This window comes from Pirellulales bacterium, from assembly GCA_035656635.1.
Classification (GTDB): Bacteria; Planctomycetota; Planctomycetia; order Pirellulales; family JADZDJ01; genus DATJYL01.
This window is the reverse complement of record DASRSD010000128.1, coordinates 1-57,671: the sequence shown is the minus strand read 5'-3', so window position 1 is coordinate 57,671 and position 57,671 is coordinate 1. Positions and strand designations below refer to the sequence as shown.

Here is a 57,671-nt window from a genome sequence, read left to right as displayed (position 1 = left end):
GCGCGCGAGGCCCGATACGAGTTTTTCCAGCGCGCAGCCGAATGCCAGGGCGCTCGGTACGTGGCGACGGCCCACACCGCGGACGACCAGGTTGAAACCGTGTTGTTTAATATTTTACGGGGCACAGGGCTGGCCGGGGTGGCAGGCATGCCGCGAGCCCGAGCGTTGGGGCCAGCTGTATCATTGATTCGACCCTGGTTGGAAGTGCGCCATGGAGAAGTGGTGCAATACTTGGACAAACTTGGGCAGCGTTACCGAGTTGATCCCACGAATGCGTGCCACGACTTCGCCCGTAATCGACTGCGGCACGAGTTGCTGCCGCTGTTGCGCGAGAAATACAATTCTAAGATCGACGGCGCACTGAGACGGCTCAGCCAACTTGCCGGCGATGCGCAACAGCTCATCGAACGGCTCGCGAAAGAATTACTCGACCGCTGCTTGGTATCTGCGCAGAACTCCGAAGTGCGATTAAACCTTGCACCGCTGGAAAATGTCGACCGACATTTGCAACGCGAAATGTTCGTCGCCCTGTGGCGGCGCAGCGGTTGGCCGCTACAAAGCATGGGCTTTACGGAATGGAACGCTTTGGCACAAATGGCACAGGCGCCGGAGTCCGGCGGCAACCATTTATCCGCATCGAAGCGAGTTTTTCCCGGCAACGTTGTCGTCACAAGCCGCAGCGGCGAACTTCTGCTCGCGCGACCATCTTCGTAACCATCAGCGATTCACAGCCTCCGTCACGCCTCGCCTGGTCCGGCGGTTCCGCCAGTGAATTCTTTGTCTCTCGCTGCATGGCCCGTCAATACCTGCGCCTGATAACCGCCTTTTGAGCGGAAGTAGATGATCAAAATCAAATAACAGACAAACATAATGCAAGGGAACACGGCCATGCTTGCCAGGGCTCCCTTCTTCGCGGTTTTCTCCGTAGCGGCAATTTCGTCCTGATCCGCTTTGGGCAGCGCGCTGACCTTGGTCGGATCAACCGATTCGTAGGTGCCGAACACGCTTTGCTTATCGGCGTCGGCTTTTACTACCGCATAAAGGGCCGGTTGTTGCTGTCTCAATTCGCTGGTCGTAGCTTTCTCTTGCAGCAAACCGATGAAGGGCATGCCCAACACGCCGACGGCTAACATGCCCACTCCGCCCGTGGCATTAAGCGTGAGTGCGCCCCCTTTGGGAAATTGTTCAGAGACCACGCCCAGCATCGTGGGCCAGAAGAACGATTTGCCCACGCCGTACAATGTGGCGGCGGCGAAAATCGTCATTCCGGCGGCTTTCGACAGGAAAAACAATCCACAGGCAGCCAACACCGCGCAGACTGCTAACAAACCCAGCGGTGACAACTTATGAACAATCGGTCCGGCAGCTAACCGCAAGATCAACATGATAATCGACGTGTAGACGAGCACCCAGGCCGCGTTGTAGCCCAGATGCTCCATTTCAGGGGTCATCAAACTCGTAATCCAATTGTCGGTTCCCAATTCGGTCGTAGCTAACGGAAACATGATCAGCAAAATAAAGATAAACATTGGACGGCCGAAGGAGCGGGCTGCGGCGCCAAAGGCGAGAACAATGACGGCGGCAATCACAATTTGCAGCGTGTTGCTCGCCCCAAAGTCTCCCCCCACTTCCCGAATGATCAACGGAAACGCTACCAGCGCGCCCAAAATACCGAACTCGGCCAGCATGTCTCGGTAGGAGCTGCCGGCAGCCACACGCTCGTTCACAGGAAACTTGCACGAGAGCATCATCAGGCCGTAAACCACAACTGGCAGAAAGATCATCCCGACTTTCCATTGCCAAGCGATGCTGCCCATGCCGATGGCGATTAGCCCTGCCAACACCAAGCCGCCGGGCCAGCCGGCGTGCAGCGCGTTGAGCCACTTGGTTTTGTCGCGCGAAAACATGGTGGCAACTACTGGATTCACGACCGCTTCCACCGTACCGTTGCCCAGCGCGAAGATCAAATTCCCGATGTATAGCATCCAGTAACCGGTTTGTTGGCCGGCAGTAGTTGCCTCGGGTTTCGCTCCTGGAGCGGCCAACACCAGCGGCGCGCAAACCACAACAATGACGTAACTCACATGCGCGAGAAAGGCAAACACCATCGCGCGGCCGTAACCGATTTTGTCGATGAACAGACTGAACAGAATGATGCTCACGGCAAACGGCCAAATTCCCGCGCCGTTGATTTGCCCTTTCTGAACCTCATCGAGACCGAATTGAGCTCCCCACGTATCCAGCAGCGATCCACGAATCATGAAACCAAACGCAGTGGCGACCAGCGCAATCCAACAGGCCCAAAACAACCGGCGATCGTTGCGATTAATCATGTGACCCTCCGCCTGAGTCAAATTTTTGCCTAATCACGACAGCAATGCTGGCGCGGGAATAGGCCGTGAGTATAACCGCGAAGGGGCTATGTAAATCAAGGCGATTTGCAGATTTCGGGCAAAGGCGTGTCGGATTCAGTCCACCTTGACCCCTATTGGCAGCGGGACCTACTATACGCGGCCTTTTTGCGCGCCGAAGTGACGGCGGCGCAAAGGTTTCGTGTCGCGGGACCGGCGCTTTCCGCGCCGGCGTTTGTCGTGCTGCGCGATTTTTTCAATGCGTGTTGGTTTGCCTTTAAATGGGGGCTCCTGGCTGCGCTGTTAGCGGCAATCGGTTTGGGGCTTTATTTTTACGGCCGGCTGAACGACGAAATTCGATTGCGCGTGCAGGCGAAAATTGCCGCGGCTTATCCGAACCTCAAGGTTACGATTCACTCGGCGCAGCTTCTGGACCGGCAGGGAATTGAAATCCGCGGCTTGGCGATTAGCGATCCGCGCCTGACCGGGGCCGCAGCAGAACTGGCCTACTTCGACGAAGTGTTGTTCTGTTGCCAAACGAATCTGACAGAACTGTTAAAGCACGAGCCGAAAATCACGCGCATCATGGTTCGGCGTCCGCGATTGCAGGCTTCACGCCGACCGGATGGTTCTTGGAGTTTGAGTCAACTGCTGCCGCTGCCGAAGCTCAGCGAAAACAAAGCCGAAGTCCAAATCGAAAACGGCCAGTTTCTGATTTTCGATTCGCAGCGAAATCCTCCGGTCACCTATAGCTTCCACGATATCAACCTCAGCCTAAAGCCGTCGGGCGATGCTGCAACCGCCGACGGGGCCACGTACGAGCTGCGCGGAGCCCTGGCGGGCGATCACGTGCAGCAAATTCAGATTGCGGGACAATTGAACCGCGCAACGGGAGCCGTCGATTTGAATGGCACGGTCAATGGCATCGATATTTGTCCCGAGCTGATGGCTGCATTGCCACCGGATGAAGCCGCCCGCTTGCAACCGCTAGCGCCCTTGCGCGGCCAGGCGAACTTGCAATTCCACGTCTGGCGCGACCAGTTGCAGGCACAACCCTGGCAATTCGACGTAGCCGGCGAATTAGAATCGGGCCGATTCGATGACGCACGCTTGCCGCAAGCATTAGCCGATTTGCGCGCCAAGTTTCATGCCGACAATCGGGGCTTCCAAATTGCCGATTTAACCACCCGCAACGGTCCCAGCGCGCTGCGGTTAAGCGCGCGGATGGACGGTTTTCAGCCTGGCTCGCCCCTCATGGTAGAAGGGGAAGCGTTGCACTTGCTCGTGGGACCCATGTGGGAGCCGCTCTTGCCGCCAAAACTGCTGGAACAGTGGCGAAAATTCCAGCCGGCCGGCGAGGTGAACATCAAAAACGCGCAAGCCGCATTCGATGGCCAGCATTGGCAGTTAAATGCGACCGTGGAGTGCTTGAATGTATCGCTCATGTATTACAAGTTCCCGTACCGCGTGGAGCATGGCAATGGAACGCTGCAATTAACCTGCGATCCGAAAACCCGGCAAAATCGCGTGACGCTTGATTTAGTGGCTTTCGCCGGCAGTCGGCCTGTGAAGATCGCCGGCGAATTCATCAATCCGGGACCGGAGTTTACCGGCGGGCTTTCGATCAGTGGCACCGGCATGCCGTTCGATCAAAGCTTATACAGCGCCATCAGCGAAGTGCAACCCAAGGCCAGCGATGTGGTGCAATCGTTGCATTTGGGTGGCGCGTTTAATTTTCGCGTCGATTGCCTGCGCGACGATCCGCATAGCATCAACATGCATCAGCATTTGCAGGTCGAGCTGGACCATTGCTCGCTACGTTACGATCGTTTTCCCTATCCGCTGTATAACGTAGTGGGAAAATTGGAAATGATCGATGGCCACTGGGCGTTCCGTGGCCTGGAAGGAGCAAATCACACCGGGCACGTCACCTGCGACGGCAGCGTGACGCCCGTCGGCCAAGGCGTCAGCCTGGCATTGGAATTCAAGGGGCGCGATGTCGTGCTGGAAGAAGAATTGCGCGACGCCCTGCCGGTCCGCATGCAACCCATTTGGAACGATATGAAGCCCAAGGGCTCGTTCAACTTGCTGCAGGCCGATGTCAGCTTCACCTCGGCCGATAAGCAATTGAAAGTTAAAGCGGCCGTGCAACCGGTGGGCGAAACGGTTTCCATCGACCCCACGTATTTTCCGTATCGCTTGGAAAAAGTTCAGGGCGGCATCACGTTCAGTGAAGACCGCTGCGATTTTCAAAATTTACGAGCCGTGCACGATCGCACGCCAATTTCCGCCACCGGCTTTTGCGAACATGGGCCGGATGGCGCATTCCATTTGCACTTCGACAATATTTACGCCGAGCATGTGCGGCTGGATGCCGACCGCGATTTAATGATCGCCCTGCCGGTGCGACTGCGTAAGGCCGTGGTGCAATTGAATCCGACGGGTTTTATCACCTTAAACGGCATGCTCGATTTTTGGGGGCAGCGGCCGCCGCTATTGCCCAGCGGCGCACCGCCGGCGGTGCTGGGAGATTGCCGCGTGGTCACCCAGTGGCAAAACATGCAGTTCGACATCGAGCAGGGAACGTTGCACACGGGCGTCGAAGTGGAAAATATTCACGGCGGCGGCGTGTTCAGCGGCAGCTTCGATCCGAATCGCAACGATGGTCAGCGATTGATTACCCGGGGCGAATTGAATCTCGATTCCGTCACCTGGAACAATTTCCAATTCACCAATGTCGTCGGGCCGGTGTATGTGGACGACCGGCAAGTGATTGTGGGAGCCGATGCCGACCAGCCGCCGCCAGGCCGTTCGCCACGGCATTTATTCGGCAAGTGCTATGGCGGCGGGGCGGAGGCCGATGCCACGGTGGCTTTGGACGATACGCCCCGGTTTGCGGTGCAGGCCAAGCTGAACAAGGTCGACATGAATCGGTTTTGCATTGAATCGGTTCCCGGTCGGCAAAAACTCAAAGGAAATGTCGACGCCAGCATTCGCTTGAGTGGCTCCGCGGCGGGCTTGCACACGTTGAACGGCGACGGCCAAGTGCAACTCACGAATGCGGATATTTACGAGTTGCCTGTCATGGTGGCGCTGCTCAAATTCCTGAATTTGAAACTGCCCGACAAGAACGCCTTTACCAAAAGCGACATTGCGTTCCACATCGACGGCGAGCACGTGATTTTGAAAAATATCGAGTTCAGCGGCGACGCGATCAGCTTGGTTGGCGACGGTGAAGCAAATTTGAACACGGACATCAATCTCAAGCTGCAACCGATCGTCGGCCGCAGCGATTTGCAATTGCCCGCCTGGAAACGGTTGATGAGCGGAGCCAGCGAACAGATCATGCAAATTCACGTGACGGGCACGCTGGCCGATCCACACCCCAAGCGCGAAGCGTTGCCAGGGATCAATCAGGCATTGCAAACGATTCAGACCGGCATGCAGCCACAAAATCGCACATTGCCGCCACCCCCGAATATGTCGTCAACAGGCACGCAGCCTCTTTCTGGAATTCAAGAAGTGCCGCTACGTTAAGGTATGCTTGAAATGTCCACTAGCGAAGTTGAAGTTGCCTCACTCGGTGAGTCTGTGGAGAACAAATTATGAGCATCGGATCACTCGGCTTTGCCGGCATTGGCGCCGCCACGCCGCTGGCCCAGGCGAAAGGCACGGATACCGATCGAGAGGCTCAAGAAACGACCGCGCAACAAACCCAGCAGCAAACCGATTTACAAGCGGAACAAGCGGCGGGCATTGGCCAAACCGACGGCGACGAACACGAAACCGAAGAGCGCGATGCCGACGGCCGACGCCCTTGGGAATTGCCGGCCAAGAAAAAAAATGCAGCAAAAGCTGCGGAAACCGCTTTGCCCTCACTTCCGCCCGTTCCCAGCCGGGACGCCACGGGCCAATGCGGCAACACGCTCGATTTGACAGGCTGAACATTTCATCGCCTTCGGTTGTCTATTGCTGGTGCTGCGGATAAAATCCCGCATTCCGTTTGTCGGCTTCCCGCGCCTCGTATTCTTTCACTCCCCGCGCTCTGCATGCGTTTCACCAAGATGCACGGCATTGGCAACGATTATGTGTATGTCGATTGCTTCGCGCAACCGGCGCCGGCCGATCCTTCGGCTTTGTCGATGAAAATTGTCGACCGACATTTCGGTGTGGGCGGCGACGGGCTGATTTTGATTTGCCCCTCTGAAAAAGCCGACGTCCGAATGCGGATGTTCAACGCCGACGGCAGCGAGGCGGAAATGTGCGGTAATGCCGTGCGTTGCGTGGCGAAGTATGTATACGATCACGGCATTGCCAAAAAGCCCACGCTCAAAGTTGAAACCGGCCGTGGCGTTCTGTCGCTGATCTCAAAAATTTTAGACGACAAGGTGCACAGCGTTCGCGTCGACATGGATGAACCAATCTTAGAAGCCGGGAAAATTCCGGTCGCTCTGCCCAATTATGGCAGCCGCGATCAAATTGTCGCCGTGCCGCTGGTTGAATTTAATGTTCCGCTGGTTGGCGCCGGCTGGAAGAACGATTGCGGTCTGGATCCACACATGACCTGCGTTTCCATGGGCAATCCACATGTGACGATTTATTGCCAAGATGTGATCGCGGTTCCCCTGTCTCAGGTTGGTCCAACATTAGAGTTGCATCGAGCGTTTCCGCAGCGCATCAACGTTCATTTCGTCCAAGTTCACTCGCCGCAGGAAGTCACCATGCGAACTTGGGAGCGCGGCAGTGGAATTACGCTGGCTTGCGGCACCGGCGCAAGCGCAGTTTGCGTGGCCGGCGTGCTCACAGGCCGCACGGGGCGGAAAATTTTGGCCCATTTGCCCGGCGGCGACTTGGAATTGGAGTGGAACGAAACCGACAATCATGTTTATATGACGGGCCCGGCCACAGAAGTGTTTAGCGGCGATTGGCCGGATTGAATTCCTGGTCCTGGAGTCACTCGCCTGCGGGCTCGCGGCTAAACCGCAAGCGGAGTCCGCTTACCTCCCAGTAAAATCGTACGTGGAAACTTCCCTTGGCACGGACGCCATGAAAATAGTCAAACAGTTTCTGAATCATGTCGGAGGGCTTCTCGCATCGGCCGCCGTGCGCCGTTGGATGAGCACGCTGGAATACAAGTGCGCGTACTACGACGAATCGGTCGATCCGGTAAAGCCAAGCTGCCGTGGCCAGAAGATCTATATCTTTTGGCACGAGTACATTCTGTTTCCATTGTATCTGCGGGGAAATTGCAATCTGACGATGCTGTTAAGCCGGCATCGCGATACCGATGTTCTCAGCCGCACGGCCTACCACATGGGTTTTGAATTCGTGCGCGGCAGCACGAATCGTGGCGGCATGGCCGCACTGCGGGAGTTGGTTCGCCGCAGCCGCAACATGAATTTGACAATTACACCCGACGGCCCTCGCGGACCCCGGCGGACATTGGCGCAGGGGCCAATTTATTTGGCGTCGAAGCTGGGCCTGCCGATTGTGGCAATGGGGTTTGGCTACGATCGGCCGTGGCGCATTGGCACGTGGGATCATCACGCCATCCCGCGGCCATTCAGCCGAGCGCGAGCCGTGGTTAGCCCAGCCATTCATGTACCCACGGATTTAGATCGAGACGGGCTGGAGCGTTACCGATTGCATGTGGAGCAGCTGATGAATCGCCTGACGCTGGAAGCCGAGGCTTGGGCGGAATCGGGCACACGCAAAGTGGAGGAATTGCCGCTCCGCCGCGAGCCCATTTGGCGCGGCCATGCCCGCCTGGATGTGCCGCACGAACACATTGCACCGCCTAGCATTAAGTCTGCATTGCAAAATCTAGCCGTGAATCAACGCAAATAAATGCGGATCGCGCTTGGAAGCAGCTCTCTCTGGGGCTAGGAACGAGCCACTTGCGAAAGAATCGCGAATCGCAAAAATCTATTGGCGTCCATTCGCGTTCATTGGCAGTTAATTCTTAAGAGCTTCCGTGACCTCCGATATTCAATCTGCCGCTGCGTTGCCGGTACTGACGGTTTCGCAGTTCACCGATGTTCTCAAGGAAATTGTCGAGAGTGCATTTCCGATCGTGTGGCTGACGGGCGAAATTTCCAACTTCACCCGCCACACTCCTTCCGGCCATTGCTATTTGACGCTTAAAGATTCTCAAGCTCAAATTCGGGCTGTGATTTGGAAAGGGACTGCGCAACGCATTCGTACGGAACTGCACGACGGGTTGGAAGTGGTCGTCCGCGGGCATTTAGATGTTTACGCACTCCGAGGCGAATACAAGTTAATTGTCGACGACCTGCAATTGAAGGGATTGGGGGCTTTGCAGCTGAAGTTCCGCCAGTTGCACGAGAAGTTGACCTCGGAAGGGTTATTTGCGGCGGAGCGCAAGCGGCCACTGCCGGCATTTCCGCGCCGAATTGCGTTTGTCACCAGCCCTACCGGAGCGGCCGTGCGAGATTTTTTGGAAGTGTTGCGCCGGCGCTGGCACGGGGTGCATGTGATCATTGCGCCGGTGCGGGTGCAAGGCATTGGAGCGGCCGAGGAAATTGTCGCAGCGATTGAAGCGGTCAATCGCTTGGCGCTGCCTGTCGATATTTTGGTCGTCGGCCGCGGCGGCGGAAGCTTGGAAGATTTGTGGTCGTTCAACGAAGAGATTGTGGTTCGCGCCATCCACGCTTCGCGGATTCCAGTGGTATCCGCAGTGGGGCACGAAATTGACGTGACTTTGGCCGATTTAGTGGCCGATGTTCGCGCGCTAACGCCCAGCGAAGCAGCGGAACGCGCCGTGCCAGCAATGGAAGCAATTTACGCCACTCTGCGCGACCGGCAAAGTCGATTGCTGGCCGGGCTTCACAATCGCTGGCAAGATGCGCGGCAACGATTGGAAGCGGTTGAATCGCGTCCGCCATTCAAAAAGCCATTTGACCGGCTGCACGCTCTCGCGCAACAATTAGACGGATGGCAAACGCGCTGTGCTCGAGCAGTGAGTGTGTTGCTGGAGCGAACAAAGCATCGCACCGCGGCGATGGCTGCCCATTTGGAATCGCTCAGCCCGTTGGACGTGTTAGCTCGCGGCTATAGTTTGACAACGCGCGCGGCCGACGGCCAGCCTGTTTTTGATGTGGCGCAGTTGAAAGCCGGAGAAGCTATTCACACTCGGTTTGGCCGCGGCGCGGCGGTAAGTCGAGTGGAGCAAATTATCGAAGCGAATAAAAGCGGTTAGCGTCGCCGGCCACGGCGGCAGGAAGTGCGAAATTGCCGGAGCAAAATCAAAATTCGTCTGCCACGGAACCGCCTTCCTTCGAGCAAGCGCTGGCTTCGTTGGAGCAAATTGTGCGTGATTTGGAGGCTGGTGGCCTGGGTTTGGCCGAATCGCTGGCGCGGTACGAGGAAGGGGTCAAGCTTCTCAGGCAATGCCATGGGCTTTTGGAGCGTGCCCAGCGGCGAATTGAATTGCTGACCGGCGTCGATGCAGCGGGCAAACCGTCGACGGAGCCATTTGATGATCGGGCGACATTATCGGACGCAGCCGATCCGCCTGGGCGTCCCCGGCGCGGTGGTAAAACGGAAAAAAAGTTGCGTGAGCAAATTTCCTCGCCGGAGGCAAACAGGGAATCTGCTAGTCCCGCGGTGGACGAACCCGGCAGCTTATTTTAGAATAGGCGCTTGGTGTGTAGTAGTATCTTGTAACTTGGGACATAATTGGATTGCAATTCCCGATTGGCAAATTCACCCCGAACTGGATACCCCACCCCCTGACACTTCTTCCCATGCTTTGTAGTTCCGCCCTGTTGATGGAGCAAATGGCGGCCGCGCGACAAACGGTTGACGCCGCGTTGGATCGCTACAGCGATTATTCTGCCGATTGCCCGGTCCGGCTGCGCGAGGCCATTCGCTACAGCTTGCTTGCTCCCGGAAAGCGATTGCGGCCCACGCTGGTGCTGTTTGCCGCGGAAGCTTGCGGCTCTAGCTGGGAAGCCGCACTGCCTGCCGCGTGTGCCGTGGAAATGGTGCACGCGTACTCTCTTATTCATGACGATTTGCCAGCCATAGATAACGACGACCTGCGTCGTGGCCGTCCAACCTGCCACAAAGCGCACGGCGAAGCCGTGGCAATTCTGGCCGGCGATGCCCTCTTGGCGCAAGCATTTGAAGTTTTGGCTGCCGAGATTTCACGATCGGCTGTCGCCGCGAAGTGCTGCGCCGCTTTGGCAGAGGCTGCCGGGGCCACTGCGCTGGTTGGCGGGCAGACCGATGACCTGACCCTGGAACATCTGCCCGGCGATGTGACCGCGCTGGAAAACATTCATCGACGTAAAACCGGCGCGTTGTTTCTGGCGTCGGTGCGGTTAGGCGGATATGTCGCCGGCGCCGACGAAGCCCAGCAGGCGGCGCTGGATCGCTTCGGGCGCAAAATTGGCTTGGTGTTTCAAATTGCGGATGATTTGCTCGACGTCGAGGGAAGCGAAGCAGACCTCGGCAAGCGGGTTGGTAAAGATTCGCAACACGGCAAATTAACATTCCCCGGCCTACTGGGAATTGAAGAAAGCCGGCAACGCGCATTGCGGCTCACTGACGAGGCCTGCGCGGCGCTGGCGCCACTAGGAGAAAAACGCGCCGGACTGGAAGTCCTGGCGCGCTACGTGCTGGAAAGGAACCGGTGAAGCAAATTCGCGTATCTTGGAATTCAAAACTCGAATTTCAAACGAAAGTTGCGCCGCCCAAAGCCTTTCCCAAACCGACGGATCTACCATGAACACGTTGCTCTCCAGCATTCATTCGCCGCACGATCTCGTCCAACTGACGGAAGCGCAATTGGAGCAGCTGGCCCAGGAAATGCGCGAAGCCTTGTGCAATTTGGTTTCCAGCCGCACGGCGCATTTTGCTTCGAATTTAGGCGTGGTTGAGCTGTGCCTGGCGCTGCATACGGTGTTCGATTTCAGCCGCGATCGACTGATTTGGGACACCGGCCACCAAATTTATCCACACAAGCTCGTCACCGGACGCTACGAGCAGTTCCACACCATTCGCAGCAAGGGAGGCCTGATGGGTTACCCCAACCCTCAGGAAAGCCCCTACGATTTGTTCATGACCGGGCATGCCGGCTGCAGCGTTTCGACGGCCTTGGGCCTCAAAAGCGGCGATGAACTGTTGGGCCATAGCGAGCGATACAGCGTTGCCGTGATTGGCGATGGCGCGTTCCCCTCCGGCATTGTGTTTGAAGCAATGAACAATGCCGCCGGCCTCAAGAAAAAGCTGCTTGTCATTCTTAACGACAACCAAATGTCGATCTGCCCACGCGTGGGTGGGTTAGCGGCATATCTCGATCATCTGCGGATGAATCCGTCCTACTCCGGGTTGAAGCACCGGGTGGTCAGCCTGCTCAATAAAATTCCGGTGTTGGGCGATCCGGTGGAGCGGCTGCTCGGGCAGATTAAAGATTCCTTGAAGGCCGGCTTGCACGGTGGAATGTTATTCGAAGAACTGGGCTTTCGTTATGTTGGCCCGGTCGATGGGCATAATATCGCCATGCTGAGGCGGTATTTGAAAATGGTGAAAGATGTGGATGGCCCCGTGCTGTTGCACGTATTTACCGAAAAAGGCCACGGCTTTCAGCCCGCCGCCGCCGATCCGGTTTACTTCCACACGCCGGCTCCGTTTGAACGGTCGGCGGAAAAAGTCATCGCCATTAAATCCAGCACGATGAAGGCATACACCGACATTGCCAGCCAGGCGGTATATCGGCAGTTGGAGCAAAATCCGCGGGCGACCGTGATCACCGCGGCAATGTGCCAGGGAAACAAGCTGGAAGCCGTGCGAGATGCCTTCCCGCAGCGGTTTTTCGATGTTGGCATTTGCGAATCGCACGCCGTGGCTTTCGCTGCTGGACAGGCAAAAGCCGGCTTGCGGCCAATCATCGATATTTACAGCACGTTCCTGCAACGCAGTTACGATCAACTGTTCCAGGAAGTGGCGCTGCAAAATCTGCCCGTGACGTTCTTGCTAGATCGCGCCGGTTTGACCGGACCCGACGGGCCCACGCATCATGGCTGTTTCGATTTGGGATACCTGCGATTGTTGCCTAACATGTTGGTGTTGGCTCCCGGCGATGCAGTCGATTTGCCCCCCATGTTGGAATTTGCGCTTTCGTTCCCCGGTCCTGTCGCAATCCGTTATCCCAAAGCAACGGCTGAAGATGCCGGGACATTTTGCCGTGCGGAAATTTCGGATCGAATGCCTGTCGAATTGGCTCGGGGCGAAGTATTCGAATGGGGCCGCGATGGCATCATGCTGGCCTGCGGTACGTTGTTGACCCACTGTCTGAACGCCGCCGAGACGTTGCGAGCCGAGGGTTTGGATATTGGCGTCGTCAACATGCGGTTTGTTAAGCCGCTGGATACCGAAGTGGTGTCCAAAGCCCTCGAAAGTAGTCCGTTTGTGCTCACGGTAGAGGAGGCCGCATTGACTGGCGGATTTGGCAGCGCCGTGTTGGAAACGGCCGCCGACGCCGGATTGAACGCGGCCCACGTTACGCGCTGCGGCATTCCCGATCGATTTATTGAACACGGCGAGCGCGCCGAACTATTGGCGAGCTTGGGGCTCGATGCCAACGGCCTGGCGCGCACGTGCCGCGAATTGGCCCAGCGCGCCGGCGTGTTGGGCGAGTCTGCCAATCGCGCAGGCTAAATAACAGCGTGCAGGCTTTAATCTGGCACGGCCGTGCGGGCGGCTCTTTTCTGCAATCCAGCGGCCGTCTATGATCGAAGTTGGAATCGAATTCTCCATCAACTGCTTTCCGCGACTGGTTCTGTGCCTCAATCTCGCCCCCGTGTCATCGTTTTGGCCTTGGGACAAAAGCCCAAGATCGCCAAGGAAGCGCAACGGCTTCGCCCGCTGGTGGAGCAAGTGGCAGACATTGTTTTGTTCGATTTAGAATTCCAGGCCGATCTGTCGAAGGTTGAAGCCGATTTCGCCATTGTCATGGGAGGCGACGGTTCTATTCTCCGAGCCGCCCACCAAATGGGTTACCGGCAGCTTCCCATTCTCGGAGTCAATTTAGGGAAGCTGGGTTTCCTGGCGGACCTGTCGCCAGGTGAACTTTTGAGCGTGCTGCCACAGGTTTGCTCAGGCCACTGCAAGGTTTCAGAGCATTTGATGTTCGAATGCCGCGTGTTGCGGGCGGGCAAAGTGTTCAAGCACATGCTGGGGCTAAATGAAGTTTGCATTCTTGCCGGCAAACCGTTTTGCATTCTCGACGTGAACCTTTACGTTGACGCAGAATTGGTAACCACCTATAGTTGCGACGGCTTGATCGTGGCCACGCCGATCGGCTCTACGGCGCACAGCCTGTCATCGGGTGGACCGATTTTACGGAAAGATTTGCAAGCATTTGTGTTCCTGCCGATCAGTCCGCACACGCTTAGCAATCGTCCGGTGGTCGATTCAGCCGAACGGGTGTTCGAGCTCGCCGTAACAGAGCCTCATGCGGGCACTGCGGTTGTGGTCGATGGCTTGGAATTGTGCGGTTTGGCTGCGGAAGATCGGGTGCGTGTGGAACGCGCCGAGCCGAAGTTTCAGTTAATTGAAGTGCCAGGCCGCAGTTACTACCGCACCTTGCGAGAAAAGCTCGGCTGGGGCGGGCGGCTGCGGTCGGATGACAAACGCTCATATGATGAGTGACAAATGACGAAATTCGAATGCTAAGAAAGTTCGAATTTCGAAGCTCGAAAGGAGTCGAGTTTCATGCTTTCACGTCTGGGTGCTTTGGCCTGCTGTTTGATTTCACTAGCCCTAATCAATGCGCGCATCTTGACGACCGTGCTAGCGGACGATTCGGCCTCCCCTGCCCCGCCGACGGGTCCCAAATATAACCTGCGTTATAAGTTCCAACCGGGCGAAGAAATCCGCACGCAAGTTTGGCACCAGGCGAACAGCGAAACCACGATTGCCGGCACATCGCAATCGGCCGAAAGCACAAGCGGCTCGGTCAAAGTGTGGCGTATTAAATCGGTCGAGCCAGATGGCACGGTCACTTTCGAGCATTCTGTCGAAAGCGTCGAAATGCGGCAAAAGCTGAGCGATCATCAAGAAGTCACTTACAACAGCAAAACCGATAAAGAACCGCCGCCCATTTACGCTGCCGTGGCCAAAGAGGTGGGTGTGCGGCTGGCCGTGGTCACAATCGATGCGAGTGGAAAAGTTCTTAAGCGGATCGATCGCGGGCAAAAAGCCGCCGCCGCAGATCCGCAATCGAGCGATATGGTAGTGCCCTTGCCCGCGGGGCCAGTCGCCGTGGGGGAAAGTTGGGACGTGCCGCAGGACGTCACTATTTCGTTGGAAGAGAACGAGACAAAGCTCATCAAAACTCGCCAGCATTACACATTGGAAAAAGTGGTCCATGGCGTGGCGACAATTTCGGTAGCCACCCAAGTGCTGACGCCAGTGAATAATCCCGCGATTCAATCGCAACTGGTGCAACGGTTGACGCAGGGGACCATTCGCTTTGATCTCGATGCCGGACGCGTGCTTTCCAAGCAGCTCGACTTGGACGAGCGGGTATTGGGCTTCCACGGAGCCGACAGCAGCGTACATTTTGTCGGCCGGTTCACTGAGGAGGACGTACCCTCCATTCCGAAAACCGCTGCCGGGAAATCGTCGAGCGCGAAAAAATAGCTTGCCGCGCGTCGCTTAGCGCAAGAAGCGTTTGGCAATGATCGCAGTGATGCGGCGTCCGACTCGGGCCAACAGCAGTGTGGCTTCTTCGCCGCCATTTCCACAGGGCAACAATTCGCCGCGAACCTGTTGCGGATCGAGCGGCACGCCTCGCTTTTTTACTTCCAGCCGGCTAATACCGCGTTGGGCTAGCCACGATCGAAGTTTATTCACACGATAGGGCATGACTTCGACCACTTCGAAGCATGTCAATCCTCCGTGGTCAATGGGCTTGTCGGCGGTGAAGTATGCCACGCCCGGTGCAAAAGCCAACAGACCATGCTCTGCGGCTACAGCGCCTTCGATTTTCGCCGCCAAGATTGCCGCATCGGGCTCAAATACATACCGACCAATTTTTGCTGCCAGCGGACACTCGACGCCAGGGCTGCCGAAAAATGACGTCACAACGGATTTTGAATTCGAATTGACCTGGTCCGCTTTTTCATTTGCCGACGTTCGCAGCATTGTCGCCCGCCGCTGGCCAGGATATTGCGCCAGGTTGCCGAACCAGGCAACCAATTGCCGGCATTGGCGGCCGCGGCTGATCCATTCCAATTCTGCTTCGTTCCACCACGGTTCGACTAAGTCGGCAGCCGACGCCAATTTGATCGCTGCATGTGGGCAAGCTGTTAGCATCCGCTGCAAGATTTCCGGCCCGGGTTCTTGCAGGGCAATTTTTGTAACTCGGCCGCCCGAGGCTCGACGATCAGGGTCAATGTGCCAGGCAGCAACTTGCTCGAGCACATGGCCAGCGTCAGAGGCGTCTGTTACATCGAATTTCACTCCTGTTTTTGGCGGAGACTCGCTGCATTCCAGCAGGGACCGAACATTTGTCTCGGCCAATAGCACGGCAACACGATTTCGGTCAATCGCCCACGCCGGACCACGCTGAGAGAGCGCCAACAAGTCGCCGCCGATGCCGCAGCACAAATCGGCCAACGGCATGCCTGGCAGAAAACGGCTAGCTTTATAGCGGGCCACATGTTCGTCGGTAGCTTGCTCTAAAGCCAAAGGGGTAAAGAACATCCGCTGAGCCTGCGAAAACCTTTCACGGGCCCGGCGGCGAAGTTCGAGCTGTTCCAACAGCAATTGGACCTGGTGTGGCGGCAGTGCCTGGCGAAGTTTTGAAGTCAGTCCCACCAAAGTCGTATCGGCTGCAGCAGCCATGGATGTGGCCTTCTCCAGCCATTTGCCCCCGTCGGGACCTACCAGCCAGCGGTAGCCATCTAGTAAGCCCTGCGAATTGATGGAATTGGGCATTGCTCGGGAATCCAGCACCGTAAAACCGTTGTTTGACACAGTATTTCTGGCCAATTAAAATCGACGTAGGTTGTTAATTTGAAAAATCTTACGCTCAAATGGCAACCGGCCGGAACGTGGCATTGCGGCTCCTGGATGCCCGGCCCCCCTGTGGGGCTGTCGCAAGCGGCTAAATGCCTACCGAACCGAAAGCTCGCCCTGCTCTCCTCGTGAGGAAATTTCCCCATGGCTGCTCGTGAAAATCAAGGCCTGCAAATTGCGCTCATCATTTTCGTCACGTTGACCGTTTTGCTCAGCCTGACGACTTTTGTCTTTTTTCGCAACTATCAGAACGAACAGCAGAAGGCCAACGCGGCACAAAAGGACGCCGGCGATGCAAATCAAGCCTTGGCGAATGCAAAAACCGAGCGCGACAAGCTGGTACAGTTCAGCGGCCTTCCGGCTCCCGACGATAAAAAAACCGGCGATGACGCCATGAAGGACGCCGCAGACGCCTGGGACAAAGATATGAAAGCCTTCCAGGCGTTGCGCACCGGCGCCCTTCCCGACGACGAAAAAACGTACCGCAAAATGATCGCCGGGCTACAGAGCATTATTGGCTCGCAACATACGGCGTTGGAAAAACAGGCTTCGGATTTGCGCGACGCCAAAGTCGATTTTGACCGTAAAGCCACCGATTACGATACCAAAAAGAAAGACTTGGAAGAGGAAAAAAACAAGGCCGTGGCCGATTATTTGGCCGAGCGAGCCAGCAATACCGAGCACGTAAAAAAGCTGGAAGATTCGCAACAAGGACTATCCGCGACACTGCAAAAGCGCGACAAAGAAATGGAAGCGGAACGGAACGATTTGCACGGCAAACTTGCCGAACGGGATAAATCGATCGACACCCTGCGAAAACAGCTCAAATCACGCGAAGCGGAAATGAAGGATTTACACGGTAAATTCGCGGTCAATTCTCAGCCCAGCGGCAAAATTGTGTGGGTCGATCAACGCAACAATATCGCCTATATCAATCTGGGCAGCGAAGATTTGTTGCACAAGCGAGTAACGTTTGCCGTGTTCGATCAAAACACGACCGATCCCACGGCCGTGCATAATAAGAAGCAAGGCATTAGCGCTACGGAGTCGGAAAATCAATCTGTGGTCAGCGAGGCCAAGCCCAAGGGCGTACTGGAAGTAATTGACATCACCCAGCCGCATCTGGCCGAGTGCCGCATTTTGCAAGACACGCCGTCGAATCCACTTTTGCCCGGCGACATGATTTACACCCCGCTGTGGCGACCGGGACAGCCCGCACATTTCGCGCTGGTTGGTTTTTTTGATCTCGACGCCAAGGGAGTGAACGAAATTCAAAGAATACGCGAAATTGTCCGTACCAATGGCGGCATCATTGATGCGGAAACCGACGAAAAAGGCAATGTAAAAGGCGCCTTAACCCCCACCACACGGTATGTCGTCGAGGCGGACACCAATCAACATGACGGCTTTAACGGCGCCGGCGTGACCACGCTGCTTCACGATGCCGATACGTTGGGGGTAGAAGTCATCGACCTGGCAAAGTTTTTGGACATGATGGGCTACTCAACCAACGGCACACTGGAGTCGGCTGCCAGTAAACAAAGAGTTCGCATTCCTGAGGCGGGCGAACCGAATACCAATTTTCAGCCTCGTACGCCGCAGGAGCGCAACCGCGCCGCCGCAACGCAAACATCGTCGTAACAGCCGGTTCTTCATCTTTGCCAATCGGCGGACCCAGTTCTCCCGCGCCTGTCCCGCAAAAGATTGCTACAATCTCACGCGGTGCTGGGACGAATTCTTAAATTCTAGCGGCCAGCGGTGATGGAATGCACAAACGCTTAGGTCCGATCCTGTTCGTCGGATTGTTGGCAAATGCCTTATTTATCAAGAGCGTGTTTGCCCAATCGGGCAAGCCTGCAATCGAGACTTCTTCACTCAATAGACAAACCGCCAAAAAGTCCACTTACACGCCGCTACCGAGTGAAGATGCGGATGGCCATGTAACACAATCTCCGCCGATTTACGTCGATGCAATTTCCGACGAATTGCGCAAGGAATATCGGATAAATCCGTTCTACAAAAAATCCGCCACCATTGTCGGCATTCCGATCATCGGATCCGAGAAGGTTTCGGATTATGCATTTTTGGAATGTGCCTGGACGCTGGATCATTTGCTGCACGGGCGAACCCTGGCCCATGACGCCTTATTGGCCTGCAAGGTGCGCGTGGGAATTATTGCGGTCACGGAATACACGCTGGACATTCCAGAAAACCAACGCCCGCAAATGATCGCCCGCGGCGCCTATCACGACAGGCGTTCGCGTGGATTGGGTGGTTTGCCCTTGGCCACTTGCGCGGAGGAAAACCTGTTGAATCTGCGGGGCGACCCATACATCAAGGAGAACATTACCATTCACGAATTCTCGCACACGGTCGCCAGCGCCATTCGCCGGGTGAACCGTGCCTGGTACAACCGCTTGCGGGATGCGTATAACGATGCCCAGGCCAAAGGAATTTATGGCGACAGCTACGCCGGTACCAACGAGCAAGAATACTGGGCCGAAGGGGCGCAATGTTGGTTCGATTGTGCCAATCCTAAAAACGCCGGCGGCGCCAGCAATCGGGAACAGTTGAAAGCCAAGGATGCCGCGTTAGCGACTTTACTCACCGAAGTGTATGGCGACGACGACTGGCGTTACACCAAGATCATGAATCGCCCCGCCGCGGTATTGGCCGACGTTGCGCATTTGGCCGGCTTGAACCGCTTGAGCTTTCCTGTGTTCGATTTCGACAATTCGCCGCGAATTCAAGCGGCTGCCAAGCAAGCGGAACAAGGATCCCAGAACGGGGACACGGATGCCAGCTCAGGTGCCGGCAAGTCGGATGACAAGCCCATGACGCCTGCCAGATCATCGGCCAATTCGGGCGACGAACGGCCGAGCGGCAAATAAATCGGGATGCCCGTTCTGGCATGGCGGGTTCGCTGCCAGCGAAGCGCTGACCCAACCAACAACCGACTCTCGCAGAATTCGGAAGTATGGACGCAGCCGTGGCCTAACCCAGATTGATTCCGGTTTTCATATCCGCGGCGCTCTCCATGATCGTGTCGACCAAGGGAGCAATTAGCGGCGTCACCAGCGGATTGGTAACCGACAACGGATCGAGCAACTGCACTGTGTGCGTCACAGCCGTTCCGACCGGCGTGGTATATAGCTCAGCAACCCCGCTGCCATCAATATCGCGGGCCAGAACTTTCACCGGAGCGTTAATGTTACCGGTGGTGTACGCTTGGAATTCTCTTTCCAGCGTGCCGGTATTGCCGGTGAAGACCCGTACGCGTGATTTCCCACCTTGCCCGGCGCCAAGGATGATTTCATCCAGGCCATCGCCATCCAGGTCGCCCATGGTAAGCGACACGCCTCCTTTGAACGTGGTCTCGAAGCCATTGAATTGGCGAATCGGCGCTGCCGCCGGATTGGCCGACACATCGGCGTAGCTGAATACCTTGATTAAGGCCACTTGCCCCACGCCCGGAGCGGTGACAATTTCCGAAATGCCGTCGCCATCGACATCGCCCGCGGCCACCAACACGCCCGAAACCATGGTTTTGGGATAAGCGGCAAAAGTTGTATCTGGCGCGGCGTTGAAGACGCCCGATCCATTGTTGAGGAACACCATGACCGTTGGCGCGCCCTTGCCGTTAGAGACGATCAAATCTGGGGTGCCGTCGCCATCGACATCGGCCGAAGCTACATTAAAGCCGTTTTTGAATCCGGCTTCGGGAGTGATGTCAGTCAATATCGCTGCGTTCGGATTCGTGACCAACCCTGCGGCATTTTTCGGAGCGTTTTGCAGCGTTAAGCCGTCGAATACCCTTACTTCGCCCAGCGTGCCGGCGCCCGTGGCGACAATGATGTCCGGCGTTCCAGTTCCATCACCGTTATCGCCATTCACGTCGGCGGTGGTAACCCGTACGCCGCCGCCAAAGGTTTGTGAGAACGCATAGAAGCTATACAGCAACTTGTTGGTGATGGCACTATACACCTGGACCAACGGCTTGCTGACACCGCTGTCGGAGCTGGCGGCCACCGCCAGAATGTCGCTATCCTCACTGCCGGCATAAATTGGCGAGGCGTTGTCGGCCACCGGATTCGACTGGTAATCTGCCGGGTTCACACCGTCTTTGCCAAATTGATTGACGATGTTCTGGATGTTGGTAAACGTAATCGGCATGCGGTTGTCGAACGACCATTGGCCGTTGCCCGTGGTGTCGTCGAATTCGTGATACTGCGTGCCGGCCAAATGAACCGCCAGTGTGTTCTGCACCGCGGAAGGATCACCGTTGATAACGTACGTGGTTTTGGTGCTGGGCGTAACGGTAAATTGATCGGTTCCCTGGGTGCCGTTCAGCGTCAGCAATTCCACGCCACTATAGGTAAAGCCGGTAAACACCGAACCGGCGGACTGCACCGGCAGCAACTGCGTGCTGGAAATCAAGTAATTCTGGTCTTCCAAATTTGGCGAACCATCTGCATTCAGCGAATCGTTGAAATCGAGTTCGTCTTGGCCGCCAAATCCCTGGGCGCCCATCACCACGCTGACCAAGTGCAAGCCTGTGGGCACTTCGTCGGACGTGGCAAAGCTGACGGTATCGGTGCTTGCACCTTTGCTCGTGTCGACGATGAATTGCTTAATATTGTTGAATTGCAAATTGCCGGTGAGCGAAGGCGGATTAAATGTGCTGTCGTTCTGGCCGGATATCTGCCACGAGCCATCCAGCATGTCCACCACGTTGTATTCGTTATTGGTAAAACCCGGTGAGGTATAATCGAGCTGGTTGAATCCGTCTAACTGCAACGCGCTTTCATTCCCTGGATTGAAATGGTCGAGCATGATGGTCGTCTTGACCGGCAGCGTTGCCTTCGTGGTCGTAGTTTTCTTGCCAACCGTCGTGGTGGTCGTAACGACCGTCGAACCGGTGATCACCAAGGTCCCTGCCGCACCGGGAATTAGGCCTTCCGGAAGGAGGCTGGCGGCATAGGTGTTAATAATTGTGCTCGTTCCTAGCGGAGCCGTGGACTGGGCCGGGGTGTAGACCGCGTTATAGGTGCCATTGCCAGTAATGTTGAGCGTCTTCACATCCGCACCACCGTGAACTTCAATCAGTACGGGTTTGGCGCCAACACCCAGGGTGGGGTCCAGAAAGACTTGGTCATTGTTATTGAGCCCATCCACAATAATGGTGGGCGCTTTGCCATCGTCCTTGCGACCAGGAATCGCTGTTTTGGTGAGATTGATGGTGTAGCTGTAGCTAGAGACTACGCCTGGGTCGCCGTCGTCCGCAGCAGCCTGGCTGACTAACGTGGTGTATGTGTCGTCCGTGTAAGCATTGACGGTGACTTTGGCCTGAGTGGCATTCAGCCGCGTAATGAAAATTTGATCGTACGCACCGGTTCCCGTCACGTAGCCCACGACGTCAGGATTCGGGCCGATATCGGGATCGCTGGCCATTTGCTGATACAAATTCACCGTGGCCGCCGGATCGGTGTTGACGCTAAAGGTAGGCGGAAAAATCAATGTGGTGTCTTGTGTCAACGGAGGCAACGGGAAAGGTTCCGAGAACACTTCCGAGGGATTGCCAAGCGTGGGATTCTTCATGAACGCATTGAAGTCCATCCCCGCCTGCATCATGTTGAAATTTGGAAAGTACGCCGGCTCCGTGTCGCTGATCGGCAAACTGGGGGAAACTCCATTTATAAAAAAACCTTCGGTGAAGCCGGCTTCCTGCATGGCGCCGGCTTGGTTAACCAGTTGAACGTTGGGATCAAAAAAATTCGTGAACGGTCCGGGCGTGCCATTTTCAACTTCCGACAGACCGTAATCCCAACCAATTGCGTATAACGAGGCATTCGCTAACGCAATATTGTACGAGCCACCCGTACCGCCAAAGCCTAATCCCGGGTCTGTGGGAGTGCCTGTGCCAGAACCGTTCCCTAGCACGCGCTGGAGGAAGTAACTGGCGTCGATAATAGCGCCCGAGTCGAGCCGATTGGGTTGAGAAAATGGCGTCGTCACATTCACGGCAAAATCGGCCGAGATGGAATCGAACACAGGCACCGGAATGTTGTTCACTAGCGTATATTCGGCGCCAATGAACAGGTAGACGTCGTCGCTGCCATATTGCAGCACGGTCGCTGAAGCATCTCCGGCTGGTGCCCCAATCGTGCCAACTTGATTATTGAGCCCCTCCAGACGCCCCGCAGCGGCCAGCGTTGCTACCGGGAAGTTCGAGAGATTTCCATCGGCTGGAATCACTTGAATATCAAATGGTTCCAATGCTTGTTTGATCTGCTCGACGATGGCAGCCTCTAGCGTGGCGGGATCGGCCGGCGCTAAGCCCTGTGGGTTGAACACAGGTGAATCCAAAAAGGTGGCGAAGCTCATCAAGTCCAGACCGCCCGTTGGCGTTGCGGCAAACTCGCCCAACAAATCTTGGTCAGTCTGGCCTTGTCCGCCGACCCCAACAAGGTTTGTTTGCAGCGTTGCGGCAGTAATAGCGAGGAGGGTCTGCGTGCCCGCAAAGGGACCGGTCGCTTGCACCGGAAAGGCATCGCCGAAATCGATGAACACGCGGCTGACCAATAACCGCCGGGCTTCCAGGGGCTCGACAGCCGCGCGCCAGCCAGCGGATAGAAAACGATTCTTCGCTTTGCGGCCATAGCGTTTAGAATTGCGGAAGCGTGAAAAGAACCCCGACAGCAAACCTCTTTGTTCCGGAAGCATGGCAATACCGTGGGACAAGGCCAAAGTGGGTGAATTCAACGCGGGTCAATCAGGGTTGTGGCAACCGACAGACAGGGCGAACTCGTTGAAGAATTTCAGCCACGCCGCGAGGGACGCAACTGTTTCACTCCGCCTGTGCCACTTTGGTCGTAAGTGTACAGGCATTTTCGCCCAAAAACGATTGGCCCTTAGCGGGGGCCCAATCGGTCTGTTCCGTAACTATCTCCCGGGTGCCTCTACGCGCAGCGCCCCTTGGCCGCGCATAGTTTTAGTTTCATCAGGCCAAATCATGGTGTCAAGCAAATCCCACCCCGGCAAAACGTTGACACGCACGCGCTTTCTAAATAACGCAATAAGTATGATGAAAGTTCCGACAATTCTGATTAAACCGCCGATTTTCCCTGAAAAAACGCCTTTTCCCCTCGGGGCAGGAAGAATTCAGCTTGGCCGCCGTCATGGCGACCACGTTAACCCAAAAATACTCCCGCGGCCATTGCCGGATCGGCTTCGAGGAACGTATCGACGAGCTTGCCGGTAAGTGGATTGAACCCTTCCACTAAATGCGTTTTTCCGACTAGGCCTTGTCCGACAAACAGTTCATCCGTGCCGTTGATATTGACCGTTGCGATCGACAACGGAGCATTAATGTTGCCGCTGGTGAAGGTCGCAAACTGGTTGATCAAGTCGCCGAAGTTGTCGAAAACTTGCACCTTGGAGCCGCCGCCGCTGCCCGCTCCCAGCATAATTTCGTCGACGCCATCGCCGTTAATATCGCCTAGCGCCAAGGAAACTCCGCCTTTAAACGCCGACGTAAAGCCCTGGAAGGAGTTGACCGGCGCCAGCGTCATCCGATCGTCCAAATCATCTTCCAGCGTGCTGAAGCTGAACACTTTGATTTGGGCAGATTGGGAAGTGCCCGGCGCGGTAACAATATCAGGCATTCCATCGCCGTCAACATCTCCCACGGCGATTTGAGCGCCCGTCGTGAATTTGCTGGTGTAGGGATTAAACGCGACGGGCAACCCCAAGCCCGGCGAAAGCATCGGCGTAAAGGTTAGACCGTCGAACACGCGGACCATGGGAACGCCTGTGGAACGCGAAGTGACGATGTCTGCGGCGCCGTCTCCGTTGAAATCGCCTGTCGCCAAGTACAAGCCGCTTTTGTAAGCGGCGCCCTCGGGCAAGAACCCGGCGTTCGACGCGGTAAATATGCCCGTGCTACTGGCCACCGCCGACAGCGTGACGGCAATGGTGTGCGCCGGCCCAATTTTCATGGCGGTAATGGTCGTGTCCGACGGAATATCGGTCCCCACAATCGATTGACCCACGACCAACCCGCCCAGGCTTACAACGCTGGAAACGGTTGCAGCGGTACTGTTCTTTGTAGTCTTCAGACTCAGCACAATTGAACCAATGACCACGTTATTTGTGCTGTTACCCGTGGCAGGAGCCGAAAGCAAGAAATCGTTGAGATCGGGAATGGCGATAATCGTAGCCCCGGCCGGAATATTTGCTCCGAAAACCGCGTCGCCAATTGAGAGGCTGGAAGTATCGGCCACCATAACATCTTGGCTACCGGCAGTCATGGTCGCGCTAACCAAGTCTCCCACAACGACATTGGCCGTGGCCGAAACAGTGGCTTTCGGAAACAGCGTGAGGCCGGTGCCGGCGGCGTTTATGGCACTAATAGTTGTTCCTGCGGCAACGTTCGTTCCGCCCACCGCATCGCCAATTGCCAATCCGGCGGCGCTGGCGTTTTTGCTGCTATGAACCGTCGAGAAACTGGAGGAAGCCACGCTCGTGTCACTGATCAAATCCGCATCGGGATTAGCCACCAGGTGTGTGGAATTAGATGGCGCAGCGGCCAACAATTTCAGACCGTCGTAAACTTTCACCTCGCCAACGCGCCCCGTTCCGGGCGCCACGATCAGCTCGACGTCACTCAGGGCGCCAAAGCTATCGAAGACGTTGGCAATGGTCACGCGGGCTCCGCCCGTGAATGTTGACTCAAAGGCGTAGAAGCTAAACAGCAACGCGTTGTTGCTGGCGTTATAAACCTTAACTAGTGGTTTGCTGCCACTGCCCGCCACCGCGCCCGTGGCGACCAAGGGAACGTTTTGCAACGGATTGAACGATTGCAAATCCTCGATGTTGCTGAAGACGACCGGCTTTTGACCGCTGGTGAATGTCCAGCGACCGCCGCCATCGGCCGGGTTATCTTTCGTCAACTGTTGCCCTTGAACGCCCGAAAATTCAATGACCAGCGCATCGCCGGTTCCGGGCAGTTGGGGGAATGGCGGATCGTTGCCGTCAATGTTGATGTTCGTCGAACGGTTCGGCGTGACATCAAACACGTTGGCTCCGGTCGACCCAATGATCTTTAGATTCTTGATGGTATTGTCGAAATTCGCTTGTCCAAATCCAGCGTCATCGGTCACAAAGTTGGCGCCGACCGTGTAGTTGGGCACTGTGATTGCAGAGGAATTTGCATCGTTCAGCGTAAGCGTATCGTTGCCAGATACTCCCGTAACGTTGACGTTGCCGGTGATGGAGTTCAAATCGCCCGCTCCGCTAATGGCGTCTCTGCCCAGAATGAAATTGTCGTTGCCGTTGTCGCCGCTCAAGGTCAACGTGTTAATGGTCCCCGTAATGGGATCGAAACCGGGCACAAACGAATTGACGTAGAAGGTATCGTTCCCGTCGCCGCCAAAGGCGGTAATGTTGCCGCTGACAACGCTGCTGACCGTATCGCCAATGATAATCGTGTCGTTGCCTTCCATGCCATCCAACTTGGCCTGACCAGCCCAACTGTCGACTTCCAGCGTATTGTCGCTGAATCCGCCCGTAATGCTGGCGTTTTCCACGTTCTGGCAAATCAAATCCAGCCCGCTGGCCGCGCCGGTCAATTCGGTATCGGACAAGGCCCAGTCGGTATCACCCTCGGCATTGATGGTGTCTGTGCCCAAACCACCGTCATACGTAAACGCCCCCCCCGGAACCTGGAAGGCGAAATCGGTCCCAAACAAATTGAGGGTGTCGTCACCGGGACCCAAATTGATTTCAATATTTTGCATTCCATCCGAGAAACCCAAATCGGAAGTAATGCTAAACGTATCAGCAAAACTGCCGATCGGATCCTGAATCAGAACGTTTGGAACATCCGTAATTTCTACATTGCATACGCTGATCAGCGGGGAGGCCGCGGTCGGACCTGCGGTGCCGTCCAACAGCATGTCAACGCTGCTATTGGAAGGCGGCAAAGGCAGCGACGAGCCGGCTTCCGCGGTCAGCGAAAAATTGTCTCCCAAAAACTCCGGCATCGTGTACGTGAGCGAGTTGAAGCCCTCCAAATGGAAAATGCTGGTGTCGTCAAATTCATCCGCCAAAATGATTACGCCATTGCTGATTTGCAGCTGGGTTTCAAAGCGTTCAACTTGGCTATATTCAAAGAAGTCCACATTTTCGGGGGCCATCGAAATGCTATCCGTGCCATTGTCCAACAGCGACATGTTATCCACACCACCGCCGCCGAACACCAGAATTTCCGTGCCCGCCAGGTTCGCTGTCGAGGGATCAATGTCGAGCTGATCATTGCTGTTGCCCAGCTCAATCAGCAACACGTTGGTCGTTAATAAACCCGGCGTTAAATCGACGTCATAAGAAAATGTCGTAATAAAGGAGTTTGGCGAAAACGTGGCGTCGCGGTAGGCATTCACCGTGACCAGCGCCATTCCAGGATTTGCCAAATCGTTCGTGATCGAAACGTCGTCGAATGCTCCCGAGCCGGTGACAAACGCCACTTTACTAAATGGAAATCCTGACAGGGCATTGAGGTCTGTGCCCAATTGCGCCCCAACATCGGGGTCATTAGCGAAAAAGTCGTAAGCGTTCTGCACGAATGTGGGAACTTGGTTGCCGTCGCCAATCATCAGCGGCATCCGCGTGAACACCGAAACATTGTTCAATGTTGGGGCGGGAAGTCCGTTTTCGGCAGGTCCCTCACGCATGATGTCAGAACTGGTGAGCAAACTGACATCCGGATCACTGAATGGATTTGCCGGACTGGCGACACCGGTATTGGTGTGCTCTAAAATCTCCTCGGTCTGCACCATCGTTGTCGGATCGGTAAAGACATATGCACCGCCATAGGTGATGGCCGCCATTTGCGCAGCAATCGTGGAAATCGCCGTGTCCAGCTTCAAACTCCCGGCCAAGGCTCGCTGCAAAATTTGGGCAGCATCGACGGCCACTCCGGCATCAGAATAAGTGATGGGGATGGCCTGCGTCGGTGGTACCGGCGGCATCGCCATGGGGTTGCCCGGCGTGGCTCCAAACAGTGGATCGTTAGGATCGATGGTTGTTGTGAATCCGTGCGGTTCCGAAAAACCAAGACTGTTGGTTTGTGTCGGTCCACCGACATCCTGGCCCCCAATGGTCCAACCGCCGACCAAAATGTACACGTCCTGCGTGCCTACCGGGGAACCTAACGCAGCATAGGTAAAGCCCGCCTGAGTATTCAACCGTGTGCCATCGAAGCCCGGGGGAACAAATCCTTTGGGGTTTGCAGTGGTCAGATTGTACAGATTCGCATTGGGTGGGTTGGCGAGAGTTTGATTAGGATCGGTGAGCCGATTATTAGAAGCTAACAGCGCTCTAGCAGCGGCGAGGTTCGGCGAGGTCGCTAGCTCAACATTCATGTCAAAAGGCGCAACTTCGCGGGCTAAAATCTCTAAAATTGAATTTTCAACCGCTGCTTGAACGCTCAGCGGCAATGTCGGCCCAATTGGAAATTGAATCGGGCTTCCCGCAGGATCGGGGCCGGGATCGAAAACGCTGGTCGGCAAGTTCTGCGGAATATTTAATGGTGTATAGGTGATTGTTGGATTGCCTGCGTAGGGAAACTCGGGTCCAAAAACCCAATCGACCGGATTGTTAGCCGTAATAGCTAACCCCAAGGTAGACCAGCCCGCCGCGCCATCAACTACGGTATCTTCTGGGAGAGAAACGTTCCCCAATCGTTGGCCAAAATCGACGTACAGAGTCGCCGTCAGCATCCGACGATCTTCCAGTGATTCCAACTGCGTGAGCCGCGCAAAGCCTTGCTTGCGGCGTTTACTGCTGCTGGCTGTATTACAGCCGCTGCGCCGCTTGGAGCGAAACCGATTAAAAAACGATGTTAACAAGCCGCGCTGTTCCGGGAGCATGGTCTTTGCCTATAGATTGGTCGAAGGGGCATCAAGGGTGTACATCGAAAGCAGCTAGCATCCGCGATCGGAGTCCATCCCTTTGGCAATTGTGGCGAAGCTACTGCAGATTGCACGCGACCCCGTGGCGCATGCTGGTCGGACCGCAGCCGTTTCGTCACAACTCAACGCGTTGCCTGATGCGATAGCGCCCCTAAGGGCTACGCATAAACTTCCAGTGTCGTCAACACTTGCGGCAATGTCAAGCGAAATCCGGCCGGTTGGCGAGGTTTGTACGCGGTGTTTGTGCGCTGTGTCCGGCAGCCAAGCGGAGCCGAAGAAATCCTCTTGGACGAAAGCGGGCACTATCGGATAATTACGGGCTTGCCTTCTCTATAGCCTGGATCAAATCGATCCACTCCCATTCTCCCATCAGCCATAAGCCTCGGCCATAAGCCGATTGCCGTCGGCTTGGGACCTAAACGCGAAAACCAGTTCCCCCCTGAATTCTTGGTTGGAGGTCGCCTAATTTGATTTAACGAGAATGTAGCGACGGCTGTTCGCAGCCGTTTTCTCTAGTAAGACGTAGCGGCTGGGGACAGCCGTCACTACATTTGTTTGAAATTAGGCGACGACCTGGTTGGAAAACGATTTGACCTGAGCAATCATCGTAAGTACAACAAAATCATTGGCGCTTGCACCAATCAGTAGGGAGACTTCGTCTTTGGCGGGACCGCTGAGGATTGTCAACTAACCAGAGCAGAGCACAACATGGCGCGTCGCAAAAATCCGCATATTCACGGCCAGCGTTTCACGAACCGAATCCATCGCCGGCGTTCTTGCGCCTGGCGGCAATGCCGGTTCGAACCGCTCGAAGTTCGACAGGTGCTAAGCGCATCGGCAGTCAGCGCGTCGCTAGCAAGTTTGGCGGACGTCTTCATGAGCCCTGATTATGCCGTTTTGAAGCCGCACCAAACGGCTGGACCAACGGGGTTCACGCCTGCTCAAATCCGTCAAGCCTACGGCTTTAACAGCATTACCTTCCCAGGTGGCGTCAAAGCCACCGGCAGCGGAACCACGATTGCCATTGTTGACGCGTTTAGCTCTCCCACCATTGCGGCCGACCTGAAGGCATTCGACGCGCAATTCGGCATTCCCGACCCTCCGAGCTTTAGAATTGTCAACCAAAACGGCTCGTCCAACTCCGCCCAACTGCCTCCTGCCAATGCAGATTGGTCGGTGGAAATCTCGTTGGATGTGGAGTGGGCGCATAGCATCGCTCCGGGGGCGAGCATTCTACTTGTCGAAACCGCTAACAACAGCACTGCAAATTTGATGGCGGGCGACATCTATGCAAAGAGCCAGCCCGGTGTAGTTGTGGTGTCGAACAGTTGGGGGGGCGGCGAAGGGTTGGGGGAAAGTACGCTCGATTCTTCATTTACCACACCTAGCGGCCATGCGCCCGTGCAGTTTGTATTTTCCGCCGGTGATACCGGCGCGCCCGCTTCTTATCCATCCGCCTCGCCGAATGTTCTCAGTGTCGGCGGATCCAGCTTAAAACTTACGCCCAATAACAGCATTTCCAGTCAAGTAGTTTGGAACGATGGTCCTGGCGACGCCGGCGGCGGTGGCGAGAGTGCAATCGTAAACGGTGTTCCACTGGAGAGCGTGCCGAATTATCAATATCAAGACACGGCAACCAATGCCGGGCTACTTCCTACGTTGACCGGCCGGGGTACTCCTGATGTTTCTTACAATGCCGATCCAAACACCGGTTTCGCCGTGCGAGATGCTGCCGTCTTTGGCGCCACCACTCCCTGGGAAATTATCGGTGGCACCAGCGCCGGCGCACCGCAGTGGTCTGCGTTGATTGCAATTGCCGATCAGGGCCGGGCTTTAAGCGGTAAGGGGCCGTTGGCCAATATTCAATCGATCGTTTACAAGCTGCCCGTCGCCGATTTCCACGATATCGTGACAGGAAACAACATCGGCAACATCGCTGGCCAAGGATACGACTTGGCTTCCGGCTTAGGCGCTCCAGCGGCGAATTTAGTGGTTTCAGGTTTGGTGGCATTCAACGGTTCGACGGTCGTCACGCCCACCCGTCCGGCATTGAGTAATAGTCCGGGGGTATTTTATTTCTTCGCTAAATCGATGGCCACCGAAGGCGGCTCCGACGTTGGCGCGGCCGCTGCTATAGCGTCTACTGTCGATGCCGGCAGCGGTGCTTTTGGAGCCGACAATGCCTTGGCGTCGGGACAGTATTCGGATGCCGATTTCCTCGCCGATCCCTCAGCGATGCAGGCGACGTCGTTGCACTACGATGATGCGTCGCTGCCGTTTGCTTCCGATTCCAGCGATGAAGGCGCCTTGCATCACTTCCATGTTCTGCATGACGCGGATGCCAATGCTTCCAGCGATGCGCTCGACAACTACTTCGCTTCGATGTAACGCTACTGCAACTTGGTTCGTTACGGATTAACGCGCGTGCCGCCGGAGACTTTCTCGCGCGCCACAAAGGATTTTTTTTCCTGGGCATCGAAGTCGCTTGTGACACACAGGGTTATCCGCTCCGGGGGCGAAAAATTTCGGCTCTGACGAAAAAATTGCAGCGGATTCTCATACACCATTTGCCGAATCAACTCTTCGGGGTGCCCGCGCTTGCGCATCGTCAAAATAAAGTCGGGCACGGCCGTAGGCTTGGACGGCCCCCAATCGCCCGCTGAATTAACCAGTAGGCGCTGCGGTCCGAACATTTCCACCATGTCGGCGGCCCGCTGCGGCGTGCATTTGCTGACTGGGTACAGCGTCATGCCGGCCCAATAGCCACGCTCCAACACCAAGCCAATGGTGTGCTCTTCCACGTGGTCGACCAGCACCCGGCCATGGTCCAGTCGAGGAAAGTCATCCAGCATGTCTAAAATCATGCGGGTCCCTTGGTATTTATCTTCCAAGTGCGGCGTGTGGATGAGAATTTGTTGCTCCAACCGCTCGGCCAACTGCACGTGCTCCAAAAACACGGTGGCTTCATTCCGTGTGTTTTTGTTCAGGCCGATTTCGCCAATTCCCAGCACGCCGGGGAGCTGTAAATACTCCGGGATGATGGCAATTACTTCGCGGGCAAGTTTTACGTTCTCCGCTTCCTTGGCGTTGATGCACAACCACGTAAAATGCGCCATTCCATACCAAGCGGCCCGCTTAGGCTCGAACTGCGTTAGCTGGCGAAAATAATCTTGAAATCCATCCACGCTTCCGCGATCGAAGCCGGCCCAAAACGCCGGCTCGCTGAGGGCCACGCAGCCCATTTTGGCCAATAGCTCGTAATCATCGGTGGTCCGCGAAACCATGTGAATGTGCGGATCGATGAAATCCATGGCGGTGTCCGTGATCTAGCTGCTTTAAGCAATCGCTTCAATATGGCCGCTTCGCTTCGGCGCCAACCATGCGGAAACAGCAACGCAGAAACGGGTTGTGCTGCACTTTCTAGCTTACCAACGCACCCCGACTAGCGCTCTCTTGGGTAACTTCGGCGGCAGTGGCATCGGAAGAGCCGCGTGTGCTGGAGCCGTTGGCGCCCGCCACAGCCTTCGCAGCGCGTAGCGGACCGCTGGTGACTTCACCATCGCGAACGGTGCCGTCTGAGGCGCCCGTGATGGTCGGCGTGCCGTCACGGCTGACCCCGCCGTTTTCCTGCCACCATTTTTGAGCGTCGGCGGCAGTCCATTTGCCGTGCAATTGTGATTGGGCCAGCGATGCGCTTAAAGTCGCCACGTCGGCAAATCGATCGGCTGGCTTCTTTTCCAGGCAATGCAGCACAATCTGCTCTAAATCGGCCGGAATGTCAGGTTGCAATTTCGATGGCGGCGTCACGGTTTTGTTCGCATGCGCCAACAGCACCTTTACCGCATTGTCGCCTTCAAATGGCGGATGACCGGTAAGCAAGTAGTACGCCACCGCGCCCAACGCGTAAATATCGCTGCGCGCATCGGGCTCGCCGTCGCTAGCAGCTTGTTCGGGAGACATGAACAACGGCGAACCGGTAATCGAACCTTGCTGCGTAAGCGTGACATCACCATTGGTGTTCATCAGCGGCTTGGCCAATCCGAAATCGAGCAGCTTGGCGACATCGTACACGCCCCCCCGTTCCGCGGCGAAAATGTTGCCCGGCTTAATGTCGCGGTGCATCAATCCCAAACCGTGGGCTTCCGCCAGCGCGCCGCAAATTTGTTCCAGCAGCCACACCACTCGGGCCGGGTGCATGGGTCCGTGTTGTTCGACCAAATCGGCCAGGCTTTTTCCGGGCAAATATTCCATCACATAGTAAAACGTGCCGTCGTTGGTGTGGCCATAATCGAAAATTTCGATGGTGTTCAAATGGGTGAGCTTGGCCGTGGCCTGCACTTCGCGATGGAAACGGGCCAACGACGTGGGATCGGCCGCGTTGCTGGGCTTAATCAGCTTGATGGCCACCGGGCGCTTCATCAATTGATGTTCGGCCAGGTGAACTTCGCCCATGCCGCCGGCGCCGAGCAGGCGTTTTAGCTTGTATTGCCCCAATTGCTTGGCTTCGAACACTTCCCGCCGCAAGCGGTTAATAGTGTGCACGCCCCAGGCGCCAATGACTGCGGCCAGGACCATGGTCATGAAGATCATGGAGATGATGGACGCGTGGGCATCTTGAGCATAATTTGGGATCGTGACGGCGGCGACAATGCAAATGGCTGTGGGAGCAAGGGTGAATATGCCCAGTACCCAGGCGGCGCGCTTCCACGTGTTGGGAATGTACAGCGAATACGTGAGAATCAGCAGCATCCAGGGCGCGGTAACGCCTATTAAAAACTTGTTGCCGCTACGGATTTCCAACCACTGCAGCGTAATGAAAAACAACATGGGCACGCCGAAAATAAGCAGTTCGGCCGCGCGCAACTTCGCCAACGAAAAAGTGCACTTCTGGCACAAGCGACCGCCGACTAGCAACAAGCAGAGCGTGGTTATCCCATGAAACAACAGCAAGAACATTTCTTCCGCGCTGTGGTAATTGACGGTGATCAATTGCCGCAAGAAGAACACGCCGAAGCCGCCGCCCAACAGCAGCGCCGCCATTCGCAGCCGGCCGCGCAACAGCGAGCGAGTTTCCTTCGACATGTGCGGACTACTACCCTGGCACATGGCAACCTGGCAGCAGGGCCCACTATGCGAATCACTAGAGCCCAACAGCGGCAGCGGGGACGCTACCACCGTGGCATGATTGGATGAATCAGACATATCGCTAATCCTCCGCCATTGACCTGATGACAGTTCTTTGCAAGCGGCGGTTCGGCGAAAGCTCCCGCCGCGGGACATTTATCATACTCCGGCGAGAAGCGGCTGGCGACAGTGTCTTTTTTCAGCGCAAGCTGGGCTCTGTAACCACTTAACTCAAAGATCGATCCTGCAATGCATTTCCCGCCGCTTACCGAAATTGTCTGCTAGACACTTCCAGAAATGGCGAAAAAAAACCTGCTGAACCCCCTGCTTAAGCCGCCCGGCGGCGGGGGGATGCGGCAATTGCCAAGCGGTCTAAATCGGCCCTGGAAATGGGCGTTAGCTGCGGCTGTTCTTCGCGAATTTCTTCCCGCAACACCGTGGCTTGCGGGGCTAAAAGCCGGTTCAGAAAGAACCAGGCACGCGATAGAGAATCCGCATCTTGATCGGCGGAAATCAGCACCAGCTCGATCCCATGCAGCAGATTGGCCGCCCGGGGAAGCGCCTCGTGCGGATTTCCAGGAAGCAGGTGGATTTTGGCTCCCGTCGGCCGCAACAATTGATGGGCGGCTTTCAACGAAAATGCCGTGGCTCCAGCCGGTCGGGCATCGAACGAATCAATCCCGGCGAAATCAATTGGTTGGGCTGCTTGGTACCGTTGTGCCAACGAGATCATTCGCCGCGGCCGCACGGCATCGCCCAAACCCAGCAGCATGATTTTTCGCGGCTTGTTCTTACGAATCAGCCGGTACAGCGCGCGGTCGCTCTTGGGACGCGTTAACCAGCACCATGAAAACACATTCCAGCCGCTAGCCGCAGACACCGGAGCCCTCCCTGGCGGATGTTCAGCGCGTCTCTATTCCTAGTTCGGCTAGCGGTGCCAGCAAGATTGAATGCGGATTTTGTGAAGATTTCTTGCCCGCCAGCAGACAGCAGCGGCAAACGTCTGCGGTTTTATCGCCGATGAACCTGTAGAATACGCTGCACATTCCTATTTACTGACCACCGCTTTGCCCACTGCTGCTTTAGCGGCGGGCTTTTTGACCAGCGATCGATAGTACTCGATCGAGCGGCTTAGGCCCTCTTCAAAATCGACTTTGGGCTCGTAACCCAAATGCTTTTGGGCCTGCGAAATATCGGCCAGGCTCTCGCGCACGTCGCCGGTGCGTTCCTTTTCGAGTTTAGGCTTGATGTGCGTGCCCAAGAGCTCGTTTAGCTGAGCAATTAAATCGAGCAGCGTTACTCGGCTGCTGCTGCCGACATTGAACACGTGCCCAGAAACCTCTTTCACGTCTGTCTCGGCGGCAAGCAGATTCGCTTGCACCACGTCGGCCACAAACACAAAATCTCGCGATTGCTTACCGTCGCCAAAAATTGTGGGCGCTTTGCCGGCGAGCATGGTGGTGATGAATTTCGGAATGACAGCCGAGTACTCACTGTTGGGATCTTGCCGGGGGCCGAACACGTTGAAATAACGCAAGGCGACGGTTTCCACTTCGCTGACGGCGGCAAACGATTGGCAATACAATTCGCCGGCAAGCTTCGCCGCCGCATACGGCGAAATGGCCATCGGCAAATCCGTTTCTTGCTTGCTCGGTTTGGGGGAATTGCCGTACGCACTGCTGGAGCCCGCGTAAACCACACGGCGCACGCCAGCCTTCCGAGCGGCATCCAACAAAGTAAGCGTGGCTGTGGCGCAAGCCGCGTGGGTTTCCAATGGCTTGGCCACGCTGCGCGGCACCGAGGCAATGGCCGCCTGATGAAAAATGCAATCCATTCCCGAAACCGCGCGGGCAACGGCAACAGGATCGGTTAAATCGGCTTCCAAGAAGTCAATTTTATTGCGCGATTGCTCCAGGTTTTCCAACCGGCCGGTGGAAAGATTATCAAGCACGCGGACCTGCAGGCCGCGTTCAACCAGAGCATCGACCAGGTGCGACGCGATGAAGCCGGCGCCGCCGGTGACAAGAACTTTACGCATGCGAGTGTGTGTGAATGGCTGACAGGTGATTGGTGGTTGTATTCCCCAGGAATTCTACCTTACAACCGCCGCCAGGGGCAGATGCTACAACTTGAAATGGAAGGTGTTTTGCAGGAATCGCCAGGCGCGCCAGCCCAGCGAATGCCACGGGCCGTCGATTTTGGCTTGCCCTTTCAGCCCGGTGAGCAAATTGTCGTTGTCGTCAGGCAGCGGAACACGGGCTTCGTAGGAAATGTTGGCCGGTCGGAGCATTCCGCTTTCGTCTGGCTTCGTTTCCAAGCTGCCGCCGGCTTTGCTCGACAGCGCTTTGGGAACCACCTTCATCGGATCGCTCGAGATTTCAGCGATTTGGCTGTGCAACGTGACGCCGGGTTGTTCATCGAGCATAATCTTCACGTGCTGCCCCGCAAATACTTGATCGATTTCGGACTGATCGACCACCAGCACCGCTTCGTATTTTTCAGGATCGCCAATTTTGCAAAATAGCGTGTTGGGCTTGAGCGTTGCGCCTAAATTCTGCTCGTCCAGCGGCGTGCCTTCCCAAGCGTTTAGTCTGCCATCGGTCGAGGGATGACTAGGAACGGACGGCGGCGGAATGACCACGCCCGCACGATGGGCCACCAAGTGCAGGCGTTGCGCCTCGGCCTGCTTTTTACTTAGTTGCTCTTCAATCGCCGTCAATTGCTTTTGCGCTTCAGGAATAATATCGCCCGCCTTCCGGTCGTCGTGCTGCTGCATTCGCAGGGCGTTGAGCTGCGCCAGAATTTGGTTGTGGCGACTGTTCAATTCGGCGATGGCTAATTCCAAATCCGAACTTTTCAAATCGGCCAACGGCGCGCCGGCTTGCACGATGTCGCCGGCATGCACGTATTGGGAGTCCAGCACGCCGCTGACATCCACATAGACCGAATCCGCATTTTGCGGCTCTACGTGCAGCGTACAAAACACGTGGTAGGGGAATGGCATGAAAACAATGACCGCCAGCACGCTCACAGCAATGGCTAAAGTGGCGTAAAAACGGGGCTTTTTCACTTCATCAATCCTCCCGGGAACATAAAAGAATTTGCCCATGCTGTACACGGGTCGACCGACCAGGCTGGCGATCGACGCCGCGGCAATGATATAGCCGAAAATTTCCAAACGATGCGGCTGAAACACGCGCAGCAAGAAATACAAAATCGAAAGCATCACGAACCAGCTGTACAGCGAGGCCGCCACCGAGTACAGCATAAACCAAAACTGATTGCGCGTGGGAAGGAACGGGTCTTCGGGCTGCTCCAACCCTAAGCACCATTCACCCAGCCTTCGGTTGAGAATCGTCGTGGCCTTCTGACGCAAGTTGGGAATTTCCATTAAGTCGGCCAGAATGTAGTAGCCGTCGTAGCGCAACAGCGGATTGCCGTTGAAGACTACCGTGCTGACCGAGCAAACAAACATCGTGCTTAAGCAAACATTGTTCAGCAAGCCGGGTTGGCTGAACCACCAAATGAACGTGGCAATGGAGGCGATGCAAACTTCGACATACATGCCGGCGGCGCCAATGAATGCGCGATGCCATTTGTTGGGCAGCATCCATGAGTCCGACACGTTGCAATACAGGCAGGGAGTCAACACTAGGAACATCACGCCCAATTCATGACACTCGCCGCCAAAATGCTTGCAGGAAAGACCGTGGCCAAACTCGTGCAAAATTTTCGTAAAAACCATCGCGATGGCCAACACGATCCAGTTGTGCGGGCCAAAAAATTGATGAAACTCCGGCAGCTTGGCCCGAAACGTGTCAAATTGGACCAGCACTAACGTCAAGGCCGAAACCAACATCAACAGGCAAAGGCAAACGACAGGCGTGCTGAGAAACCAAGCGACTTTGGGATGCAGCCAATTGAAAAACCGTTCCGGGTCGATGCCTTTGAAGCGAATCGCCAGGAGATTGGAAACCGCGCCCCAGAATTCGCGCTTTTTGCGGTCCCACCGCAGCTTCAGCAGCTGCTTTCCTTGCCCCGGCACGGCGGCGATCACCAGCGCGCTTTGATGCAGCATGCCGATCAGGCGGCCCAACTCTTCCAGCGTGATTTTTTGCGGCGCAAATTCTTCCTCAAATCGTTCCCGTAAATCGTCGAGACTGGTGTGCCCGTCAAGCCAATTCAACAGCGCAAATTCTTCCTCTTGAAAACGAAAATAATTCAGCCCGACAGGATCTTTCACAATCCAATATTGCCGTCCTTGGTACCGCTGGCGCGTAACTTCCAAATCGGGCCGCTTGCGAATCGCCAGCGGCCGAGCAGAACTGGAAACTAAGCTGTCGGCAAGACTAGGCATAGGTAGGCAAATGACGAATGGCCAAGCACCAATGACCAATCGGCTGGTTTTTCAATCGGTCATTCGCGCTTGGTCATTTCAATTGAATGGTCATGGCGGCAGGCATGCCGGGACGGAGCAGCCACTGTCCGTTCTCTTTGCGATTGTCGACCGTGGCGCGAACCGTGTACTCGGTTTCGCCGCGAACTTCGGGATCGACGAACACAATTTTTCCAGGAAACTGCACTTTGCGACCGTTGGTTAATTCGGCTTGCACCACGACCGGATGATCGGCGATTTCGCCGGGACTGAATTTATCTTTGTCCAAATAACCTTCCACGCGCAGGCGATCCATGCGAATGACTCGCACCACCGCGTCGCCCGGTTTTACCCATTCGCCGAGATGAGCGTAAACTTGCTGCACAACACCCTCGATCGGCGAGGTAATTTTACGGCGCTTGATGGCTTCTTTGGCCAGATCTACTTCGGCCTCTTTGGCTTCGGAGGTGTATCCATCGACAATGTGTTGTTTGCCGGCTTGCTCAATGGCGAGATTGGCTTTATCGGCGGCAAATTTCTTTTCCGCCATTTCCACGTCGGAAAAGGCCAACGGCTGCTTTTTGTTTGCCTCCAAGCAGCGCAGGTATTCGAATTTTGCGACTTCATAGGCTGCGGTGGCATAGCGGACATCAATGTCACTGTTCGATTTTTCTGCGGCGCCGTTATATTCTGCCGTGGCGTTTTTGAGTTGCTTTTGCACTTGAGCATCATCAATTTGAGCCAGCAGCGTATTCAGCGGCACTTGATCGCCTTCGTGCACTTCAATTTTCATCAACACGCCGGCTTCTTGCGCCGGCACTTGGGCCTCTTCATCCAAACGGACCTCGCTGTGATCGAGGGTAACCGTACCAGGCTGCGAAGTGGCGCCTGAGGAAGCGGGAGGAGCATTGGAAGCCGTGGTGGAAGCGGCAGGACGCTGCGCCCAAGCCAGCGCCGCCAAGGCCAAACAAGCGGAAACGGTCAGCACTATAATTCGCATGAGATAGCCTCGTCGTGAACCGCCGAAGAATTGTCGCCACTTACCAGCGGAATAAGATTTTCGATTGGATAAATTCTAATACGTCGTGGAACCACACGTAGCCTAAGCTCCGGCGGCCACAATCGATTTTGGCCGAGACCCCCGCCCCTTTGGTAATTAGATCGGGGTCCAAATCCGCTTTGTTCATGGTGACCAGCACCTTGACGGTATTGCCCTCTTCTCCTTCCACTTCCGCCTTTTCCTGCACCTCCTTGATCGTGCCGTGCAACCAGCTGCCCCGATTCTGCTGCAACATGTAGATCACGTCCAAATCTTTTTTGTGCAGGTCGCGCTGGGCACGCTTAATGTGCCCCATGCGGTCTTCCGGCATGAGCACTTCCAGTTCCCAGTCCTTGGTCGGATCGATGACGGTCATCAACACTTGCCCTTTTTCCACGGGACGGTTGGCGAGCAAATCCTCCAGTTTGAAGGTCACTACTTTGCCGTCGATGGGGCTGCGCACCGTCAATTTTTTCTTTTCGTCTTCCAACAGCTCCCGCTGCCTGCGGAAATCTTTTTGATTTGCCCGTGCCACGGCCAGATCGCCTTCGTTTTTGGCGCGTTCCTGGGCGCTCATCCGGGCATCGTGGCCGGCATCTTCCAAATAAAGAATTTTTTGCTCGTTGGCCGTTTCCTGGCCGATTTTTTCGGACAGTTGTTCTTCGAGTTTATCGTTTTGCAGCTCGACCAGCACATCGCCGGCTTTTACGTTTTCACCATGCTTCACCAAAACCTTGACGACCTGGCCATCGGTCTGCGTGAAGATGTCTCGCTTGACGACGGGCTCCAGCGTGCCTTTGCCGTGCAGTTGAAATTCCGCCGGCACAAAGAACAACGAAGCGATGCCGACCACCACCAGCACAATCGCCGCTAAAGTTTTGGGGAGCGTGCGGGCGGACACCAGCAATCGTGATTTGCCCAACGTGCGCCACACCGGCATCAGAAACAAGCTGTTATGCTCCAGCGCGTTCGAAAGCGCCGTGCAGCCATGCTCGGACACCACGTCAACCCGGCGGCGCATGGCGGTGGGAATGCCATCAGTGTTAATTTGCTCGATAATGAGCGCACCAATGTACTCCGGCTTGTGCGGCGGAGCGTTTTCGACTTCGTGCTCCTCCGCATCATGCGGCTTGGCCAGCGGCAACACGACGACGGTTTTTGAATGCGATTCGTCCACGTACGCTTCCACGGCCTCTTCCACTTGGGGCGCTAAATCTCGCGTGTCGCCGGTGTACCACAGCGGCTCGCCCGCCCGGACCACCACCGTGGCCAGCTTTCCCAGCAGCGTCACCTGGTTGGAGCGCTTGTCGAAAGTTTCCTGGCCGCTCACGGCTTCAATTTTGCTTTTGCGCCCTTTGTGAATGGCCACCGACACCCGGTCGCAGTCAATCAACCGCCGCCCTTCGTTGGCCAGCGTGTAGGCCGTGGCGCGGGGCTCCAAGCTGCCATGTGCCAGCCGTGTAAATTGCTCCAGTTGCGCCCAGATGGCCTGGCGATCGGTGTACAACCGCAATTGGCGGGTCTTCAAAAAATCTTCCGCCAGATCGCACATCTGCATCACGAACCGCAAATAACCGCGCTCCACGGCCGGACGCCCGCCAGTGCGCTGGAAAATTTCGACCAGCCCGCGGGTTTCCGTATCGCTTTTCAGAATTCCCAGCACCAATAAGCTGTCGGTGGGATTGGCCGAATCGTCCTCCGCGTTCACGTACTTGGGCTGCACAACGGCGCCTTGCCCGCCGGAAAGAATTTTCCGCAGCAGCTTGCCGTGGCGTTGCTGTTCTTCCTCGCTTTCGTGCAAGCGAGTTTCGGCCAAATTGATTTGGGCGCTAAGGGTCAGCCGGCCTTCGTCATCCAGCGTCCACACTGCGCCACCAACGGCCGCCAGTGCCGCCACCACACGGTGTAGAAACCCCTCATAAAACTCTTCGTGCGAAACCTCCGCCCGGGCGAGCCCCTCGATTTCCGAGACCAACCCGCGGATTTGCTGCCGCGTTTGATCGACCATTTCGGGCTGATACGATTGTTCGGTACTCATGCGGGGACGGTCTGGGGGTCCGGGGTCAGTTTGTCAAAGGTGGAGGAATGTAGCGCCGCCCAAGGTGGCGTAAGAATTCGGTGCCCGAATGTCTAGTGCATTCGACGTACCGGCTACCATTTTTAGTATCCGCTCCGTTGACCGTAGACGCAAGGTCTTGATCGGCAGGACATTCGGCATATTCGCTACGGGCCACGCATTTTCCGGGCGAGTGCCTGTTTGACAGGGGTCAACGGCCAACGACATCTGCCATCCACTGACGCAGCGCCCGCTGGCAAGCCAGCAGAGCAGTCGATCATTGCAGCGCCCCTCAGCAACGAACTCGGCCCGAGCTGCGCTGGCAAGCCCGGGCCGAGAAGCTGTTATTGTTCAAACTTTGCGCAACCGGATGCGGCAGCCCTTAGGATTTTTTACCATACCGCAGTCATCCCCACGTTTACACCTTGTACGACCAAATCGCCGTGATTGTTCACATTGGTTTGGCCGCCGGCCACAATGTTGATGAAGTCGAATTGATCGGGCGCCAACGCCACATGGTCGATAAAGTACACGTTATAGCCGGCGTGGAAGCTGAACGACGAACCGAGCGGAATCACCCCTTGCAAACCCAGCTCGGTCACGAAGGCCACGCGGGTTTTGTCGGCAACCTCGGGCACGCCGCTGGGCGGGACCGGAGTGCCTGTAGCTCCATCAATCGCAAATTGCGATGTCGTCACGGAGTCGGCCATCACAGCAAATTTGGCATCGAAATCGAAATCGATCAGGCCAAACATTTCCCACCGGCCCAACAAGCCAACTTGTCCGCCGTTCATGCGGTTCAAGCTGCTGTCGTCAATGAATGCCGGCGTCGTGACCGTTGAAATAGTGTCGATCCGCGCGGTTTCGTCAATTTGCATGTAGCGATAGCCGGTAACGAACTCGAAGCTGCCCACGGGAAAAATCATGTTCAGCTCGCCGGTCTGAATCGAGCTGGTGTACTTCAAGAAGACCTGGTCGACATCGAAAAAGCCCGGTACGGTGCTTAGGCCGCCCAGCAATGGGTCGCCCGGCGCAATGTTGAGATTGCCGCCTATGTCGATGACGCCCTCGGTTTGCTGCGATACATACGTGGCAATTTTGGAATACGTGGCCTGATAAGTAATGCCGCTAGGACCAATCAACTCCATGTGCAATCGACCGCCGTAGTCCCACTGAAACTTTTCTTCATTGGAGTTGAACACGGGCGTGTAAGTACCGTCAAAGTTATCGAGGAACACCAAATTTCGATTGGTTCCAGCATTGCGTGTCATGGCCAGGTTATCCCAGCCGGCGCTCCACACGTAACCCATTTTTCCCGGGAACATCGAGCCGTGACAGAAATTGTAGAGCCAGTTACAACAACCGCAGCAGCAGCCTTTGTAGCCATCGTTGCATTGATTGTCGCACGGCTGGCCGGGGCCATAACCTTCATTCCCTTCGGGAGCGCCACCAGCGTAACCCATTTGCATTCCGCCAGGTGCGGGTCCGCCAGGTCCGGGTCCGCCGAGGTTGGCGCCCGGAGTCATTACGCTGCCCGGCGAGTTGGAACCCGCGCCTTCTTCGGCATCCGCCTGATAAGACACCAAGCGGTTGGGATTGCCGGAATTTTTGTCAGAATACTGTTGATAATTAACGTCGCCCCGGGCGCTGCCGTTGTAGAACAGCAATCCGTTTTCGGTATGCACGCCTGGCGGAAGTTTCATGGGCGGCGGATTGGCCTTCGCAACGGCCCCCTGCGGTCCATGATATTCATTGGGATACGCCGAGGGTTGCGTTTGGCTCTTGAATTGATTCGAGTTTGAAGCGCTCGCTGCCTGCGGATTTTGGCCCGCTGCCGGATACATTCCCGGCGCCATCGGGCCGGGTCCGTATGCGCCGGCAGATCCCGGCCCGGAGTACATCGCCTGATTGGGCATTGGATACATGCCTCCGCCGTTCATCGGACCGTAGCTGTAAGCGGCGGGCATTCCACCAGGCATGCCGTTTCCACCATAGCCATAAGCCGCCGGCGGTATTCCCGGTTGGCCGTACATGGCCGGCGGGTACATTGGCCCTGCACCGTTAGGTCCGTAAGCGGCCGGCGACATTGGGCCGGGGCCATACATCGGATACGGTTGCTGATACTGCCCACTGGCAATCGTCGCCACAGCGGTCGACAAAATTCCAGCCAGTGCCAGAGAAAATCGGCTCATCGATGGTTCCCCCTAACGAACAGCAGAAGCCCTTCCGTCGAACAGCTCGACGGCTCTGGAGCTTGTGCCTTGGGTGCGGGGAGATCGCCGACCAAGCGCTACGAAAGCGCTAGACAAACCCCCCTTACCACCGCTTTCATCGGTATAATCGGCCAGTCAACTCAATTGGAAAATGCCGCACTGGTGTTAAACACGGTAAAATCGGTATGGTTAAGAAAGATTTTGGGTAGACTGGGAAGAATTTTCTGCCTGAGTACCGGCCCCAAACAACCGCTGTCGTAATGCCTGAACTTGAGCCATGTGCGCCGCGAATTGCGGTCCAACATGGCTGGCTTCCAAGAGCTCGGGCTTAAGAAACATAGCGCCTGGGTGCGGCAAGCGGTGCCATTCGGCCAACAGGACTAGCAACCGCTGCTGATTCCGATCGAGTTTGTGGGCTCGGCACAATGCTTCAAACAATTTACTAGGATGATTCGCCGACCAAACGCCATACCACCGCTTCCAAATGGCGAATGCCGCCCACAGCCCGCCAGCTAGCAAAAGCAGCAACAGGAAGCAATTGCCCAGTTCTAAATGGCCTGCGTGGTCGCGCAAGGCCAGCGCCAGTAGGCACATGCTCGCCATCGGTTTTGTGAAATGCAAAACAATCATGGCAGTGGCGTTACTTCCATCTCACTTCGCTTCGCTCGAGGAATGTCGGTTCATGGCTACAGCTTTTCCTTTGCTGCAACGGCGTCGGCGGCCAATAAATCTTCGACCATGGAATCAAACCCCCAATGCTGCAAACTTTGAGCGGCCCCTTCCTGAACCACAATGCTCCGATCGTGACGTGCAGCCAAAAGCGCCCGGCGAGCATGGTCGGTGGGGCATTGTGCCAATGCTTTGGCGGCCTCGGCCCGGACCAAATGATCTTCGTCGGTTAGCCGCTGAATAATTTGTGTTTCGAATTGCGGCACCAATCCCATGGAAGAGGCCATTGCCACCGCGCGAATGCGGCGGGTCCGGGAGCGGGCGTCCAGCTCTTCCTGCAAGCGTTTCGGAACAGTGAGATCCACCTTCCGCACCGTGGGGCCGGTTGTGCGACGAACATGGTCGTCCAACGAGTCGAACGCCGCAAAAAACCGATCGAACGAGAATTCTTCCAAGCTGCGCCGCGCGGCATTGCGAATGCATTCGTATTGGCTGTCGAGCATCGAAAGCAACAGCGGCAATGCGCCGGTAATGCCGCGCGAGCGAATTTGAACCAACACGTGCGCCTGCACTTGCGGATCGGGGTCTTGCAACGCTTCTTGGGCGAGCTGGTTGGCCTCCGCGCCCTGAAAGCTTGCCAGCGCCAAAGCCGCGGCTCTGCGACCAGCCGGTTTGCCAAACCGCACCAGGTGCTCGATCAGCTTGAACTTGGTATGCCGGCTGATGTTGCTCGTTAAAGCCAATTGCACGGACCCGCCTTGAACGGCTTCTTCCAGTTGATCGACCAGCCTCACGTGGTCCTGCATCCAGCAAATGGTTTCGATCTTGTGTAAATTTTGCGTCATTACGGAACTGGGCTGCGAGCCGATTTTTCGCAAAAAATGCTCTAAAAACAGCTTGTCGCTGCGCCGCCCAAACAATTTGATGACCGTCGAAGGAGCTTGCGGATCGTCCAGAAAGCTCAGCACCAACCGGATGACTCCTCCGCGCGTGCTGTGGGTTAGCAAATCGATGACGCTGAGATAGGCCACGTGCATGGGGTCGGCCAGAATTTTTTGCAGCGCCGGATATTCGCGCGGAGCCAGCAATAATAACGCCTCGACAATTTCCGGCCGCTTATGCTGCGGCAACCGAGCCAGCGATTGCTCCAGGCTGTGCAGCATGTGCTTGCGCATTAAGGGCGGATCGCGCCCTGCTGAGGTGCTCTGCCCCGTCGCCAGTTCGTCGTAGAGCAACTCGGCCAATTTCAGCACGTGTTGAGCCGCTAAATCACGGTGCGGATGCGTTTCGTCTTCTGCCGTATGAACCAGCGTGGGCAGCATGTCATAATCGTGGAACTCCAGCGTGGCTGCGCAACCTGTGGCAAAGACTTTGGGATCGGCCGATTGAATGGAATCGCGCAGTCCCCGGCCCAAATAGCGATGATACTCGCCTACAATTTCCCGCGCGCCGGCGTCCAAGGTTGCCAGCCGGTTAATGATTTCCTGATTCCCCAAGGTCGTGCGGCGCTTGAGCAGGCTTTCTAGCGCGCCGTCGCGAATCGGCTTCAGGGGACTATCGAGCGCATGCAACAGCAGCTCCACGGCCGATTCGTTGTGCGTTTTCCACAGCACATCGAACGTGATGCTTAAGTCCGTCTTCGGGGAGTTTTTGGGGGTCGGGCGACGAAGCATTCCACAGTCACAAAAAACGCTGGGGCAAAGGGCACTCTGAACGAACGGGCGCAGGGTGCAAACACCCGATCTGACACGGTTTAACCTCGATCCACTTTCTGCTTTCCTGCCCCACGGTTGTGAGCAATCCGACACGGCCAGCGGCGGCCGTCAATGACCAGTCAACCAGCGGTGCGCCTTGCCCATTTATCCGTTATGGTAAGCATACTTCGCGTACACTTGGTCCGCGGCAGGCATGACGCTTGGATTAGTAGAATCGGTTTTCCCATGTTGGATTGCCTGGTGAGTGGCCGTGCCGGTTTGATAGAATGCAGTGCATCAATGTGCCTAAAGACCGCCTTAGTGTTCGGGAGCTGACGATTATGCCGATCCTACTGGATGCCCCGGCCGTGCTAGAGCAGGAGTTCTTGGAACTGCGCGCCCGGTTGCTGCAGGTGGCGGCGCAGTTGGATCGAATCGATCGTGCTACCGGAAGCGTAAATAACGACCCACGCATCTTGGCCGCGCTCCAAGCGATCGAAGTCTTAAGCCGGCCGGACCCACAACGTGCGGAAAAAGTCCAGTTGATTTTTTCTCGGCCTTACGATGCCGATTGGAAAAAAACTCTGGGTGTCGCAGCGTCCTAATCGACGCAGCGATTGGCTGTTCTCGGGCCTTCTTTCCCTCTCCCTTGATGGGAGAGGGTGAGGGTGAGGGTGCCTGAATTGTAAGTGGCAGCCTTTCCCTAAAAAATCGTGCGCGCGATTCCGTCAGTCGCGCCATTCCTCACGGCTCCTTTTTCTTCCACCCGCGCTTCGATTTTTCCAATCCCCGCCTCTCGGCTACCATGCGGGCAGCAAGATTGCCTAGACGTTGCCGGTCGGCTGTCCGCCGGTTTGCCGCATCGTGGTGTTCCCAGCACATCAATAATCAGGCAGAGATTGCGTCAGCTTCGTGCCGGTGTAATCGGCTCAGCACTAGGTCTGCCACTTTCCGGCTTGATGCTCTGGCGCGCGGGGGCAAGCAACTAGCGCGAAAATGCACTAATTACTTGGGAAAAGCTTTTTTGTGCAGACGGCCGCTTTTTTGTGCCAGCAGGGCTTTTTGTGCAAAGCCGTCGTCCATCGCATTGGGCCGGACCACATTGGTGGCCAGGCCGACGGCTTCCAGAAAGCAGATCGTCAGATAGGTGATGTCCAACTCCCACCAGCGGTGCCCGTGTGCGGACGATACCTGGTCGGCGTGATGATTGTTGTGCCAGCCTTCGCCGTGCGCTAACAGCCCGACCAGCCAATTGTTGCGGCTGTTATCGTCGGTTGCATAATTTCGGTAGCCCCATAAGTGCGTCAAGGAGTTGACCGACCAGGTCACGTGCCACACCAACACGGTGCGGGCAAATACTCCCCACACCAACAGGCTCGCGCCAAACTGCACTCCTCCCAGATAGCGACCGGTCGTGATCCACCCGACGGCCAGCCCCGCGAGAAAGAAAAATGCCGCGTGGGCCACATACACCCACAGCCATCGCAGCTTTCGCTCGAGCCACAAATAAAACGGATCGCGCAAAATATCGCGGGCATAGCGTTCGTAAAACGAGACCTGGCTCAACTCTCGATTTTCGATCAACAGCCAACCCAAGTGACCCCACAAAAATGCCACCAACGGGCTGTGCGGATCGGGCTCTTCGTCAGAATGCTGATGGTGCTTGCGATGTACCGCCACCCACCGGGCAGGTGAATCTTGGAGGCAACATACTCCCAATATCGCTAGAAAATGCTCGAACCATTTCGGGCAGGCAAGTCCTCGGTGCGTTAACAACCGGTGATAACACAAAGTCATTCCCAACATGCCGAACACGTAGTGACCCGACACCAGCAGGATGACGCCCGTCCAACTAAAAAGCCAAGGCACGACAATCAGCAAGCACAACAAGTGAATGAGCACAATGGCGACGGCGTAACCCGTGAATATTCGCGCCGGGCGCGTGCCGATTGGTCGTGCAACGCCGTGAGTCGGCGCGATGTTGCGAACCGCCCGGTCTAAATCTGGAAGTAAGGTACTGGGCATCAAGCGATGTTTCAAAAAAAAGTCGAATGACCGCGCGGGAAATGATGTGCCTATCCTATCGGATAAAGTGGCCACGCGATACCCTGAGATTTGGCCACAGGGTTTTTCCCGTCAGCACTAGAAATTGGGCCACGCCTTTTGCTACTGTGCAGCGTGTGGGTGCTAGCATTTTTATTTCGTGCCACGGTGTTCATCGCAGTTGACGGCCATTGGCACTCCGCCAGAGACATCCTGTATGGCATTTTTCCATTCTTCTTCTGCACTTTTCTGATGCTCGATTGGGTCGGTTCTAGGAAAGGCTTCCGGGCAGATGCGTTTCACTTCCGTCTTACTCCTGTTTTCCACGTTCTGCCTTCTGCTTTCTGCTTTTTCCATTCCCCACTCCCCATTGGTCATTCGTCTTGTTCTGCCTTCTGCTTTCTGCCTTCTGCTTTTTCCATTCCCCATTAGTCATGCACACCAGCTTCGCATCCAAAAACGAACAACAATGAACATAAACGAACCTAAACCGAGACCGTTTTGTCCACGCTCACCACGGAAGCATGGCGGATTCCTTGCAAATTTTTGGTGCGTGCGGCGAAAATTCATTCCTTTTGTTCGGAAAATAAAAATCACTGCCAAAATTCCAAGTTCCATGGCCTAACTTCGTAACTTACAGCCCACGTTCTCTCGGGATATACTTATTAGAGTCCTTTTTCACACACAAATTTCTAACTCCAACCCACAGTTTTTATTAGCACATTATGTCCGCCGCTTCCCACACCATGTTCGAAAAAATTTGGGATGCACACGTCGTGCATGCCGAGCCCGGCAAGCAAACGCTGCTGTACATTGATTTGCACCTGGTTCACGAAGTCACCAGTCCCCAGGCGTTTGAAGGCTTGCGGTTGGCAGGCCGGAAGGTGCGGCGGCCGGAGTTGACGGTGGCCACGCCCGATCACAATGTGCCGACCACCGATCGCCGGCTGCCGATTGCCGACGCCATTTCCAAGCAGCAAATCGACACGCTCCGCAACAATTGCCGCGAATTCGGCATTCGCATCTACGATTTGAACAGTCCGCAGCAAGGAATTGTCCACGTCATTGGCCCCGAGCTGGGCATTACGCAGCCCGGAATGACCATTGTTTGCGGAGACAGTCACACGGCCACGCACGGAGCTTTCGGCGCCCTGGCCTTTGGCATTGGCACCAGTGAAGTGGAGCACGTGCTGGCCACACAAACGTTGCTGCAATCCAAACCCAAGACTTTTGAACTCCGCGTCGACGGCCAGCTGGGCCGCGGCGTGACAGCGAAAGATGTGATTTTGTATTTGATTGGGCAAATCGGCACTGACGGCGGCACGGGCTACGTCATCGAATACACCGGATCGGTCATGCGCAGCTTCTCGATGGAGCAGCGTATGACTGTCTGCAACATGTCGATTGAAGCCGGCGCGCGGGCCGGCATGATTGCGCCCGACGAAACCACTTTTGCCTACATTAAGGGGCGCGAATTCGCGCCGCAAGGAAACGAATTCGATGCAGCCGTTGCTCGTTGGCGGCAACTTCCCAGCGATCCCGGCGCGAAATATGACCGCGTGGAAGTGTACAATGCCGCCGACATTGCTCCGCAAGTTACCTGGGGCACGAATCCCGGTCAGGTTGTGCCCGTGGTGGAAAGTGTGCCCGACCCAGCCAAGTTTAAAACCGAAGATGAACGTAAAACTGCGGCTCAATCGCTTAAGTACATGGGTTTAGAGGCGGGCAAACCGATGCAATCGCTGGGGCTGGACCGGGTGTTCATCGGCTCTTGCACGAACAGCCGGATTGAAGATTTGCGGGCCGCCGCCGCCGTGGTGCGCGGTTACCACGTGGCCAAAACGGTCGATGCGATGGTCGTGCCCGGCAGCGGGCAAATCAAACAGCAAGCGGAAAAGGAAGGCCTGGACCGCATTTTCAAAGAGGCCGGCTTCGATTGGCGTGAAGCCGGTTGCAGCATGTGCCTGGGGATGAACCCCGATATTCTCACTCCCGGCCAACGTTGCGCCAGCACCAGCAACCGCAATTTTGAAGGCCGCCAAGGCAAGGGAGGCCGCACGCATTTGGTCAGCCCCGCCATGGCCGCCGCCGCCGCCATCGCCGGCCACTTCGTCGACATTCGCCAGTGGGAGTACAAAAAATAATGCAATCCTTCACCAAACACACAGGCTTGGTCGCGCCGATGGATCGGGCTAATGTCGACACCGATCAAATCATTCCCAAGCAATTTCTCAAGCGGATTGAACGGACGGGCTTCGGAAAGTTCTTGTTTTTTGATTGGCGGTTTAAGGACGACGGTTCAGACAATCCCGAGTTCGAATTGAATCGGCCGCAAAACCGCGGTGCAAGTGTTTTGCTGACGCGGCGCAATTTTGGCTGCGGTTCCAGCCGCGAACATGCCCCGTGGGCGCTGGCCGATTACGGTTTCCGCGTGGTCATTGCCCCCAGCTTTGCCGATATTTTCTACAACAACTGCTTCAAAAACGGCATGCTGCCAATCGTGTTGCCAGAAGTCACCGTGGACGATTTGTTTGCTCGCTGCGCTAAATACCCTAGTTACAAGCTGACGGCCGATTTGGAAGCATGCCGCTTAACTGATGAGCATGGTCTGTCGCTGCCATTTGAAATAGAAGCCTTCCGTCGCCACTGCTTGTTGCACGGCCTGGACGACATTGGCCTGACATTGCAACAGGTCGACACTATTACCGCCTTCGAAAAACAGCAGGGCATGAGGCCCGTTGCCGCCCAATGACTGCCACGCCTGCCAGAACTTCCGTTTTTATTGCGCGAGACAAATACCAGGCGATGCCGCGAAAATCGTTATTTCGGTTGATCGTTGTCGCCGGATGGCTGCTGAGCGCAGCCGCGGCCTGGGCGGACGGCGCCAAAGGAACGGACACGAGCGAAGCCAAGAAAAATCTCAAAGTGGAAACGGTGCTCGGTGGGCTAAACCATCCCTGCAGCGTCGCCGTTCGGCCAGAAACCGAGTACGTTTATATTGCCGATTGCGGCGCCGGCCAGGTGCTGCGCTTTTCGCCTGCCCACGCGGAAAAAGCAGCACCAGCCGTAATCGATTTTCCCATTGCCTCCCCTGCTGCCGCAAATGCCGCCAGCGGCGGCTTATGGGGATTGGCATTTTTAAGCCGCAATGCGCTGGCCACGGTAAGCAGCACCATTCAGGACGATCACGAAGAAGCCGCAATTAGCGCGTTCGAGCTGCCCACGGTTGGGTCGGCCGCCGAAGAAAAGCCACTGAGCTACACCGCCGGCAATCGCAAGTCCATCGCCATCTTCACCGGCGCTAATGCTCACAGCGGTGAGATCAACGGTTTCAGCGTGGCGCTATTCGATTTCTCGTCATCGGCATTGTTGATTGCCGCTCGGCGGGGCGACGATAAGGCCGGCATTTACAAAGCAGATTTGGGCAAAAACCACGACTCGATTGACTCGGTTCATGGATTATTCAAATCCGGCGCCGCGAACAAATCGCCCACAATTATTTGCGCTACCGTTAGCCCCCATGGCCTGCTCGTGGCGGTCCAAACTCCCGCCGATGATGCACATTCCGGCGCGAGCTTGGCGTTTTATCAATTGCGAAACGGAAGCTTGCTCACGAGCATGCCGCTCGCCCTGACCGACGTTGTGGCCCTGGCGTACAGTCCCGAGCATGGCCGGTTATATGCGATTACTCGCTCGGCAGGCAAATCGGATGATGATGGGCTATATCGCTTGGATGCCGGCAAAGTGGACGACCGCGCGGGCGTGAAGGCAGTCAAAATGACGGCGCTGGAGCAACCGTCGGCAATGACCTTCGGAACCGACAGCACCTTATGGGCGACCGCGCTCGGGCCGGCCGGCGATAGCGCAAAGAACGACTCCAGCGCGAAATCGGGAAAGCTGCTCAAAATTACCGGCGATTTGTAAACCCACCTCGAAACGGCGGAAGCGAATTACAACGTATGCCTGAATCTCGTCGTAGCCGAATTGAAGGTTTATTGGCGCTGGAGCCGACCGATCAATTCCTGCGTTACAGCCTGGCCATGGAATTGGAAAAGGAAAGCGATCACGAGCGCAGCCTTTCCGGATTGCGGGAATTGCAGAACGATTCTGCGCCTTACGTCCCGGCATTTTTCATGGCCGCCCAGCAACTGGTGAAGCTAAATCGAATTCCTGAAGCGCGAGACACGCTCCGCGCTGGAATTGAGGAAGCCCGTCGGCAGGCCAATGCCCACGCCGCAGGAGAAATGAGCGAGCTATTGGCATCGTTGGGGACTGTCGGAGAATGACCACCATGCCAGGGATCGAATTTCGCCCCGAGCTGGCTCACGAAAGCGTGTTCATTGCCGCTGGCGCAATTGTCATTGGCGATGTGCATCTGGACGAGGAATCTAGCGTCTGGTTCAATGCCGTGCTGCGCGGCGACACCGAAGCCATTCGCATCGGTCAACGCACCAACATTCAAGATGGTTGCATTCTGCACGCCGATCCAGGTTTCCCCTGCACGATTGGCGCGGGCGTAACGGTCGGGCACGGCGCGATTGTTCATGGCGCTGTGGTCGAAAACGATGTGCTGGTGGGCATGCGCTCGGTATTGATGAACGGTGCTCGCATTGGCACAGGCAGCATCATTGGCACAGGCACGGTCGTCACCGAGGGAACGCAAATCCCTCCCGGCTCGCTGGTGCTGGGCATTCCTGCTCGGGTGGTGCGCGCGGTTACGCCGGAAGAACTCGATCAACTCCAATTAACCGCCAGCCGTTACGTAGGACAGGCAAAGCAATACCGCGGTGTTTGATTAGCGGTGTTTGATTATCTGCGCTTTGTGCCGCAAGCTCCGGCGACGGCGCAGGCCGTGGCGCACAATGTGCAACCGCCATGTCCCGCTGCTTCTTCCGTGCCACAGCCAGGCCCGCAGCCCGTGGCCAGGGTTTCGGAAAACTTGCGAAACTCGGCGGCGGCATCGTACACCTCAGCCAGCTCGGTGGTAATCGCTTCAATTTCCGGCGTCACTTCACCCAGAAAATAGAAGAACAATGAGCGGCCATCGAACAGGTGCTCCACATCAAACAAGGTCGCCGAAATTCTCCGCTCGGCCAGCCGCTGCGTGCACGCTTCCAGCGCTTTTTGGCGGTTCTTTTCTAGCCGGGATATCAGCAGTTCATCTTCCACGGTCATGCCTCGCAGAATGGAACCGTCGCCCGCGCCGCGTGCTGCCGATTCCTCGGCCGGGCCAAGCACTTCGCCAGTTTCCAATCCGCGGCTGGTGCGCACAATCACACGGCTTGCGCGCGGATAGGCCACGGCATCGACGGACGTAAACCGCCCGACGTGCCCCATCAATCCCACGCGTACAAAATGCTGTCGTGACATATCCTCATTGTCGGTCACCCGGCTCCCATTGCCAAGCCGATTTTTAAGCCGCGGGGTGGCTCTTTCACCTTTCACTCGGCATGTTTTGCGACCATACTGGGTGAACGTGCAAGCAGCATTGTGCCATTTATGGCCGCCAGCGCGCATGCCGCACGGCTAAAAAATCGTGACCACCCCTACTTGAATTTTTCGCTTTCTTCTTATGCCCCAACCTGTTGTATTTTCGACTGAAATAACATCGGCTTCTGCCGCAAACTCCTGGCAAGAGTTGGCGCAGCGCGTTCTTGATGGCCACCAACTTACCCGCGACGAAGCCTTGGCGGTATTGAAATCGCCCGATGAAGAACTCCTCGATCTCATCGCCGCCTGCTTCAAAATCCGACAGCGTCACTGGGGCCGGACCGTGCAGCTCTACTTTTTGATGAACGCCAAAAGCGGCCTCTGCCCTGAAGATTGCGGCTACTGCTCGCAATCGAAAGTATCGCAAGCCGAAATTCCGGTTTACAACCTGATTTCGGAAAGCAAGCTGCTCGATGCCGCCCGAATATGCCACGAGCGTGGTGCCAGCACCTACTGCTTGGTCATTTCAGCCCGTGGACCCTCGGAGCGCGAGATGGAAGCGGTCGAGCACATTGTGCCCAAAATCAAAGCCCAGTACGGATTGAACGTGTGCGCATGCCTGGGTTTGCTTACCCCGGAGCAAGCGCAGCGGCTGAAAGCCTGTGGCGTCGACAAAGTGAACCACAACTTAAACACCAGCCAGCGGTTTTACCCGGAAATTTGCACTACGCACACCTGGCAAGATCGGGTCGATACATTGCAGGCGGTGCGGGCCGCCGGGCTGGAACTGTGCTCAGGCGGAATCATTGGCATGGGCGAATACGATGCCGACGTGGTCGACATGGCCTTTGCGCTGCGCGACATGGCGGTGGAATCGATCCCGTTGAACTTTCTGAACTCGATCGACGGCACTCCGCTGGCCGGCCCACAGCGGCTTAACCCGCGCTATTGTTTGAAAGCGCTGTGCCTGATGCGGTTGGTGAATCCGGCAACCGAAATTCGCATTGCCGGCGGACGCGAAATTCACTTGGGGAGCTTGCAGGCCCTGGGATTGTATGTTGCTAATTCAGTTTTTGTCGGAGATTATCTCACGACCAAGGGGCAAGCCCCGGATGCCGATTATAAAATGATTGAAGAGCTAGGCTTCACCATTACCGGTGATCGACGCTAAGGCATGGTGTGAATTCGCGTTGTGGATTCGGCCGGGGGATTTCAGCGCGCGGCGCAACATCGGGCCACGATTTATGGCAACTTCGTGCTTTAGCTTTGGGGTAACAGAGTTCCCTTGCCGGCGAATTTTATTCCTAGTTGCCGTGGCGGCAGGCATAATTCGGGCGGCTATTGCAGCCGAGCCGCTGGGGAATCCGTCGGCTGCTTCCAAGCCGGTGGAACAATGGGGAATTTTTGAAGTCGAATTGCCCGGCCCAGTGGAGGGAAATCCATTTGTCGAAGTTCAATTGTCGGCCAGCTTTCAGCCCTCCAAATTGAAGGACTCTTCACTGGATAAACCCATCACTGTTCACGGGTTCTACGACGGCGATGGCATTTACCGTGTGCGTTTCATGCCCAATGCTCCAGGCACGTGGGAATACATTACCCACAGCAATCGAACCGAACTGGATGGCAAGCAAGGAGCCTTTACGGTTGTCGCTGCGGCCAGCGGCAACCATGGACCCGTTCATGTAAACAACACGTATCATTTCGCGTATGCCGACGGCACGCCATTTTTTCCGTTTGGCACCACGTGTTACGCCTGGATTCATCAAACCGAGGAATTACAGCGGCAAACGCTCGCCACATTGGCACAAAACCCATTCAATAAAGTGCGGATGTGCTTGTTCCCGAAGTGGTACGACCACAATCATCGCGAACCGGCGTTGTATCCGTATGTAGGCACTCCGCCAAACCAATGGGATTTCACGCGGTTTAACCCCGCGTTTTTCCAGCACTTGGAGCAGTGCATTTCGCAACTGGGCCAACGGGGCGTGGAGGCGGACATCATTTTATTTCACCCCTACGATAAGGGTCATTGGGGCTTCGACCAAATGCCGGCCGCAGCGGACGATTTATACTTGCACTACGTGGTGGCGCGGCTGGCGGCGTATCGCAACGTGTGGTGGTCGCTAGCCAACGAGTGGGATTTGCTCAAGCAAAAAAAAGAAAGCGATTGGAACCGCTTTTTTGAAATCGTGGCGGCCGACGATCCGTATTCCCATTTGCGCTCCATTCACAATTGCGCGGTGCTTTACAACCACACCAATCCGCTGGTGACGCATGCCAGCATCCAAAACGGATCGGCCGTGGAAGATATTGGCCGCGCCGAAATTCTGCGCGACGTGTATCGCAAGCCGATCATTTATGACGAAGTAAAGTACGAAGGCGACTTGCCGGTGCGCTGGGGCAACCTAACGCCGCAAGAAATGGTGCATCGGTTTTGGGTGGCCATCATGGCCGGAACCTATGCCACGCACGGCGAAACATACCAACATTCGGACGATCAAATTGCCTGGGCCAGCGGCGGCGTATTGCGGGGAGAAAGTCCGCCGCGCATCGGTTTTTTGAAAAAAATTGTGGAAGCCGGACCGCCGGAGGGAATTAACCCCATCGATAAGTGGCAAGATTTACGCACCGCCGGCAAGCCAAACGAATATTATCTCGTCTACTTCGGGAAAGAGGCGCCGCAGGAATGGACGTTTTCGCTCCCCATTTCCAAACCGTCGCAATTGCCGATGAAATTTCGCGCCGAAATCATCGACGCCTGGAACATGACCATTGCTCCCGTGCCGGGCGAGTTCGAGGTGGCCAAGGAAACACCCTATCGCTATAACTGCCCCAGCCACGCCACTATCACGTTGCCTGGCAAGCCGTATATCGCACTACGAATTACGCGGGTTCACGAAAATAATTAACCGCGGGCCGTTGCCGTGCTATTTTTACGTAGCGAAAGTTTTCACCGGCGGCAGGAGCAAATTGGCAAAGGATCGCGTTGTGTTGCACGTGGGCGGCAATTTACTTTTGGCTGCAGGCCGGGGAGGAAATGCCCAGGTATTGTTTGTGTTCTTGATTTGCATTTTCGTGGTGGTCATGGTGATCGGTTTAATTACCTCGTCGCAATCGCGGAAAAAGCGCGTCGCCGGGTTGCGGCAGGCCGCCGAACAACTCGGTTTCGAGTTCTTTTCCAAGGGAAACTCCGATTATCAAAAATCATTGGCCGACATGCCCTTGATGAAACTCGGCCACGGCAAGGAGCTGTCGAATCTGCTGCGCGGCAATTCACAAAGCATTTCCGTAAATATTTTCGACTACAAATATGTCACCGGCGGCGGCCGCAGTTCGACAATTTGGCGGCAATCGGTAATCGGCTTTCAGGCAGAGGCGTTGACATTGCCCGACTTTACGCTTAGCCCCAAAGGAATGTGGAGCAAGCTGGGCACTTTATTTGGAAAGCAAAGCATCGAGTTCGACAACCACCCGGAATTCAACAGCAAATATCTGCTTCGCGGCAGCGATGTGGACGCCGTTCGCGATTTATTTACTTTGCCAGTTCTGGATTTTTACGAGCAAAACCTAGGCTGGAGCACCGAGGGCACTGGCAATCGGCTGCTACTTTATAAAACGTCGAAGCGCGTGCCGCCCCCGGAAACCGCCGCCCTATTAGAAGACGGCTTAAAGGTTCTTTCGCTGATGCATTCCAGCAGCGTCTGAGAGTTGCCTGTGCGCAAGTGATGTTCGCGGACGACCGCTTGCGCCGACTTATCGATTGAAACTGTTCACGCCGCATTCCGGCGGAAACGCAGCAAGACGACTCCAACACATCCTAATGCCAGACAAACAGCACCGGGTTCGGGAACTGGATTGGGAGAGAAAGAGATGTCATCAATGTCGATGTAATCTTCGGCCAGAAAAGTGCCTTGGCCCGAAACACCGGCAGCTTGAATCGTGAATTGGGCAGATGTGCCTGCAAATGCACTAACATCACCGGCCATCGTCATGACTCCACTGGAACTGGACAGCGTGATCATGTTGATAACGTTGCCGTTGATCGTAACGGTGGGAACATCCCGAACATTTGCCGGCGGCCCAACGCCGCGCAACAGGATCAAAATCGATTTGGCATTGGCCGGTATGTCGCCCGTTTGTGAGATGGAGGAAGCCTTATATAAGCCTGAGCCTGATGGAGCGTCTGCGTAAGCGGAAAGTTCCAGGCTATAGTTTCCGTCAATTGGTTTGGGAAATCCGGATGCATCGAGCAGCGCCACCGAGGTTTCGTCCAAAGCGCCACCTCCGCCCCAGACCGCCGTGCAAATGGTGGAATCTTCCTGGGCAGTCCAAAATGGGAAAGCCGCGGCCGCACTGATAGGGTTTAAACCGATCGCATTACCATTGGGAACGTAATTGGCTGGCGGCGAATGAATGGTGGCTTGCTCAAAATCCAAATCTTGAAAGGGAGCCGCGGACAAACGAATCGCGGCGCCGATACACCAAGCAGTAAGCAAAACAATGAGTTGACGGTTCATGGCTGGTTCCTCAGTCGACCGACGTTGAAATCAAGATGAGACCGCCAGTATGTCGCATATGATAGGGCGCTGTCAATTTTTCCCGGAGGGACAGAAGAGCGCTACTCGCTCGTCGTGGCCATTTCGGCTTTCATTTCGTCCA

Annotated in this window: 42 protein-coding genes (1 of these 42 running past the window's edge); 23 read left to right on the top strand and 19 right to left on the bottom strand. The window is 56.0% G+C overall.

Going from position 1 to position 57,671, the window contains the following annotated elements; translation table 11 throughout:
• Positions 1-714, top strand: the 3' portion of a protein-coding gene (gene tilS, locus VFE46_12245; protein ID HZZ28764.1) for a tRNA lysidine(34) synthetase TilS. Its footprint begins 327 nt before the window's first position; 714 of the gene's 1,041 nt are visible here — the last part of the coding sequence; the start codon falls outside the window, past its left edge; the stop codon is at positions 712-714.
• A gap of 23 nt (positions 715-737) precedes the next feature.
• Here tilS and VFE46_12240 read toward each other — a convergent pair whose 3' ends face one another.
• The gene (locus VFE46_12240; protein ID HZZ28763.1) at positions 738-2,333 is read right to left on the bottom strand and encodes an MFS transporter; all 1,596 of its coding nucleotides are present in this window, start codon (positions 2,331-2,333) and stop codon (positions 738-740) included.
• Positions 2,334-2,519: 186 nt separating this feature from the next.
• Between VFE46_12240 and VFE46_12235 the strand changes: the two genes are divergently transcribed.
• The 10 genes from VFE46_12235 to VFE46_12190 all read left to right on the top strand — a co-directional run bounded on the left by VFE46_12235 (position 2,520) and on the right by VFE46_12190 (position 15,020).
• Positions 2,520-5,888 carry an AsmA-like C-terminal region-containing protein gene (locus VFE46_12235; protein HZZ28762.1) on the top strand — a complete coding sequence of 1,123 codons (3,369 nt, stop codon included), beginning with the start codon at positions 2,520-2,522 and terminating at the stop codon, positions 5,886-5,888.
• 68 nt (positions 5,889-5,956) lie between these two features.
• On the top strand, positions 5,957-6,295 hold the full coding sequence (locus tag VFE46_12230) for a hypothetical protein (GenBank protein HZZ28761.1): 339 nt from the start codon (positions 5,957-5,959) through the stop codon (positions 6,293-6,295).
• Between the two features lie 105 nt (positions 6,296-6,400).
• Positions 6,401-7,288 (top strand): diaminopimelate epimerase, encoded by an 888-nt coding sequence (gene dapF / locus VFE46_12225; protein ID HZZ28760.1) that lies wholly within the window; start codon positions 6,401-6,403, stop codon positions 7,286-7,288.
• 109 nt (positions 7,289-7,397) lie between these two features.
• Positions 7,398-8,198: a lysophospholipid acyltransferase family protein gene (locus VFE46_12220; protein HZZ28759.1), complete on the top strand. Its 801-nt coding sequence runs from the start codon at positions 7,398-7,400 to the stop codon at positions 8,196-8,198.
• Between the two features lie 127 nt (positions 8,199-8,325).
• Complete coding sequence (gene xseA / locus VFE46_12215; GenBank protein HZZ28758.1) at positions 8,326-9,570, top strand: exodeoxyribonuclease VII large subunit; 1,245 nt, start codon at positions 8,326-8,328, stop codon at positions 9,568-9,570.
• Between the two features lie 32 nt (positions 9,571-9,602).
• Positions 9,603-10,004: an exodeoxyribonuclease VII small subunit gene (xseB, locus tag VFE46_12210; GenBank protein ID HZZ28757.1), complete on the top strand. Its 402-nt coding sequence runs from the start codon at positions 9,603-9,605 to the stop codon at positions 10,002-10,004.
• A 113-nt stretch (positions 10,005-10,117) separates the two neighbouring features.
• The gene (locus VFE46_12205; GenBank protein ID HZZ28756.1) at positions 10,118-11,011 is read left to right on the top strand and encodes a farnesyl diphosphate synthase; all 894 of its coding nucleotides are present in this window, start codon (positions 10,118-10,120) and stop codon (positions 11,009-11,011) included.
• A gap of 88 nt (positions 11,012-11,099) precedes the next feature.
• On the top strand, positions 11,100-13,034 hold the full coding sequence (gene dxs / locus VFE46_12200) for a 1-deoxy-D-xylulose-5-phosphate synthase (protein HZZ28755.1): 1,935 nt from the start codon (positions 11,100-11,102) through the stop codon (positions 13,032-13,034).
• Between the two features lie 123 nt (positions 13,035-13,157).
• Positions 13,158-14,027: an NAD(+)/NADH kinase gene (locus VFE46_12195; protein ID HZZ28754.1), complete on the top strand. Its 870-nt coding sequence runs from the start codon at positions 13,158-13,160 to the stop codon at positions 14,025-14,027.
• Between the two features lie 63 nt (positions 14,028-14,090).
• Positions 14,091-15,020 (top strand): hypothetical protein, encoded by a 930-nt coding sequence (locus VFE46_12190; GenBank protein HZZ28753.1) that lies wholly within the window; start codon positions 14,091-14,093, stop codon positions 15,018-15,020.
• Positions 15,021-15,035: 15 nt separating this feature from the next.
• On the opposite strand, the gene VFE46_12185 is transcribed toward VFE46_12190, so the two are convergent.
• Positions 15,036-16,319 (bottom strand): hypothetical protein, encoded by a 1,284-nt coding sequence (locus VFE46_12185; protein ID HZZ28752.1) that lies wholly within the window; start codon positions 16,317-16,319, stop codon positions 15,036-15,038.
• 225 nt (positions 16,320-16,544) lie between these two features.
• On the opposite strand from VFE46_12185, the gene VFE46_12180 reads away from it, so the two are divergent.
• Positions 16,545-18,041, top strand: a complete 1,497-nt coding sequence (locus tag VFE46_12180; protein HZZ28751.1) for a hypothetical protein — start codon at positions 16,545-16,547, stop codon at positions 18,039-18,041.
• A gap of 125 nt (positions 18,042-18,166) precedes the next feature.
• The gene (locus tag VFE46_12175; GenBank protein HZZ28750.1) at positions 18,167-19,291 is read left to right on the top strand and encodes a hypothetical protein; all 1,125 of its coding nucleotides are present in this window, start codon (positions 18,167-18,169) and stop codon (positions 19,289-19,291) included.
• 103 nt (positions 19,292-19,394) lie between these two features.
• Here VFE46_12175 and VFE46_12170 read toward each other — a convergent pair whose 3' ends face one another.
• Complete coding sequence (locus VFE46_12170; GenBank protein HZZ28749.1) at positions 19,395-23,123, bottom strand: VCBS repeat-containing protein; 3,729 nt, start codon at positions 23,121-23,123, stop codon at positions 19,395-19,397.
• A gap of 467 nt (positions 23,124-23,590) precedes the next feature.
• Complete coding sequence (locus tag VFE46_12165) at positions 23,591-28,327, bottom strand: hypothetical protein (protein HZZ28748.1); 4,737 nt, start codon at positions 28,325-28,327, stop codon at positions 23,591-23,593.
• Between the two features lie 918 nt (positions 28,328-29,245).
• Between VFE46_12165 and VFE46_12160 the strand changes: the two genes are divergently transcribed.
• On the top strand, positions 29,246-30,757 hold the full coding sequence (locus VFE46_12160; protein ID HZZ28747.1) for a S53 family peptidase: 1,512 nt from the start codon (positions 29,246-29,248) through the stop codon (positions 30,755-30,757).
• 20 nt (positions 30,758-30,777) lie between these two features.
• Here VFE46_12160 and VFE46_12155 read toward each other — a convergent pair whose 3' ends face one another.
• The 10 genes from VFE46_12155 to VFE46_12110 form a co-directional block, all read right to left on the bottom strand.
• Entirely contained in the window at positions 30,778-31,680 is a 903-nt protein-coding gene (locus VFE46_12155; GenBank protein HZZ28746.1) for a TatD family hydrolase, read from the bottom strand.
• Positions 31,681-31,789: 109 nt separating this feature from the next.
• Positions 31,790-33,571: a serine/threonine-protein kinase gene (locus VFE46_12150; protein HZZ28745.1), complete on the bottom strand. Its 1,782-nt coding sequence runs from the start codon at positions 33,569-33,571 to the stop codon at positions 31,790-31,792.
• Between the two features lie 250 nt (positions 33,572-33,821).
• Positions 33,822-34,373 carry a hypothetical protein gene (locus tag VFE46_12145; protein HZZ28744.1) on the bottom strand — a complete coding sequence of 184 codons (552 nt, stop codon included), beginning with the start codon at positions 34,371-34,373 and terminating at the stop codon, positions 33,822-33,824.
• A gap of 168 nt (positions 34,374-34,541) precedes the next feature.
• Complete coding sequence (locus tag VFE46_12140; protein HZZ28743.1) at positions 34,542-35,531, bottom strand: SDR family oxidoreductase; 990 nt, start codon at positions 35,529-35,531, stop codon at positions 34,542-34,544.
• Between the two features lie 84 nt (positions 35,532-35,615).
• On the bottom strand, positions 35,616-37,850 hold the full coding sequence (locus VFE46_12135) for a hemolysin D (protein HZZ28742.1): 2,235 nt from the start codon (positions 37,848-37,850) through the stop codon (positions 35,616-35,618).
• A gap of 73 nt (positions 37,851-37,923) precedes the next feature.
• On the bottom strand, positions 37,924-38,868 hold the full coding sequence (locus tag VFE46_12130; GenBank protein HZZ28741.1) for an HlyD family efflux transporter periplasmic adaptor subunit: 945 nt from the start codon (positions 38,866-38,868) through the stop codon (positions 37,924-37,926).
• 40 nt (positions 38,869-38,908) lie between these two features.
• The gene (locus VFE46_12125) at positions 38,909-40,945 is read right to left on the bottom strand and encodes an HlyD family efflux transporter periplasmic adaptor subunit (protein HZZ28740.1); all 2,037 of its coding nucleotides are present in this window, start codon (positions 40,943-40,945) and stop codon (positions 38,909-38,911) included.
• 410 nt (positions 40,946-41,355) lie between these two features.
• Positions 41,356-43,155, bottom strand: a complete 1,800-nt coding sequence (locus VFE46_12120) for a BBP7 family outer membrane beta-barrel protein (protein HZZ28739.1) — start codon at positions 43,153-43,155, stop codon at positions 41,356-41,358.
• 210 nt (positions 43,156-43,365) lie between these two features.
• Positions 43,366-43,806 carry a hypothetical protein gene (locus tag VFE46_12115; GenBank protein ID HZZ28738.1) on the bottom strand — a complete coding sequence of 147 codons (441 nt, stop codon included), beginning with the start codon at positions 43,804-43,806 and terminating at the stop codon, positions 43,366-43,368.
• Positions 43,807-43,862: 56 nt separating this feature from the next.
• The gene (locus tag VFE46_12110) at positions 43,863-45,518 is read right to left on the bottom strand and encodes a HEAT repeat domain-containing protein (protein ID HZZ28737.1); all 1,656 of its coding nucleotides are present in this window, start codon (positions 45,516-45,518) and stop codon (positions 43,863-43,865) included.
• Between the two features lie 362 nt (positions 45,519-45,880).
• Here VFE46_12110 and VFE46_12105 point away from each other — a divergent pair, with 362 nt between their 5' ends.
• Entirely contained in the window at positions 45,881-46,144 is a 264-nt protein-coding gene (locus tag VFE46_12105) for a hypothetical protein (GenBank protein HZZ28736.1), read from the top strand.
• Positions 46,145-46,544: 400 nt separating this feature from the next.
• Here the strand turns inward: VFE46_12105 and VFE46_12100 are convergent, their stop codons facing one another.
• From VFE46_12100 to VFE46_12090, 3 genes are all read right to left on the bottom strand, one after another.
• On the bottom strand, positions 46,545-47,564 hold the full coding sequence (locus VFE46_12100) for a fatty acid desaturase (GenBank protein ID HZZ28735.1): 1,020 nt from the start codon (positions 47,562-47,564) through the stop codon (positions 46,545-46,547).
• Positions 47,565-47,735: 171 nt separating this feature from the next.
• Positions 47,736-47,939 carry a hypothetical protein gene (locus tag VFE46_12095; protein ID HZZ28734.1) on the bottom strand — a complete coding sequence of 68 codons (204 nt, stop codon included), beginning with the start codon at positions 47,937-47,939 and terminating at the stop codon, positions 47,736-47,738.
• Between the two features lie 75 nt (positions 47,940-48,014).
• On the bottom strand, positions 48,015-48,200 hold the full coding sequence (locus VFE46_12090; protein HZZ28733.1) for a hypothetical protein: 186 nt from the start codon (positions 48,198-48,200) through the stop codon (positions 48,015-48,017).
• A gap of 107 nt (positions 48,201-48,307) precedes the next feature.
• Between VFE46_12090 and leuC the strand changes: the two genes are divergently transcribed.
• From leuC to VFE46_12065, 5 genes are read left to right on the top strand one after another with little or no spacing between them, the layout of a single operon-like run.
• Positions 48,308-49,726: a 3-isopropylmalate dehydratase large subunit gene (leuC, locus tag VFE46_12085; GenBank protein HZZ28732.1), complete on the top strand. Its 1,419-nt coding sequence runs from the start codon at positions 48,308-48,310 to the stop codon at positions 49,724-49,726.
• Positions 49,726-50,334, top strand: a complete 609-nt coding sequence (gene leuD / locus VFE46_12080) for a 3-isopropylmalate dehydratase small subunit (GenBank protein ID HZZ28731.1) — start codon at positions 49,726-49,728, stop codon at positions 50,332-50,334. The genes leuC and leuD overlap by 1 nt, the downstream gene beginning before the upstream one ends.
• 53 nt (positions 50,335-50,387) lie before the next feature.
• On the top strand, positions 50,388-51,506 hold the full coding sequence (locus tag VFE46_12075) for a hypothetical protein (GenBank protein ID HZZ28730.1): 1,119 nt from the start codon (positions 50,388-50,390) through the stop codon (positions 51,504-51,506).
• 35 nt (positions 51,507-51,541) lie between these two features.
• Positions 51,542-51,868, top strand: coding sequence for a hypothetical protein (locus tag VFE46_12070; GenBank protein ID HZZ28729.1), 327 nt, complete (start codon positions 51,542-51,544; stop codon positions 51,866-51,868).
• 5 nt (positions 51,869-51,873) lie between these two features.
• Positions 51,874-52,377, top strand: coding sequence for a gamma carbonic anhydrase family protein (locus VFE46_12065; GenBank protein HZZ28728.1), 504 nt, complete (start codon positions 51,874-51,876; stop codon positions 52,375-52,377).
• Positions 52,378-52,391: 14 nt separating this feature from the next.
• Here VFE46_12065 and VFE46_12060 read toward each other — a convergent pair whose 3' ends face one another.
• Complete coding sequence (locus VFE46_12060) at positions 52,392-52,952, bottom strand: PSP1 C-terminal domain-containing protein (protein HZZ28727.1); 561 nt, start codon at positions 52,950-52,952, stop codon at positions 52,392-52,394.
• A gap of 202 nt (positions 52,953-53,154) precedes the next feature.
• Between VFE46_12060 and bioB the strand changes: the two genes are divergently transcribed.
• From bioB to VFE46_12045, 3 genes are all read left to right on the top strand, one after another.
• Positions 53,155-54,183: a biotin synthase BioB gene (gene bioB / locus VFE46_12055; protein HZZ28726.1), complete on the top strand. Its 1,029-nt coding sequence runs from the start codon at positions 53,155-53,157 to the stop codon at positions 54,181-54,183.
• A gap of 142 nt (positions 54,184-54,325) precedes the next feature.
• Positions 54,326-55,921 carry a DUF5060 domain-containing protein gene (locus VFE46_12050; protein ID HZZ28725.1) on the top strand — a complete coding sequence of 532 codons (1,596 nt, stop codon included), beginning with the start codon at positions 54,326-54,328 and terminating at the stop codon, positions 55,919-55,921.
• A 61-nt stretch (positions 55,922-55,982) separates the two neighbouring features.
• The gene (locus tag VFE46_12045; GenBank protein HZZ28724.1) at positions 55,983-56,717 is read left to right on the top strand and encodes a hypothetical protein; all 735 of its coding nucleotides are present in this window, start codon (positions 55,983-55,985) and stop codon (positions 56,715-56,717) included.
• Between the two features lie 65 nt (positions 56,718-56,782).
• Here VFE46_12045 and VFE46_12040 read toward each other — a convergent pair whose 3' ends face one another.
• On the bottom strand, positions 56,783-57,529 hold the full coding sequence (locus tag VFE46_12040) for a hypothetical protein (protein ID HZZ28723.1): 747 nt from the start codon (positions 57,527-57,529) through the stop codon (positions 56,783-56,785).
• Positions 57,530-57,671 lie beyond the last annotated feature (142 nt).

What these genes read in the sequence shown, in the direction of transcription:
- VFE46_12240 (HZZ28763.1), bottom strand. Translation starts at nt 2,333, where the DNA reads ATGATTAATCGCAACGATCGCCGGTTGTTTTGGGCCTGTTGGATTGCG.
- VFE46_12230 (HZZ28761.1), top strand. Translation starts at nt 5,957, where the DNA reads ATGAGCATCGGATCACTCGGCTTTGCCGGCATTGGCGCCGCCACGCCG.
- dapF (HZZ28760.1), top strand. Translation starts at nt 6,401, where the DNA reads ATGCGTTTCACCAAGATGCACGGCATTGGCAACGATTATGTGTATGTC.
- VFE46_12220 (HZZ28759.1), top strand. Translation starts at nt 7,398, where the DNA reads ATGAAAATAGTCAAACAGTTTCTGAATCATGTCGGAGGGCTTCTCGCA.
- VFE46_12205 (HZZ28756.1), top strand. Translation starts at nt 10,118, where the DNA reads ATGCTTTGTAGTTCCGCCCTGTTGATGGAGCAAATGGCGGCCGCGCGA.
- dxs (HZZ28755.1), top strand. Translation starts at nt 11,100, where the DNA reads ATGAACACGTTGCTCTCCAGCATTCATTCGCCGCACGATCTCGTCCAA.
- VFE46_12190 (HZZ28753.1), top strand. Translation starts at nt 14,091, where the DNA reads ATGCTTTCACGTCTGGGTGCTTTGGCCTGCTGTTTGATTTCACTAGCC.
- VFE46_12185 (HZZ28752.1), bottom strand. Translation starts at nt 16,319, where the DNA reads ATGCCCAATTCCATCAATTCGCAGGGCTTACTAGATGGCTACCGCTGG.
- VFE46_12180 (HZZ28751.1), top strand. Translation starts at nt 16,545, where the DNA reads ATGGCTGCTCGTGAAAATCAAGGCCTGCAAATTGCGCTCATCATTTTC.
- VFE46_12175 (HZZ28750.1), top strand. Translation starts at nt 18,167, where the DNA reads ATGCACAAACGCTTAGGTCCGATCCTGTTCGTCGGATTGTTGGCAAAT.
- VFE46_12170 (HZZ28749.1), bottom strand. Translation starts at nt 23,123, where the DNA reads ATGCTTCCGGAACAAAGAGGTTTGCTGTCGGGGTTCTTTTCACGCTTC.
- VFE46_12165 (HZZ28748.1), bottom strand. Translation starts at nt 28,327, where the DNA reads ATGCTCCCGGAACAGCGCGGCTTGTTAACATCGTTTTTTAATCGGTTT.
- VFE46_12160 (HZZ28747.1), top strand. Translation starts at nt 29,246, where the DNA reads ATGAGCCCTGATTATGCCGTTTTGAAGCCGCACCAAACGGCTGGACCA.
- VFE46_12155 (HZZ28746.1), bottom strand. Translation starts at nt 31,680, where the DNA reads ATGGATTTCATCGATCCGCACATTCACATGGTTTCGCGGACCACCGAT.
- VFE46_12150 (HZZ28745.1), bottom strand. Translation starts at nt 33,571, where the DNA reads ATGTCTGATTCATCCAATCATGCCACGGTGGTAGCGTCCCCGCTGCCG.
- VFE46_12140 (HZZ28743.1), bottom strand. Translation starts at nt 35,531, where the DNA reads ATGCGTAAAGTTCTTGTCACCGGCGGCGCCGGCTTCATCGCGTCGCAC.
- VFE46_12135 (HZZ28742.1), bottom strand. Translation starts at nt 37,850, where the DNA reads ATGCCTAGTCTTGCCGACAGCTTAGTTTCCAGTTCTGCTCGGCCGCTG.
- VFE46_12130 (HZZ28741.1), bottom strand. Translation starts at nt 38,868, where the DNA reads ATGCGAATTATAGTGCTGACCGTTTCCGCTTGTTTGGCCTTGGCGGCG.
- VFE46_12125 (HZZ28740.1), bottom strand. Translation starts at nt 40,945, where the DNA reads ATGAGTACCGAACAATCGTATCAGCCCGAAATGGTCGATCAAACGCGG.
- VFE46_12120 (HZZ28739.1), bottom strand. Translation starts at nt 43,155, where the DNA reads ATGAGCCGATTTTCTCTGGCACTGGCTGGAATTTTGTCGACCGCTGTG.
- VFE46_12115 (HZZ28738.1), bottom strand. Translation starts at nt 43,806, where the DNA reads ATGATTGTTTTGCATTTCACAAAACCGATGGCGAGCATGTGCCTACTG.
- VFE46_12110 (HZZ28737.1), bottom strand. Translation starts at nt 45,518, where the DNA reads ATGCTTCGTCGCCCGACCCCCAAAAACTCCCCGAAGACGGACTTAAGC.
- VFE46_12105 (HZZ28736.1), top strand. Translation starts at nt 45,881, where the DNA reads ATGCCGATCCTACTGGATGCCCCGGCCGTGCTAGAGCAGGAGTTCTTG.
- VFE46_12100 (HZZ28735.1), bottom strand. Translation starts at nt 47,564, where the DNA reads ATGCCCAGTACCTTACTTCCAGATTTAGACCGGGCGGTTCGCAACATC.
- VFE46_12095 (HZZ28734.1), bottom strand. Translation starts at nt 47,939, where the DNA reads ATGGAAAAAGCAGAAAGCAGAAGGCAGAACGTGGAAAACAGGAGTAAG.
- VFE46_12090 (HZZ28733.1), bottom strand. Translation starts at nt 48,200, where the DNA reads ATGGAACTTGGAATTTTGGCAGTGATTTTTATTTTCCGAACAAAAGGA.
- leuC (HZZ28732.1), top strand. Translation starts at nt 48,308, where the DNA reads ATGTCCGCCGCTTCCCACACCATGTTCGAAAAAATTTGGGATGCACAC.
- leuD (HZZ28731.1), top strand. Translation starts at nt 49,726, where the DNA reads ATGCAATCCTTCACCAAACACACAGGCTTGGTCGCGCCGATGGATCGG.
- VFE46_12075 (HZZ28730.1), top strand. Translation starts at nt 50,388, where the DNA reads ATGCCGCGAAAATCGTTATTTCGGTTGATCGTTGTCGCCGGATGGCTG.
- VFE46_12070 (HZZ28729.1), top strand. Translation starts at nt 51,542, where the DNA reads ATGCCTGAATCTCGTCGTAGCCGAATTGAAGGTTTATTGGCGCTGGAG.
- VFE46_12065 (HZZ28728.1), top strand. Translation starts at nt 51,874, where the DNA reads ATGCCAGGGATCGAATTTCGCCCCGAGCTGGCTCACGAAAGCGTGTTC.
- VFE46_12060 (HZZ28727.1), bottom strand. Translation starts at nt 52,952, where the DNA reads ATGTCACGACAGCATTTTGTACGCGTGGGATTGATGGGGCACGTCGGG.
- bioB (HZZ28726.1), top strand. Translation starts at nt 53,155, where the DNA reads ATGCCCCAACCTGTTGTATTTTCGACTGAAATAACATCGGCTTCTGCC.
- VFE46_12040 (HZZ28723.1), bottom strand. Translation starts at nt 57,529, where the DNA reads ATGAACCGTCAACTCATTGTTTTGCTTACTGCTTGGTGTATCGGCGCC.